Source organism: Pseudomonas fluorescens (assembly GCF_001623525.1).
In the GTDB taxonomy this organism is placed as follows: domain Bacteria; phylum Pseudomonadota; class Gammaproteobacteria; order Pseudomonadales; family Pseudomonadaceae; genus Aquipseudomonas; species Aquipseudomonas fluorescens_Q.
In genome coordinates, this window is record NZ_CP015225.1 from 1030925 (window position 1) to 1088595 (window position 57671).

The 57671-nt window shown below is 55.0% G+C and carries 52 protein-coding genes and 4 pseudogenes (2 of these 56 running past the window's edge); 21 read left to right on the forward strand and 35 right to left on the reverse strand.

Annotated elements, in window-relative coordinates; all coding sequences use genetic code 11:
- On the reverse strand, positions 1-494 hold the start of the coding sequence (gene oxdA, locus TK06_RS04355; RefSeq protein WP_063320994.1) for an aliphatic aldoxime dehydratase. Its footprint begins 562 nt before the window's first position; the window shows 494 of its 1056 coding nt (coding positions 1-494); its start codon is at positions 492-494; its stop codon lies beyond the left edge, outside the window.
- A gap of 574 nt (positions 495-1068) precedes the next feature.
- Between oxdA and TK06_RS04360 the strand changes: the two genes are divergently transcribed.
- On the forward strand, positions 1069-2004 hold the full coding sequence (locus TK06_RS04360; protein ID WP_063320995.1) for a helix-turn-helix domain-containing protein: 936 nt from the start codon (positions 1069-1071) through the stop codon (positions 2002-2004).
- Between the two features lie 31 nt (positions 2005-2035).
- Here TK06_RS04360 and TK06_RS04365 read toward each other — a convergent pair whose 3' ends face one another.
- From TK06_RS04365 to TK06_RS04375, 3 genes are all read right to left on the reverse strand, one after another.
- Positions 2036-3454: a sugar porter family MFS transporter gene (locus TK06_RS04365; RefSeq protein WP_063320996.1), complete on the reverse strand. Its 1419-nt coding sequence runs from the start codon at positions 3452-3454 to the stop codon at positions 2036-2038.
- Positions 3455-3549: 95 nt separating this feature from the next.
- Positions 3550-4509 carry a sugar phosphate isomerase/epimerase family protein gene (locus TK06_RS04370; protein ID WP_063320997.1) on the reverse strand — a complete coding sequence of 320 codons (960 nt, stop codon included), beginning with the start codon at positions 4507-4509 and terminating at the stop codon, positions 3550-3552.
- Positions 4506-5534, reverse strand: coding sequence for a Gfo/Idh/MocA family oxidoreductase (locus tag TK06_RS04375; RefSeq protein ID WP_063320998.1), 1029 nt, complete (start codon positions 5532-5534; stop codon positions 4506-4508). Before TK06_RS04375 ends, TK06_RS04370 begins: the two co-directional genes overlap by 4 nt.
- Before the next feature lie 341 nt (positions 5535-5875).
- Here TK06_RS04375 and TK06_RS04380 point away from each other — a divergent pair, with 341 nt between their 5' ends.
- On the forward strand, positions 5876-6901 hold the full coding sequence (locus TK06_RS04380) for a LacI family DNA-binding transcriptional regulator (protein WP_063325058.1): 1026 nt from the start codon (positions 5876-5878) through the stop codon (positions 6899-6901).
- 202 nt (positions 6902-7103) lie between these two features.
- On the opposite strand, the gene TK06_RS30550 is transcribed toward TK06_RS04380, so the two are convergent.
- Entirely contained in the window at positions 7104-7496 is a 393-nt protein-coding gene (locus TK06_RS30550) for an MAPEG family protein (RefSeq protein WP_086936563.1), read from the reverse strand.
- Positions 7497-7719: 223 nt separating this feature from the next.
- Positions 7720-8601 carry an SDR family oxidoreductase gene (locus TK06_RS04385; RefSeq protein ID WP_063320999.1) on the reverse strand — a complete coding sequence of 294 codons (882 nt, stop codon included), beginning with the start codon at positions 8599-8601 and terminating at the stop codon, positions 7720-7722.
- A 95-nt stretch (positions 8602-8696) separates the two neighbouring features.
- On the opposite strand from TK06_RS04385, the gene TK06_RS04390 reads away from it, so the two are divergent.
- Both TK06_RS04390 and TK06_RS04395 read left to right on the forward strand, forming a co-directional pair.
- Positions 8697-9302, forward strand: coding sequence for a TetR/AcrR family transcriptional regulator (locus TK06_RS04390; RefSeq protein ID WP_086936564.1), 606 nt, complete (start codon positions 8697-8699; stop codon positions 9300-9302).
- Between the two features lie 402 nt (positions 9303-9704).
- Positions 9705-11624, forward strand: a complete 1920-nt coding sequence (locus TK06_RS04395; RefSeq protein WP_086936565.1) for a Tat pathway signal sequence domain protein — start codon at positions 9705-9707, stop codon at positions 11622-11624.
- A gap of 365 nt (positions 11625-11989) precedes the next feature.
- On the opposite strand, the gene TK06_RS04400 is transcribed toward TK06_RS04395, so the two are convergent.
- From TK06_RS04400 to TK06_RS04430, 8 genes and pseudogenes are all read right to left on the reverse strand, one after another.
- The gene (locus TK06_RS04400) at positions 11990-12577 is read right to left on the reverse strand and encodes an enoyl-CoA hydratase/isomerase family protein (protein ID WP_203417398.1); all 588 of its coding nucleotides are present in this window, start codon (positions 12575-12577) and stop codon (positions 11990-11992) included.
- Between the two features lie 58 nt (positions 12578-12635).
- A pseudogene (locus TK06_RS33345) lies at positions 12636-12779 on the reverse strand (hypothetical protein); the annotation flags it as partial.
- 166 nt (positions 12780-12945) lie between these two features.
- On the reverse strand, positions 12946-13707 hold the full coding sequence (locus TK06_RS04405; protein WP_238992584.1) for an alpha/beta hydrolase: 762 nt from the start codon (positions 13705-13707) through the stop codon (positions 12946-12948).
- Positions 13708-13808: 101 nt separating this feature from the next.
- Complete coding sequence (locus TK06_RS04410) at positions 13809-14429, reverse strand: flavin reductase family protein (protein ID WP_063321001.1); 621 nt, start codon at positions 14427-14429, stop codon at positions 13809-13811.
- A 93-nt stretch (positions 14430-14522) separates the two neighbouring features.
- The gene (locus TK06_RS04415; RefSeq protein ID WP_063321002.1) at positions 14523-14936 is read right to left on the reverse strand and encodes a tautomerase family protein; all 414 of its coding nucleotides are present in this window, start codon (positions 14934-14936) and stop codon (positions 14523-14525) included.
- 56 nt (positions 14937-14992) lie between these two features.
- Positions 14993-15403, reverse strand: coding sequence for a hypothetical protein (locus tag TK06_RS04420; protein WP_063321003.1), 411 nt, complete (start codon positions 15401-15403; stop codon positions 14993-14995).
- A 52-nt stretch (positions 15404-15455) separates the two neighbouring features.
- The gene (locus tag TK06_RS04425; RefSeq protein WP_063321004.1) at positions 15456-16349 is read right to left on the reverse strand and encodes an alpha/beta hydrolase; all 894 of its coding nucleotides are present in this window, start codon (positions 16347-16349) and stop codon (positions 15456-15458) included.
- A 7-nt stretch (positions 16350-16356) separates the two neighbouring features.
- Positions 16357-17340, reverse strand: a complete 984-nt coding sequence (locus tag TK06_RS04430; RefSeq protein WP_063321005.1) for an MBL fold metallo-hydrolase — start codon at positions 17338-17340, stop codon at positions 16357-16359.
- Between the two features lie 268 nt (positions 17341-17608).
- On the opposite strand from TK06_RS04430, the gene TK06_RS04435 reads away from it, so the two are divergent.
- Positions 17609-18094 (forward strand): winged helix-turn-helix transcriptional regulator, encoded by a 486-nt coding sequence (locus TK06_RS04435; RefSeq protein WP_063321006.1) that lies wholly within the window; start codon positions 17609-17611, stop codon positions 18092-18094.
- 141 nt (positions 18095-18235) lie between these two features.
- Here TK06_RS04435 and TK06_RS04440 read toward each other — a convergent pair whose 3' ends face one another.
- The 4 genes from TK06_RS04440 to TK06_RS30560 all read right to left on the reverse strand — a co-directional run bounded on the left by TK06_RS04440 (position 18236) and on the right by TK06_RS30560 (position 22605).
- Positions 18236-19153, reverse strand: a complete 918-nt coding sequence (locus TK06_RS04440; RefSeq protein ID WP_203417399.1) for a LysR family transcriptional regulator — start codon at positions 19151-19153, stop codon at positions 18236-18238.
- A gap of 21 nt (positions 19154-19174) precedes the next feature.
- Positions 19175-19927: a maleate cis-trans isomerase family protein gene (locus TK06_RS04445; protein ID WP_063321007.1), complete on the reverse strand. Its 753-nt coding sequence runs from the start codon at positions 19925-19927 to the stop codon at positions 19175-19177.
- Positions 19928-19951: 24 nt separating this feature from the next.
- A complete protein-coding gene (locus tag TK06_RS04450) occupies positions 19952-21271 on the reverse strand; it encodes an MFS transporter (protein ID WP_109790730.1) in 1320 nt (439 codons plus the stop codon).
- A 449-nt stretch (positions 21272-21720) separates the two neighbouring features.
- Positions 21721-22605 carry an SDR family oxidoreductase gene (locus tag TK06_RS30560; protein ID WP_086936566.1) on the reverse strand — a complete coding sequence of 295 codons (885 nt, stop codon included), beginning with the start codon at positions 22603-22605 and terminating at the stop codon, positions 21721-21723.
- Positions 22606-22683: 78 nt separating this feature from the next.
- Between TK06_RS30560 and TK06_RS04455 the strand changes: the two genes are divergently transcribed.
- Complete coding sequence (locus TK06_RS04455) at positions 22684-23271, forward strand: TetR/AcrR family transcriptional regulator (protein ID WP_063321008.1); 588 nt, start codon at positions 22684-22686, stop codon at positions 23269-23271.
- Positions 23272-23362: 91 nt separating this feature from the next.
- On the opposite strand, the gene TK06_RS04460 is transcribed toward TK06_RS04455, so the two are convergent.
- Positions 23363-24295, reverse strand: a complete 933-nt coding sequence (locus TK06_RS04460; protein ID WP_086936567.1) for an MBL fold metallo-hydrolase — start codon at positions 24293-24295, stop codon at positions 23363-23365.
- Positions 24296-25288: 993 nt separating this feature from the next.
- Complete coding sequence (locus TK06_RS32660) at positions 25289-26029, reverse strand: hypothetical protein (RefSeq protein ID WP_203417454.1); 741 nt, start codon at positions 26027-26029, stop codon at positions 25289-25291.
- A 194-nt stretch (positions 26030-26223) separates the two neighbouring features.
- Between TK06_RS32660 and TK06_RS04470 the strand changes: the two genes are divergently transcribed.
- From TK06_RS04470 to TK06_RS04500, 7 genes are all read left to right on the forward strand, one after another.
- Positions 26224-26844 (forward strand): hypothetical protein, encoded by a 621-nt coding sequence (locus tag TK06_RS04470; RefSeq protein ID WP_063321011.1) that lies wholly within the window; start codon positions 26224-26226, stop codon positions 26842-26844.
- A 67-nt stretch (positions 26845-26911) separates the two neighbouring features.
- On the forward strand, positions 26912-27808 hold the full coding sequence (locus TK06_RS04475; protein ID WP_238992585.1) for an abortive infection family protein: 897 nt from the start codon (positions 26912-26914) through the stop codon (positions 27806-27808).
- A 55-nt stretch (positions 27809-27863) separates the two neighbouring features.
- Positions 27864-28970, forward strand: coding sequence for a hypothetical protein (locus TK06_RS04480; protein ID WP_063321012.1), 1107 nt, complete (start codon positions 27864-27866; stop codon positions 28968-28970).
- 347 nt (positions 28971-29317) lie between these two features.
- Complete coding sequence (tnpA, locus tag TK06_RS32375; RefSeq protein WP_063321013.1) at positions 29318-29650, forward strand: IS66-like element accessory protein TnpA; 333 nt, start codon at positions 29318-29320, stop codon at positions 29648-29650.
- Positions 29647-29982, forward strand: coding sequence for an IS66 family insertion sequence element accessory protein TnpB (tnpB, locus tag TK06_RS32900; RefSeq protein ID WP_003177794.1), 336 nt, complete (start codon positions 29647-29649; stop codon positions 29980-29982). Before tnpA ends, tnpB begins: the two co-directional genes overlap by 4 nt.
- Positions 29983-30063: 81 nt before the next feature.
- The gene (gene tnpC, locus TK06_RS04495; RefSeq protein ID WP_063321014.1) at positions 30064-31590 is read left to right on the forward strand and encodes an IS66 family transposase; all 1527 of its coding nucleotides are present in this window, start codon (positions 30064-30066) and stop codon (positions 31588-31590) included.
- An 82-nt stretch (positions 31591-31672) separates the two neighbouring features.
- A complete protein-coding gene (locus TK06_RS04500) occupies positions 31673-32386 on the forward strand; it encodes a sulfite exporter TauE/SafE family protein (RefSeq protein ID WP_063321015.1) in 714 nt (237 codons plus the stop codon).
- A 208-nt stretch (positions 32387-32594) separates the two neighbouring features.
- Here the strand turns inward: TK06_RS04500 and TK06_RS04505 are convergent, their stop codons facing one another.
- Complete coding sequence (locus tag TK06_RS04505) at positions 32595-36110, reverse strand: DEAD/DEAH box helicase (RefSeq protein ID WP_063321016.1); 3516 nt, start codon at positions 36108-36110, stop codon at positions 32595-32597.
- The gene (locus TK06_RS04510; RefSeq protein ID WP_063321017.1) at positions 36100-36870 is read right to left on the reverse strand and encodes a Hachiman antiphage defense system protein HamA; all 771 of its coding nucleotides are present in this window, start codon (positions 36868-36870) and stop codon (positions 36100-36102) included. Before TK06_RS04510 ends, TK06_RS04505 begins: the two co-directional genes overlap by 11 nt.
- Positions 36871-37236: 366 nt before the next feature.
- Here TK06_RS04510 and TK06_RS04515 point away from each other — a divergent pair, with 366 nt between their 5' ends.
- Entirely contained in the window at positions 37237-40230 is a 2994-nt protein-coding gene (locus tag TK06_RS04515) for a TrlF family AAA-like ATPase (RefSeq protein ID WP_343226760.1), read from the forward strand.
- Between the two features lie 752 nt (positions 40231-40982).
- On the opposite strand, the gene mobH is transcribed toward TK06_RS04515, so the two are convergent.
- Positions 40983-42707: a MobH family relaxase gene (gene mobH / locus TK06_RS04520; protein WP_063321018.1), complete on the reverse strand. Its 1725-nt coding sequence runs from the start codon at positions 42705-42707 to the stop codon at positions 40983-40985.
- A 223-nt stretch (positions 42708-42930) separates the two neighbouring features.
- On the opposite strand from mobH, the gene TK06_RS04525 reads away from it, so the two are divergent.
- On the forward strand, positions 42931-43128 hold the full coding sequence (locus tag TK06_RS04525; RefSeq protein ID WP_007901093.1) for a hypothetical protein: 198 nt from the start codon (positions 42931-42933) through the stop codon (positions 43126-43128).
- 132 nt (positions 43129-43260) lie between these two features.
- On the opposite strand, the gene TK06_RS04530 is transcribed toward TK06_RS04525, so the two are convergent.
- Positions 43261-44223: an ArdC family protein gene (locus tag TK06_RS04530; protein WP_063321019.1), complete on the reverse strand. Its 963-nt coding sequence runs from the start codon at positions 44221-44223 to the stop codon at positions 43261-43263.
- Between the two features lie 136 nt (positions 44224-44359).
- Positions 44360-44689 (reverse strand): hypothetical protein, encoded by a 330-nt coding sequence (locus TK06_RS04535; RefSeq protein ID WP_063321020.1) that lies wholly within the window; start codon positions 44687-44689, stop codon positions 44360-44362.
- A gap of 454 nt (positions 44690-45143) precedes the next feature.
- On the opposite strand from TK06_RS04535, the gene TK06_RS04540 reads away from it, so the two are divergent.
- Positions 45144-45551 carry a DUF3742 family protein gene (locus TK06_RS04540; RefSeq protein WP_063321021.1) on the forward strand — a complete coding sequence of 136 codons (408 nt, stop codon included), beginning with the start codon at positions 45144-45146 and terminating at the stop codon, positions 45549-45551.
- Here the strand turns inward: TK06_RS04540 and TK06_RS04545 are convergent.
- The 5 genes and pseudogenes from TK06_RS04545 to TK06_RS04560 form a co-directional block, all read right to left on the reverse strand.
- The gene (locus TK06_RS04545) at positions 45544-47082 is read right to left on the reverse strand and encodes a conjugal transfer protein TraG N-terminal domain-containing protein (protein WP_063321022.1); all 1539 of its coding nucleotides are present in this window, start codon (positions 47080-47082) and stop codon (positions 45544-45546) included. The two genes, TK06_RS04540 and TK06_RS04545, sit on opposite strands and share 8 nt — an antisense overlap.
- Before the next feature lie 10 nt (positions 47083-47092).
- A pseudogene (locus TK06_RS33255) lies at positions 47093-47402 on the reverse strand (hypothetical protein).
- Positions 47403-47405: 3 nt separating this feature from the next.
- On the reverse strand, positions 47406-48788 hold the full coding sequence (locus TK06_RS04550) for an integrating conjugative element protein (RefSeq protein ID WP_063321023.1): 1383 nt from the start codon (positions 48786-48788) through the stop codon (positions 47406-47408).
- Positions 48785-49741 (reverse strand): TIGR03756 family integrating conjugative element protein, encoded by a 957-nt coding sequence (locus TK06_RS04555; RefSeq protein ID WP_063321024.1) that lies wholly within the window; start codon positions 49739-49741, stop codon positions 48785-48787. The genes TK06_RS04550 and TK06_RS04555 overlap by 4 nt, the downstream gene beginning before the upstream one ends.
- A gap of 105 nt (positions 49742-49846) precedes the next feature.
- Positions 49847-50101: a helix-turn-helix domain-containing protein gene (locus TK06_RS04560; RefSeq protein ID WP_003174132.1), complete on the reverse strand. Its 255-nt coding sequence runs from the start codon at positions 50099-50101 to the stop codon at positions 49847-49849.
- 169 nt (positions 50102-50270) lie between these two features.
- On the opposite strand from TK06_RS04560, the gene TK06_RS04565 reads away from it, so the two are divergent.
- Positions 50271-50543, forward strand: a complete 273-nt coding sequence (locus tag TK06_RS04565) for a LasR-specific antiactivator QslA (RefSeq protein WP_063321025.1) — start codon at positions 50271-50273, stop codon at positions 50541-50543.
- Between the two features lie 129 nt (positions 50544-50672).
- On the opposite strand, the pseudogene TK06_RS30575 reads toward TK06_RS04565, so the two are convergent.
- Both TK06_RS30575 and TK06_RS04570 read right to left on the reverse strand, forming a co-directional pair.
- Positions 50673-50753, reverse strand: a pseudogene (locus TK06_RS30575) (HU family DNA-binding protein); the annotation flags it as partial.
- Between the two features lie 418 nt (positions 50754-51171).
- On the reverse strand, positions 51172-51789 hold the full coding sequence (locus TK06_RS04570; protein WP_063321026.1) for a TetR/AcrR family transcriptional regulator: 618 nt from the start codon (positions 51787-51789) through the stop codon (positions 51172-51174).
- 137 nt (positions 51790-51926) lie between these two features.
- Here TK06_RS04570 and TK06_RS04575 point away from each other — a divergent pair, with 137 nt between their 5' ends.
- On the forward strand, positions 51927-52520 hold the full coding sequence (locus TK06_RS04575; protein ID WP_008071419.1) for a hypothetical protein: 594 nt from the start codon (positions 51927-51929) through the stop codon (positions 52518-52520).
- 512 nt (positions 52521-53032) lie between these two features.
- Here the strand turns inward: TK06_RS04575 and TK06_RS04580 are convergent.
- Positions 53033-53836, reverse strand: a complete 804-nt coding sequence (locus tag TK06_RS04580) for an HD domain-containing protein (protein WP_063321027.1) — start codon at positions 53834-53836, stop codon at positions 53033-53035.
- 544 nt (positions 53837-54380) lie between these two features.
- Here TK06_RS04580 and TK06_RS04585 point away from each other — a divergent pair.
- Both TK06_RS04585 and TK06_RS04590 read left to right on the forward strand, forming a co-directional pair.
- Positions 54381-55262, forward strand: coding sequence for an NmrA family NAD(P)-binding protein (locus TK06_RS04585; protein WP_063321028.1), 882 nt, complete (start codon positions 54381-54383; stop codon positions 55260-55262).
- A gap of 51 nt (positions 55263-55313) precedes the next feature.
- Positions 55314-55775: a MarR family winged helix-turn-helix transcriptional regulator gene (locus TK06_RS04590; protein ID WP_063321029.1), complete on the forward strand. Its 462-nt coding sequence runs from the start codon at positions 55314-55316 to the stop codon at positions 55773-55775.
- A 78-nt stretch (positions 55776-55853) separates the two neighbouring features.
- Here the strand turns inward: TK06_RS04590 and TK06_RS04595 are convergent, their stop codons facing one another.
- Positions 55854-56543, reverse strand: a complete 690-nt coding sequence (locus TK06_RS04595) for a haloacid dehalogenase type II (RefSeq protein ID WP_063321030.1) — start codon at positions 56541-56543, stop codon at positions 55854-55856.
- A 316-nt stretch (positions 56544-56859) separates the two neighbouring features.
- Here TK06_RS04595 and TK06_RS32905 point away from each other — a divergent pair.
- Positions 56860-56994, forward strand: a pseudogene (locus TK06_RS32905) (arsenical resistance protein ArsH); the annotation flags it as partial.
- A gap of 231 nt (positions 56995-57225) precedes the next feature.
- Here the strand turns inward: TK06_RS32905 and TK06_RS04600 are convergent.
- A protein-coding gene (locus tag TK06_RS04600; protein ID WP_063321031.1) for a TetR/AcrR family transcriptional regulator crosses the window boundary here: on the reverse strand, positions 57226-57671 show its 3' portion. 142 nt of this gene lie beyond the right edge of the window; the window shows 446 of its 588 coding nt (coding positions 143-588); the start codon falls outside the window, past its right edge; its stop codon occupies positions 57226-57228.

Sequence of the window (57671 nt, forward strand, 5' to 3'; positions counted from 1 at the left end):
ATCTCGCCGCTGATGCCGTCCATGATCGCACCGACACCTGGCAAATCGTCCTTGAATGCATACAGCGTCTCGAACTGCTCGGCACGTGGTGCGATGACTTCGCGGAAATACCCCAACCCTTCGTTCAGGCGTGCCTCGTCGCCCCACCAATCGGCCACAGGCGCTGAAAGTAACCATCGCTGATAGGCAGCAGGATCACGCCAGTAACCCACGGCGATGAAGTTTCCATAACCCTGATTGTCGAGGTGGTAGGTCAGGTCGTGATTCCCTGGGCCATCGGCGAGGGCAAAGCTGGCGTCAATGTAGCGCATGGCCTGCAGGGCGGCGACGCGTTGCTCGTCGCGAAATTGCACCCCGAGGTAAGCCATCACGACTTGCTTCACACTTTCGTCAGCTCGCCCGACAAACATCGGGAAGGGTGGCTGGTAATCGTCGTGAACACGACGGGACAACGTCCGGGGACATTTGAGATGTTTATCGATTGCAGATTCCATGGGGGCTCCTTTATCACCGTCTCAAACGGACGGTTCGCTGTTCTACATCCCAGTGGATGTGGGGGTTTTGCGGTGGGTACCACTCCATCGGCGTTGCAGCGCCAAGGTCCCGAGCTGTACCAGGTAAGTGGCAAACTCTTCGGGTGCCATGTCCCATCGCTGTAAAAACCAGGATGAATCGGACAGTCGCTGCTGTTCTTGTGGATGCATCAGACACCTCATCATTGGTGCTTGTAGGGACACGGCATGGATTAAAAATTATCGAGGGGCGATGAAACGTGCTTGGCTCGAATGGACAACCGTTTGGTTAAAAAGGACAGGCAAAAAGGCCGGCATAACAGCGCGCAGCAATGGTGCGGGGCTTGTGAATCAAGGGGGCGAGGTGCCCCGAGAAGAGGCATGGGGAGAGGCATGGGGAGTGTTGGAAGGATCGGCCTATGTAACGCGCAGGCGGCTATCTTCCAAGGTGTCTGACAGCGCGGGAATGAGGCGATGGAGATGGCCTGCTAATTGCTTTGCCCGCAAAAACGTTACCCCGCTTTTTTTGTTGAAACGCCGCCGCGAGGTGAATGCAATGAGCCAGACATGTCAGTATTCAACGCTTGCCGTTACGGCACCCCTCCGGTTTGATTACTGGAAGGAGGTGGTGTGTCACCATTGCCTGGACGCAGACAGCAAACGACTGGCGCAGAGCGATTTTGACGGGGCGCTGGAGGTGCATGGCATGGGCGCATTGGACATCTGCACGTTGTCCGCCCCCTTGCACTATTGGGAGCGATCCGCCCAGCACCTGCGCAGTGATCCTAATGACGATTTGTGGTTGGGCTTTACCCGGAGCGGTTATGGCGAACTGGAGCAGGCTGACCGACGGACGAAGCTGGCGGCGGACGATCTGTTTCTTTATGACGCATCCCAGCCGTTCAGATTCAGCTTCGGTGGTACTGATAACCACCTTGTCCGCATTCCGCGACAACTGCTCAGCCAGCGGCTGCCCGGCATAGCGGATTGCACCGCTGTGGTTCTGGATGACCGTCGTCCAGGGGTGATTCCGTTACGCGAGATGTTACGCCAAGCCGCGAGTATGCCTTCAGGCTTCCAGAACACAGGAGTCTCCAGCCGTTACTCCAGCACGTTGCTTGACCTTCTGGTGGTCAGCCTGGAACTCCAGGATTTAAAGCAGACGCATGATGAGTTGGACCTGTACGGCCGGATCATGAATTACATCCACCGGTATTTGACCGAGGCGGACCTGTCGCTCGAACGCATTGCTCAAGCCCACCATGTCTCCACGCGCACTGTGACGCGCGCTTTCGCCCGTCATCAGAAATCGCCGGTCGCAGAAATCTGGAAGGCACGATTGCTTGCCAGCCGCGACGCTATTGAGCGCGGTCAAGTCCGCAGTATTTCTCAGGCGGCGCTGGATTTCGGTTTCTCCGACTTCTCTCATTTCAGCCACGCTTTTCGCAAAGCCTTTGGCGTTGCCCCCCATACTCTCCTGCGACGAGAGTGAAAGAGGGGCTTTATCGCTCCTGAAGCGAAGCCTAACCGTACAACCGCTGCTCAATCTCTTCGAGCGTGCTGCCGCGTGTCTCCGGTACCCATACCGCGACGAAGGTCAGGGACAGGAGTCCTGCTCCCACGAACACAAAGAAGGTTTGGCCGATCCCGATCATCGCAACCAAAGATGGAAAGAACATGCCGATCATCACGTTGGTCAACCAGAACGCTGCGATCGCCATACCCATGCATCCGCCGCGGATGCGCATTGGGAAAATTTCCGCCAGAAGCACCCAAAAAGCAGGCCCGATCAGCCCTTGCATGGAGGCCAGGAACATCGCCATGGCGCCGAGGATGAGCATGGCGCGGGTGACGGAGGGATCGACAAAAACTGAAACCAGGCCAATCAACAGCAAAGACAATGTGGTGCCAGTGAAACCGAGCAACATCATTGGACGACGCCCTACGCGGTCGAGCAACGCAATGCCCACGAAGGTTGCGCCAATCGAAATAATGCCGTTTACGACGTTGGCGATCAGTGCGCTACGTTGCTCCAGGCCTGCTTCTGTGAGGATCTGGGTGCCGAAGTACATGATTGAATTGACTCCGGTCAGCTGCGACGTAACAGCGATACCGATGCCAATCAAAAAGATTCGCCGCGCACCCTTTTGAGACAGGTCACGCCAGCCGCCTTTTTTGATGAATCGTTCGTTGCTGATCTGCTGGGTGATCGCCTCCATCTCAGCTTTGGCGTAGTACTCCTCCCGTACCAGTTTCAGCACCTCCAGGCCCTCTCTGAAGCGCCCTTTGGTGGCCAGCCAGCGCGGGCTTTCCGGCATGTAGAGCATTCCCAACCAGAGTGCCACTGCTGGCAGGGTTGCCAAGGCAAGCATCCATCGCCACACACCATCGAGATCGCTAAACAAATTGCCCAGTGTGGCGTTGGTGGTGAAGGCCAGGAATTGTCCGGTGACGATCATCAACTCGTTGCGGGTAATGATGCGACCGCGGATGCTGGATGGCGCCATCTCCGAAAGATACGCCGGCACGACGACCGATGCGCCGCCCACCGCTAACCCCAGCGTGAAGCGGGCGGCCACCATGACGTCGAGGGTTGGCGCCAGCGCACAAGCCAACGCGCCAAGAAAAAACACTACGGCGAGGAAAAGAATGATACGGCGGCGACCCTTGAGGTCCGATAAGCGACCGCTGAACAGTGCCCCCATCATTGCGCCGATCAATAGGGCGCTGGCGACCAGACCTTCCGTAAAGGGTGTCAGGCCCAGGTCATCTTTCATGTAGAGCAAGGCGCCGTTGATGACGCCGGTGTCGAAGCCGAATAGCAAGCCGCCAAACGTGGCAATCCAAGTGATTTTTTGCAGGTAGCGCTGTGCCTGGTGCTTTTCAGGGCTTACATAGGCGGCTGAAGTGTCTGCCGTATTTCCGTAGGAATTAATTGTCATTGTGATATTCCTGACTGAAACTCATGGGGATACCCACTCGCCATCGCGGTGAGCGTTTCAATATGCAATTACATGGGTTTTTCTCGTGGTGCGATTCAGATGGGTTGGGGTTTGAAGTCGCTGGTGGCAACCGGCATGACGCTCTGTAGCAGTCTTACGGACTTTTCCAAACCCTCGAGGCTGTTGAGTAAAACGTCCTCATGCTCGATCGATAGCCAGCCATCGTAGCCAGCCATCTTCAGGCGGTAACAGAACTGTCGCCACCATTGCTCACCGTGGCCGAATCCAAGTGTGATGTAGGACCAGCTTCGGGATGAGATATCCATCAATGAGCCATTTTCCAGGAGTGAATCCACGGCCTGGACTGGCGCATTAAGCAAAGTGTCTTTGGCGTGCACATGATAAATGGCGTCGCCCAGTGCCTCGGCGGCGACCAGCGGATCAGCGCCCATCCAGAACAGATGCGAGGGATCGAGGTTGGCGCCAATCACCGGTCCGATGGCATTGCGTAGCTTCAACAGCGAGCGGACGTTGTAGACGCACTGGTTACCGTGCAATTCCAAAGCGATACGCTCCACACCATTTTCCCTGGCCAGCTCAGCTATCTCGTTCCAGAAGGGCAGTAGGCGTTCTTCCCATTGATAGCGCAGCATCGCCTGGGTTTCGGGAGGCCATGAGGCAACCACCCAGTTCGGCATCCTGTCACCGGCCCGACCCTCCGGTAAGCCAGACATGGTGCAGACAGTCTTGACTCCCAGTTCACCGGCTACGCGTATCGTGTCCCTGAGGCACTGGCCTTGTGCAGGCTGCGTGGGGTGCAAAGGGTTGCCGTTGGCGTTCAGGGAAATGATTTCCAGACCGTGCTCCTGGAAGCTGCGTTTGAGTGCCTGGCGGTGGTCGGCACTGGCGAGCATCTGCGTCAAGTCAAAGTGCGGCGCGGTCGACCATCCGCCAGTGTTGATCTCCAGGCCCGACACTCCCAGCCGTTCAGCCTGCTTGAGCATCTCCCGCAGGGGCAGGTTGCCGAGGCTGTCGGTGACGAATCCCAGCTTCATGACGTAGCTCCTTCTCGCGACCGGTAGAGGGGCGGTGCTTCCAGCGTCGGCAACACGACCCGGCGACGCTGATTGAGTGCCTCGATGCCGGCTTGGGCGACAATGGCTGCGCAATAGCCGTCCCAGGCATTCGCGGCATGGACTGGGAACCGACCTGTGTTGATGAACGCCACGAATGCTTTGTTCTGTAGGCGGTAGGCGTCGGCGAAACGCGGCCGCCAATCGGCCGCGTACCTTTCAAAACCCTGAAGACAGGTGTTGAAACGAGTATGTACGGGGGTGTTCAGTTGCACGGAACCTCGCTCACCCACCAACTCGCCACGGACGTCGTACCCGTAATGGGCGTTGTTGTTGATTTCGATGTTCACCAGATGGCCTTCCCGGGTTTCCAGCACCATGAATACCGGGGCGCCGACGCCGTCCTCAGACGTGTGGGTGGGTTGGAACACTGAGATGGCAACGTATTCAGTGTCGAGCACGTGACGTGCCACATCGAACTCATGCGGCGCGGAGTTACTGATCGCCATTTGCCCGCTGAAGTTGGCGGGGGCTTCTACGTTGCGGTGGAAGTTGTGCATCATCACAGCCCGACCTATCACACCGTCGCTCAAGGCACTTTTCATTTCCCTGTACGAAGGGTCAAACCGGCGCATGAAGCCCAGTTGCACGAATTGGCGACCCCGAGAGGCTTCTTTGTCGATGACCGCCAGGCACTGGTCCGGGCTTTGAGACAGTGGCTTTTCACACAGTGCGGGTTTCCCTGCCTCGATGGCTGCCATGGTCAGGACTGCATGGGTTTCGTCCGGGCTGGCGATGATGATTGCATCGACATCGGACCTTGAAAGCGTGAACAGAGGATCAGTGGAAACGTCAGCAGCGCCATAACGGTCGGCTATCAGTTTCGCTCGCTCTGGCGACGCATCACACACCACATGCAAAGTGGCTCCCGGAAGGTCCTGGGCAATGATGCGGGCGTGATCCTCCCCCATGATACCCGCGCCGATGACGGCGATTCGTATGCTCATATTCAACGACCTATCGATGGGCGAAAGTTATCAACGCAGCGTCGAACTCGCGTGCGTGTTGACTGGGAAAGGGAGATGTATGTGGCCATAAGCGGCGTAGCCGTGGCGGTCGAAACCAACCGATGAGGCGAGTTATTCATGGGACTATCCTGGCGGTTTGTTGTGTTTGTTGTGCCTCGATTATTAGCACCGAACAAGCAATCATCAAGGCGCGCCATAGGCGATTTATGATGTGAAAAACCTCAAATTTGAAGATGGAGTAGTGGTTGTTATTGCTTTTGAAAACACCCATCAGGAATACATATATGATGTAAATGACATCAAGAGAGAGGGCAGGCTATATGACCACGCAAACATCGGCGCGCTTATGGAAGGGCCCCACTGTTCAACAGGTCGCCAAGGTGGCCAGGGTCGGAGCAGCCACCGTCGACCGCGTGCTGAATAACCGCCCCGGCGTGCGAGAAAACACCCGTCTGAAAGTGCTGGCGGCGCTGGATAAGCTAAAGAAAGACTTGGCTGATGGCATGGCAACGTTGCAGATCAAGCTCTTTTGCGATTCGGGCGAAACCTTCAATGCAACGTTGGCCGACGCCGAGGCATTGGTGAACGCTTCGACGCCAGGCGTCGTGGTGCATGGCTACTATGAACCGACCAACCAGGTCGATCCCGCCACGTTTGCTGATCAGGTTCAGGCTGAGGGCGCTTCAGCGGATGGTGTGATCGTCGTATCGCGCGAGCATCCGGCGATCAACCGAGCGATTCGCAAACTCTGCAGCCTGGGTATTCCAGTTGTGTGCCTGACCACCGACCTGCCTAACTCCGGGCGTAGTGCCTACGTTGGCAATGATCAATATGCGGCAGGCAGTGTCGCCGGGTTGCTGATCGGCAATGCGTTACCTAAAGAGCCCGCGAAAATCCTGCTGGTGACCAGTGTGCCGTTTCGTTGTCAGCAAGAGCGGGAGATGGGGTTTCGCCGGGTGCTCCGTTCCGAGTTTCCGTATCTGAAAATCGACGAGCGGGTGATGTCCGACGATCGCCCTCAGACCACGACTGAACAATTGACGCGTTACTTTTCCAAGCATGACTACCCGGCAGCCATCTACAACGTGGCCGGCGCCAATCGGGGCGTTGCTTGCTCAATAGATGCCATTGCGGCTGAGGATCGGCCTATTTTCGTCGGCCATGAGCTTACGGTTCATACGCGGGCGATGCTTGAGTCCGGCGTCATGGATTACGTTATCTCTCATGATTTCGTTGGCGAGACGGCCGCAGCGGTGCGCTGGATACGAGGAGCGATCGAGGGCGCGGCGAGCGCGCCACCCTCAACACAGATCATGATCCACACTCGATATAACTGTGGTGTGTAAGGCCAACGTTGCGTTCTACCCAACCGTGTCCCTCAGCAAAACCAAGGGTGGAGGCTTATGTCGGAGTCAGTACCGATCGAGAAACGGTGCTCCTTGCCATGCAGCCGATACGATTACAGACTATCCGGATCCCCGAAGAACATTTTGACTGGGCTCCAGGACGGTAGTTACAGCCCGAAAAAAGGTCGCGTTGCACGCCTCATTAGGCGCCACCAAAATACCTGCAAATGCAAAGCACGGCCGAGGTGGACAGTACTAAAAGAGTTGCAAAAATGCCGGCGTTACGACCAAAAGGATTGTTGTCTGTAAACGAAAGTGCGTAGCCATGTAGAATGCGTCCAACAAATAGTACCGAGCCGAGAGTGTGTAGTTGCCATTGCGGTGAGCCGCTTAATTCTAGAAATCCAATCAACACGAGCGCCAGTGGAACGTACTCAGCGAAATTGCCGTGCCCTCTAATGCGCCGAAACATGACGGAACTGCCACCGTCGCCAAGACTAGGACTGCCAGGCCCCATTCTTCCAATAATTACTCGGACACTTAGCGCAATGAATAAAATTGCAAGTAGGCCGCTATAGAGAAGTGTAGCTTTCATTGTATGCTCCCTGCCCCACAAGGGGCCTAACTAGTGGCTAAAGTTGCTCGCCTTGAAGCGTATGCAGCCCGCGTAGTGGCCGTTGGCGCTTAGGTCTTTGCTCTTCAATTGCGCTGCGCTAATCGGAGCTGAAGAACTGCTATTGGGCGTTTCTCAAGGAAAGAATGCGATTGTGATATATAGCTGAAACAGGGCAAGGAATAGCCTGCCCTGTTTCAGGGAATTACGCGTCAGCGCCGCCTAAAATATTCTCTAGTTGCATTTCTTTTAAAACACGGTCTTGAATGGGTTGCTTGGCAGCGTTAATTTCATCAACACCCCAAACCATGCCTACCGCTGTGCGTGTAGGACGTTTGCCGGCAGGCATATCTGCTAACGCTAAATAAGTATCGACGACCAATTGTGGGTCTGGTGCCAGGTCAGACTGCATGAATTTCGCGAATTCTGCGAACATAGCATCAGGTATCTTTGCCAAGTCACCATAGCTCTCCAGTACGTCAAGACGGGAAGGCGCTTGCCCTCCAGCACTCAGACCTGTAGGGAACGGGCCTGGTTGCACGATGGCAACATCAATACCGAAGGGCGCCACTTCGTAACGTAAGCCTTGGACGTAGCCTTCCAGAGCGTGCTTGGTGGCGGCGTATGTAGAGAAATACGGCGCCGAAATCTGGCCGACCATTGATGAGGTGTTAATGATCAGACCGGATTTGGCTTCCCGCATAGCGGGCAAGACAGCCTGTATAATGCGCATGGCGCCATAGTAGTTGGTTTCCATCTGTTCCCTGGCTTGGGCAATGCTAAATGCCTCCGTAATACCCAGGTACATTACGCCTGCATTGTTAATCAAAATATCAATCTTGCCCGCTTTAGCCAGCACACCAGCAATGGCTGTCTTGACGGATTCGTCGCTGGTGACATCCATGTCTACGACATGGATGAGGTTGCTATGCGCTTCCAGCGCGGTCTTGACTGCGGCGTTCTTGCCTTCTGTGCCACGCATGGTGGCGAACACTTGGTAGCCCTTGTCTGCAAAGTCTTTCACTGCTTTTAGGCCAAATCCACTGCTGCTACCGGTGATGATGACGCTTTTTTTGGCTTCGCTCATTTTTCTTTCCCGCTGGGTTGTCTATTAAGTACCATTCGGTACAAAATAGGGGGGAGGGGTGCCGTGTGTCAAGTTAAAATACCAGGTGGTACAAAATGAGCTTAAATCCGACAAAGCCTTCAAGGGGACGACCTAAGACCCTGGACCGTGATCACGTTTTGGATGTGGCAATGGAAGCCTATTGGAAAGAGGGCGTACGCAGCTTATCCCTTAATGAAATTTGCAGAAGGTGCGATATATCGAAGCCAGGTCTTTATCGTGAATTTTGGAATGAAGATGGCTTGATGAAAGCCGTTATTCTTAAATATCAGGAACAGGAGCTGGATTCTGTGCTGGAGATGTTAAAGGCAGAAAAGCCGTTTCGAGAGATGCTTGACAGCCTGGTGTCATTCGCCACCTCAGTGAGTGACAGTCAAGGGATACCAAAGGGATGTCTTTTGATAAAGATGCGCGAATCACGCATGCACCTGGGTGAGGCAACACGAGCACAAATCGATTTCATTCAAGAGCAAGCATTAACGGCTTACAGGAAATGGGTGGAGCGTGCAAAAGCCAAATGTGAATTCTCTGCAGACATGTCATCAGAGTTTGCATCTATCTATATTGATGCGCAATTAAGTAATGCTGCGTCACAGATATCTCGTGGCGAGGATCCGCAGATTGTAAAGAAGATGCTGTTAGTCGCTTTTTCTGTGTTCTGATGAGCATGCCTCTCAGCCCAGTGTTTCTGTAGAAGCAGATACTCGTTCGTCTGGGGTAAAAAAGGGGCTTGTCTGAATACTGCCTGGTAGAGCAAGTCACGCTTCTCAAACTGAAAAATGAGAGACCCAACCGGAGCGATGTTATCGCTTCAAGCGACTCAAAAACTTATCCAGCAGCCGCCATTGAAGGTCCTCAAGGAATTCACAGCCATTATGAACAACGCTAAACACCTGACTCAAGTGGCTCCGCCTCCTGACACGGATTTCCATCGCGGTAATGGCTTTAATACGAAGTTCGTTGCTTCCAGATGCTTGGTACTTGCGGTGTCGCTTGGCGGGTTGTCGACTATAGCTTCCGCAGCGTCTCAATCCCCGTCGTGTGAAACACCACCAGGCGGGATAATGTTCATTACTCAAGATTGCATCGATCCGCAGTTCGACCGCCCGGTAATCGATAGCCAGGAAGATTTGAAAAGCCCTGTTCTGACGCATCGCGTTTCTGGGCACTTCGAAGGCACCGATGTAAAGTTCAGCTTTTTCTTCCCGCCGAAAGCCCAATGGAAAGGGCGTTTCTTCCACAAGGTTTATCCCTTGGGAGACGGTAGCGTTCCGGACCGGGTAATCAAATTTGGTGCCGAAAGTGGTGCGTATACCGTGGATACTGTTTCGCCCTCTGGCTATCGAGCCAACGCTGCAGCTGCGAAATTCTCGAAGATGGTTGCCGGGGAATACTATGGATTTTCCGCTTCTCAGATCCACGGTTATATCTATGGTGGCAGCGGTGGGTCTTATCTGACCATCGCGGCGGCTGAGAACTCGTCGGGGGTATGGGATGGTGCCGTCCCATTCGTCATTGGCGTCCCAACATCGATTCCAACCAATTTTTTTGTACGTGCTTTCGCACGTCTTGTACTCGAAGATAAGGCGTCACACATTGCCGACGCTATGCGACCGGGAGGTAGCGGCAATCCTTTTGCAACGCTTGACGCCACGCAGGCCTCCGTTTTTGCGGAGGTCACAGCAATGGGTGTGCCCTTGCGCGGTTGGGATAATTACGCGTACATCCTGGGTCTCAAAGACCCGCAAGGTTTACTGGGGTTTGCCAGTTCGGTCAAAGGCATTGATCCCGGTTATGCAGATGACTTCTGGAATAAACCTGGCTACCTAGGTACCGAGCAATCCACTCTGGGCAATCTTGTACGAAGGGCGAAAGTTGATCGCGTAGTGTCGGTTCAAAGGATAGATCGTGACTCAGCTGGTAAGCCACTAAGCTTGCACGTGGCCGGGCTGTCGAACCTCAAGAACAGCTCTTGGTTGGACTTTACCCTCGAAGGAGCAGAAGGGGGTAATCGAAAATTGCTTGGGTCGTTAGATGCCGAGCACGGAGTTATTACGCTGTCCGCGCAAAATCAAGCCGATATGCTCAACGCTCTGAGAAATGGAACCCAGGTTCGTGTCGATAATCGCTGGGCAATTGCGTTGACGTCCTACCATCGGCATCAGGTACCGGTTTCTGGTGGATTTGCTGTTTGGGATCAATTTCGCAATGCAGACGGTTCTCCACGCTACCCGCAACGCCCCCAAGAGGTAGGCTCAATAATCAGCACAGGTGTCAGCGGAGGCGGTAGCTTCACCGGCAAGATAAACGGCAAGATGATAATTATAGCCAACGCACTTGATGTCGATGCCTACCCTTGGGATGCCGACTGGTATGGCCAGCGATTGAAGACAGGAGAGGGGGATCAGTACGACGCGAAGGTGCGGACCTGGTTAAACGATAATGCAGACCATTTGGATGGCAGCGTTGTTGCCTCGGGCGCGGCTGACAATCAGTTTGTAAGACTCATCGATTACAACGGCATCCTCGAACAAGCCGTCAGGGACGTAAGTGCCTGGGTGGAAAATGGTATAGCGCCGCCTCGCTCCACTCAGTATGCGCTCAATAATGGCCAGGTCTCATTACCCCCAGACGCATCAGCAAGGCAGGGTATCCAGCCTGTTGTGAAACTCACGTCCAGGAGCGGTGAGAGAATCATTGCCAAAGTCGGGGAGCCCGTCACGCTGCTTGGTGACATTACCGTCCCGCCCTCTGCCGGCAAAATTGTGAAAACAGAATGGAGCCAGACGGGGAGCGATGACTTTCTAGACGCTCCACTTCCTCATCAGCCGTCAGAAGCGCTCGCCACACATAAAACATTCGTCTATTCGAAACCCGGCACCTACTACCCCGTGCTCCGTGTGATATCCCAGCGTGAGGGTGACGCCAAGACGGACTTTGCGCGGGTCGCTAACTTGGCAAGAGTACGCGTCATAGTGAACTAGGTTCTGTACGAAATCAGCTGAAACTTACGGCTGCTTCCCTACCCAAACGCTGGCTGATCTGGCGGCGGAAATCTCGAAGCAGACCGGCAAGAACATCCCTTACCGCAACCTCCCGGAAGCCGACTACGCCGCAGCGCTCGAAGGTGCTGGCTTGCCGAAGGGTCTTGCCGCAGCATTGGCTTCCTATGACGTCAGCGCCTCCCAGGGGGCTCTCTACTGGAGCGAGCGCGCCTTGGCTGAACTTATCGGGAGGCCAACCACGCCGCTTGCTATCCGCGTCGAACGTGCGCTAAACGCGTTCTGACGAACTGCCTGCCAGCCATTCGCGCACGTTCCGCTCCTTGAGTCGGTTTGCGTAGCGGAAATCAATGACCCTTGAATTCGAGCTCCAGGCGCGGCGTACCGGCCTTCAGGGCCTTGATGGCCGAAGCAAGCCCGTTCTTCACGTCTTCTGTCTCGAACAAGGGCATGGCAATGTTGAACATCACATCGTCGGCCGCCTGGATGCCGCCGTTGGCCCAGGCGCGCAGCAAGGCCTTGTGAGCGGCGTGGGCGCGTGTGGGGCCGTGCACGAACTTCGCGGCGAACGCATGCGCCGCTGCAAGCAGTTCGGCATCGGCGACGACGCGGTTGATGACGCCGAAGCGCTCCATCGTCGCGGCGGGGACACGCTCGGAAGTCAGCGCCCATTCCATGGCTCGTACGCGTCCCGCGCGTTCGGCGACGCGGTAGATGCCGCCCAACAGGGTCACTAAGGCAAGCGACTGTTCCGGATGGCAGAATGTTGCGCTTTCGGCGGCAAAGATTACATCGGCACGCAACGCCAGTTCGAAACCACCGCCTGCGCACAAGCCCTGTACCACGGCGATGACAGGCAAGGGCAGACGTTCGAAGCGATTGAAGACGTCCATGTAACCCTCGAAGCGTGCACGCAACTGGCGGGGGGGTGTCATCGGGCCAGGACGTGATGTCGCCGCCAAAGCTGAAGTTCTCGCCCTCGGCGCGCACCAGCACGACGCGTGCGTCGCTGCGTTCGATCGCGCTGACTGCCGTAGCCAGTTCGTCAACCATCTGGTCGTCGATGCGGTTTTGCGGCGAGCGATCAAGAACGATCGTTGCTATGCCGTTCTCGATGGTATGGGTGAGATGAGACATGTCGGGCTCCTGCGTGGTCGCAAGTTGAGGTTAGGAGAGGTGTTCCTTGAACCAGTCCAGCGCGGCGCTACTTGATTGATCGAATCTGGTGATGTACGGATCGAAGTGGCCGCCGGGAATCGTCACGAGGCGCTTTGGCTCAAGGGCACGCTCGTAGGCGGCCAGCTCAAGATCGGTCAGCGTGATCGTGTCCTGCAGCGCGACGATCAGCAGCAGTGGCGTGGGGGGACACGCGCGCAATCCACATGCCCGGTTCGTACATGCGCGCAGCGCGCGTCGAACGCACCGTGACGCTGTTCTCCCAGGCGCCGTCGGGTACGGGCTGCAGATAAAACTCGATGGCTTCCTGGGTGCGGTAAGCAGCAGGGACGGTCGGATCGGCGCTGACAATTGCCTGTCTACGCGGCGGCTCGCCGCGTGCTTGCGCGCGCTCGTCTGCCGCGAAGGCATCCTCGATGGCGGCGACAGCATCGGGCGGAATGCGGCGCAGTCCTTGCTCGAAGCCGCTGATCGTCGGCACCTGCGCGACGACCGCACGCAAGCGACGTTCGGTTGCGCCAAGCACGAGTGCGTGACCGCCGGAATAGCTCGTGCCCCATAAGCCGATGCGCTTCGCATCGACGGCGTCCTGGTCTTCGAGGAAGCTGATCGCGCGCCGCCAATCGGCGATCTGACACCATGGGTCGATATCCTGGCGCGGCGTGCCTTCGCTGGCGCCGAAGTTACGGTGATCGTGCAGGAGGACGACAAAGCCGTTGGAGGCAAACTGCTCAGCGAATGGCTCCAGGCCGTGCTCCTTCACGCCGGCATAACCATGCGCCATCGTGATGGCAGGATAGGGCGCGGTGCCGCCGGTGGGAACATAGAGCCAGCCGCGCAGCGTGACGCCGCCCTCGGCTTCGAACGCGATATCGGTACGTCGAAACATGGAAGTTCTCCTTGTATGAAGAGGTCAGGCGGCGCCGTAAACCCTATGCACAGCGGCAGTTCACGCCTTCCACCCTTTTGCCTCGGTCACTCGATGCCTGGTCAATTGCCTGGGCGCTCGAGCGTGAAGAGTTGCTCCGCGCCGATTTCGAAATAGTCGGCCGGCCCACCTCCGCGCAGGATCGGGCGCGCCTGCGCAGTCTGATACACGCCGTCCTTGATCAGTTGCTGGTCAATGTGGATCGCTACTACTTCGCCCAACACCAGCCATGCCGGGAGCGCCGCACCGCCTTGCGCCTCAAGCTGCACGATCTGGGTGACCACGCACTCGAACTGCACCGGGCTAGCCGCAACGCGCGATGGCCGTACTTTTGCGGAGGGCAGCGTCTCCAACTTGGCCAACTCGAATTCATCGACGTCCGCTGGCGCCATCGCCGCTGAGGCGTTCATCGCCTCTGCGAGTTCTCGCGTCGCCAGATTCCATACGAACTCGCCGGTCGCACGCGCATTGGCGAGCGAGTCCTTCGCACCAAGCGAGCAAAAGCCGATAATCGGCGGCTTGTAGCTGAATAGGTTAAAAAAGCTGTAGGGAGCGAGGTTACGTACGCCGTCGTTGGAGACAGTACTGATCCAGCCGATCGGGCGCGGAGCGACGATGGCGTTGAGCGGATCGTGCCGCAGGGAGTGTCCCTGTGCCGGTTCGTAGAAATGCCAATCGGTCATAGCTTACCTCTTTGGGGGCGCGCGCAAGGACTGCCACCTGCTCGAGTCAATTCTGCTGCGCCGTTTCTAAAGAACGGGCGGCTTTCGTATTTTTTACTTGTTTACCCAAGGCATGGAAAGGTCAATGTCAGAGACCAGCTTGCCACCGCCGAAGCTCATGTTCTCCAGGGGAACGGCATACATGATCAGGCTGATGTCGTCCTGGCTGACGCCCACTTTTTCTACCGCGTAACGGGTGACCAACTCCGCGAGCTTGCGTTTCTGCTCCACTGTCCTGCTCATGCCTATCGTCACCGTTACGACCATGCGCTTGTCAGATCTCTTCATGTCAGGAAAAGTCGGATGGATGAAAAGCTCATCGTCCTTGTGCTCACTGATGATGACGAAGCGGTCATCCTTGGGCGTATCCATGGCTTCATGAAGAGCGAGATTCAAGGCATCCGCCAGCGCGCGTTTCTCTTCACTAGAGAATTTTTGAGCTGGAATGTGGGCGTGAAAAACGGGCATGAGTGTTTCCTCAGTTGTGTTGTTCAGCTAATACGCGGCGACGAATTGGCCCCGACTTAGCTAAAGAAATCTTGACCGAGTGTTTCTTCGAGTCGCTCTTTCAGGCCAGCCGAGAACTCACGAACGACGGGGAACGGGCTTTGAAAGAGCTTGATATTGTGGACGAGGCCAGACTCATTCCGAGTGATGATGGTGGTGCCGGCGACCGGCTTACCACCGTGGATGGCATCCCACTCAAGGTAAGTCTTCGCACCGTCAACCGTCTCCGCGGTGAACACGAAGTCTTCGTACATCGTACTCGTCGCGGCAAAGAATGCCCCGATGGATGTCGGGCCGACCACTGTCTTGCTGAGGGCTGAGGTCTGAAGGCTGGCGTCAGCAGTGAACGACTTCGCGAAGTCGCTCGTTCCTTTCTTCTTGACGATTTGCATCCATGCTGTTCCCGGTGGGTTGGTGTCAGTAGTCATTACAATCTCCTATTGAGTGTTTGCAGTTTTGCAATGTGTGTGCGCGCGCGTGCTAGTCAGCGAGGTGCCCGATGAGAAACTCGCCGGCTCTCTGGAGCGCGTCGTGGGCCTGGGGCAAAGAGGCTGTCTGAATGTGCCAGACGTGCAACATCTCCGGCCACACCTCAAGGTGCGATTCGCCGCCGGCCGCGCGCACCTTTCGGTCAATTTCAAGCGCGTCGTCGAGAAGTACTTCGTCGCTTCCGACATGTATGAGCAGCGGAGGAAAACCGTGCATGTCGGCGAACAGGGGCGAGATGCGCGGATCCTTCAAATCGTGGTTGCCAGCGTAAGCCGCTACCATCTCCCGCATCGCGCTCGCGTTGACCATTGGGTCGCGGTGAGCCAGTTGCGTTAACGAGGGCAGCGTCAGCGTCAAGTCTGCCCATGGGCTAATGAGTAGCGCTGCTCGCGCGTCCTTGTGGCCTTTCGAGGCTGCATAGGCCAGAACGTTGAGAGCCATGCCTCCGCCACTGGAGTCACCTGTCACGGCGAATGGCTTGCCAAGCGCACGCAGTGCTTCGTAGCCGCGGATGGACTCGTCGTAGGACGCCGGAAATGGGTGCTCAGGTGCCTTGGAGTGGTCCAGAACGATGACCTGGGACTTTGCCGCTCGAGACAGCTCCCCAAGCATGCCTAAATGCGAGGAAGGAGAGCCAGCCACCCAGCCACCACCATGGAAATGGTAGATGACTCGGTCCTTGGAAGCGCCAGGAGCCGTAATCGCCACCGCAGCTACGCCACCGAGTTGGATCGTCTCGACGGTTAGGTCGGCTGCCGGCGGGTTCGCTTGTGAAATGGCCTCCATGCCGACGCGGAGCGTCTCGATGGTGCGTACGGGATGCGCAAAGTCGAAGGCGAACATCGCATCCCGAAGCTCACGGACGGAAGATGAATCGTAAGTCATGGTCAGTTCACTCCAGGTTGAGGAAAGTCGCCGGTACCCAGTCATAGCCTTCGCCGTTGTCGGCTTTGCGAAGACGGCCCAGGCCAGGGAACGGCATGTGGGCTGCGGCAATCATCGTCTTGTCCGCAGCGAGTTTCACCAGCAGGTCTTCACGCGTTTTGACCGCCGACGCGCTGTCTGAGTCGAAGACGATGCTGATTTCCGGATGCGGCATCTGGACGGCGCCAACATGAGCTACGTCGCCCCAGATGAGCAGCGACTGACCCTTTGAGGAAATCATGTAGCCGGTGTGACCGGGCGTGTGGCCGGGAATGGCATACGGTGCAATGCCGGGAACGATTTCGGCCATGCCTTCGTACGGCTTCCATTTGCCCGCAGCGATGTAAGGCGCGGCGCCATCCTGTGCGACCTTGAAGAAGATTTTCGATTCTTCCGGGGCCTTGGCCATGATTTCCTTCGACAGCCAGAAGTCGGCGTCGGCCTTCGTCATCATCACGGTCGCGTTCGGAAAGACGCGTTTCCCGTTTTGGTAGATACCGCCAGCATGGTCAGCGTGAAGGTGAGTCAGTAGAACCAGGTCAATCTGCTCCGGCTTGTAGCCGGAGGCCTTCAAGTTCTGCGCGAGCTTGCCCAGTGTAGGAGGGCCCCAGTGACCGCCTGAACCGGTATCGATGAGAACGAGTTTGGAGCCGGTGTTGACGAGGAAGCCTTGGACGGTTGCCGAAACATGCTTGGGATCGTTTTGGAAGGAGCGCGCCAAGAGGGACTGAATGAGCGCGGGATCACCGTGTAGGAGACTGGAGTCGATACTACCGCCGCCGTCATAGAGCGCAGTGACTTCATAGTCGCCAATCATCGTGCGATAGAAGCCTGGAACCTGCTTGTGCTGCATCGGCGCAGCAGCTTGGACCGGAGCTACAGCAGCGAAAGCGCCCGCGAATGCTAACGATACCGCGAGCAGGGTACGCGAAGTGATGGTGGAGAATTTCATCGTGTTCTTAACCATTGTGTGTGGTGGATATATAGGTACGTACAGCTGTAATGATCTTCAGCAAAACGCCAACTCATCGTGCCATGTCGCTGTTACCGCCTTTCCGGCCATACGCAGCATCGAATTGCCGGTGTTACCCGTGATGAAAGCCCGGATGTTCGATTTTTTGCCGATCCGCCTGAGCTGTCATAGCGCTTGCATTGTGCAAGTGGTTGAATAATATTCGAGCACCTTGCACAATGCAAGTGGAAATTTAAGGAGAGTAGCTGTGCAACAAACAAGACGATCGGGCTGCCCGATCAACCTGACGCTTGAGCAGATCGGCGACCGCTGGAGCTTGATCGTTATCCGCGATGTCATGTTCGAGAACAGACGCAGTTATGGCGTCCTGCTAGAGAAAAACCAGGAAGGTATCGCCACGAACATCCTCGCAAGTAGGCTGAAGCACTTGACCGCGGCTGGCCTGCTGACACGATGCCCGGATCCGAATCACCAGCAGAAAGTAATTTACAGCCTCACGGAAGCAGCAATACAGCTGGTACCTCTGCTCGCGTATGTGGCTGCCTGGGGTGTTCGGCATACGCAGCCGAGCAAGGAAGCGTCTTTGCGCGCGCAGGTGCTGGAGAAGGGCGGCCCTTCACTCTGGAGTGCCTTTATGGATGAACTACGTTACTTGCATCTCGGTGCACCGCGTCCGGAGCGCTCGGTATTGGACCAGCTCCGGGCCGACGACGAGCAGGCGATCGCTACTTAGTACCCATCTTTGGCGTCATGACATGCAGCATGTGGTGCAAGGCTATCCATGCTCGAATAGCTTCAGCCTTGCACGAGATGGGGTGTCATCGAGCGCACGCTGTTCATCAACGGGTGATTTTGCCTTCGAGCCTGATATCGCTTACTCCATTTCGAGCAAGTGCTCCAGGAACAATCCCGCCGCGACCGACAACGCCGCTCGCGACCTTACGCACACGCTGAGTTCGCGGGAGGCCCACGGTTCATCCAGCCTGATCACCTTCGCTCCGTCCATTTTGTAAATCGCCGCGCTCCCCTCGGGCATGATGCCAATGCCCAGGCCGGCCTGAACCGTCAGGCATAGCGCGTCGTAGCTGGAGACTTCCATTCGGATCCTTAGCGAGCGCCCCAGGTCGTTGGCCGCCTTGATCAACTGAAAGTTGAGATGAGTGCCACTGCGCAATGCAATGTATTCGTGATCCAGGGTTTCGCTGAATTTGACAGAGTGGCGTGTCGCCAGCGGATGCCCAAGGGGAACCAGTAACACCAGGCGATCGGTACGAAACGGGAAAACCTCGATATCGGCACCGTGCGGAAGACGGGTGAAGATGCCAATGTCGGTACGATTTTCGGACACCGCCTTGGTGATGGCCAGGCTTGGCCTTTCTTCAAGGCTGATGTTGATCAGTGGATACAATTCCATGAACGACTTGATCAGGCTCGGGAGAAATTGGGTGATGGCGGAAATATTGGCCAGGACATGCACCGATCCACGTCGGCCGTGGGAGTAGTCACGCATCTGCACGACGATTTCATTGAGGTTGTTCAATGCACTGCGAGCCATGAACAGTAGTGACAGGCCCGCATCGGTCGGGGTGATGCCTTTGTTGGTGCGGTTGAGCAGTTTCGAGTCGAGCAGTTCTTCCAGCTCGCTGAGGCGTTTGCTGACCGCCGCCGCTGCGATGTGCTCGCGTTTGGCGGCGGCAGCAATGGTGCCTTCTTCAATGACGCTGACAAAGAGTCGCAACGAGACCGGATCGAGTTTCATGAGAGGTACCGATTTGGTCTGAATGGCCAGCATAGTACCTCCTTAGGCATTGGCTCAGAACGCCCCGGACAACAGATGGCCGGCGTTGGGTACTTGAGCCTTGAGGCCCAGGGTTTTCAACATTTGATAAACGGTAGCGACCGATGCCGACAGCACCGGTTTGTCGAGGCGATCCTGGACAAGCTGGATCGCGGGTAGCGACGGCATTTGCACGCAGCAGGACAGCACCACGCCATCAGCCTGGCCGATGTTCAGTCTGTCGGCGTGAGCCAGCAGATTCATCGGGTCCAGGCGCCCGACTTCGAGGTTGTCGGAAACCTCTAGGCTGATGGAGTCGACCACTTCGATTCCGGCCGCTTCGATGTAGTCGATGACCTGCCGGGTCAACGGCTTCATGTACGGTGTGATGATCGAGACTTTCTTGTAGTCGAGCATGTTCAAGCTATCGATCAGTGCTCCGGCGGAGCTCAGTACCGGAGCGGTCGATTGATTGGATGCCACGGTTTTACTCAGGCGCTCCTGCGAGACTTTGTGATAGCCAGCGCCTTGGCACATGATCGCCACCAAGCAGGCATAGGCCATGACATCCACTCGCGCATCGCTCAATTCCAGTGCGCAACGGTCGCTGTCGATGTCCATCTTCTTCAGCTCTTCAGGGCTGACGTGCATCATGCGCATGCGTGAAGAGTGAAAGGTAAAATGCTCTTCGGGAAACAGTTCGTAGCGCGAAGTCAGCATGGCCGGGATTTCGGTTTCCATCGTCGTGTTGGAACTGGGGACGATTTGACCGATGCGAAAGTTTTTCATGGATTTTTCCTTTGAGCGGTCGGCTCAGTTGCCGCTGGTGAGTTGAACGCCTTTGGTCTCCTGCAGCGTGAACACCATGACAGCGGCGATGACGTAGGAAACGGAGGCAAGGGAAATGGTGGCGGTGAAGCCGATGAGTGGGATCAGCACCGGGACCAGCTTGATGCCGGCGATGGCGCCGACTCGGCCGAAGTTGAAACAGAATCCCGACGCAGTTGAACGAATGCTGGTCGGGAACAACTCCGAGTACCAGGCACCGAACCCGCTGAAATAGCCTGTGAAAAAGCCCAGCAGTGCCGCCAGCAACCCGAGGGTGATGACGTTCTGGGTGGTGAACAGCAGCTTGCCGTCCGTCAATGGCATCAAGGTCGCCGAATAGGCAAACACGGGCACCATGATCGCCATGCCACCAAAAAACACCGCGAACGACAGGCGACGGCCGATGCTTTCAGCCAGATAGCCGTAGGCCAAGTAACCAATAGTGGCGCCGATGCCGATCCAGATGACAAACACCGGGGCCTGATCGATACGCACGTTCAGAATGCTTTGCAGATAAACCGGCATGAAGGTGGTGATGATCCAGTAGCCGTACATGCCCAGAACCGAAATGCTCAGGCCCAGCAGGGTCACTTTAAGGTATTGCGGACGGAAGATTTCCATCAGCCGACCCTTGTCGCTGTTATTACGCATGAATTCACGGTTGGCCATCCAGACCGGTGATTCCTTGACGAACAACCAGATGAACACCAGGGTGAAATAGGCCGGGATCGAGGCATAGATGAACAGGTTTCTCCAGGATTCAGGATTGCCGCCATCGAGGAACGTCCAAGCGAAAATCGCTGCCAGCAGACCACCACCCGACCAGCCGGTCTGCATCAACGCAAAGGCCTTGGCGCGACCGGCCACAGGCCAGATCTCCGAAACCAGCGCCGCCGCGGCGGACCACAATCCACCCACGGCGATGCCCACACAAAAGCGGAACACATTGAGCTGCCACAGGCTGTCGGCAAACGCGCAGAGCAAGGTGCCGGTACCATAGACGAACACTGACAGCATCATGGTTTTCTTGCGGCCGATCTTGTCGGAAATGTTGCCGAGGAAGAAACCACCAATCCCGGTGGCGAGCAAAAACCAGGCAACCGTGGAGACCACGTCACCCAGGCCGACGGCGAAGGTCTGGGCGACCGCCAAAAGTACAAAACCAAAGACAGTGGCATCCAGCGCATCAAACAGCCAGGCGGCCCAGGAGCCCCCCAGCGTGACGTAACGCTGGTTGGCGGTCAGTTGGCCGACTCCGTTGACGACAGGAGCTTGCGCCGTGGAGCTGGCGGCTAGGGTTTTCATGGTTCAACCTCGCGGGTTTGCGTTTTTATTCTTGGAACCCGTGTGCCGAAAGGTCATCGGCATACGGGTGGTCATGTGCGACCGATGTTAGGAGAGGCAAAAGCCGTTCGTATATCAGCCATTCGCGAGCCTGCCATCGCGGGTCGCGATGGCAGGGAGAGAAAAAGATCGCAGAGGGCAGGGGGAGGGCTGGTTGATTACTGTGATCGGTGCATTTGGAATAGATCGCGATCGCTTCGACCGGTTTTTTTCTTTTTGGGTGCCGCAAAATCGAGTAGTTGCTCCGTCAGGGCGGCTTAACCGAAAGCTTACTGCATGGCGACGAAATGGCTGAGTAGGGAGTCAAACAGCTCAGGAAAGCGTATTCAAACTCATCTTTACGAATAGGGTTAGCATGATTGGGATGTCTAAGTTCAGACGCCCGTTCACGCGCTTATGTCTTTAGATGGCTATTTTTTGAATACATCAAGGTTCTCGCGAAGCCAGGCGGACAGCGAACGCGGCGGGGCACCGGTGAGGTCTTCAACAGTAAAGGTTCGTTCTGTCAGGACGGAGTCATGGAAAACGCGATCAAGGCCCACAAGAAGATCAACTACAAATGGGGATAGTCCCTCTGCTAGCAGTGCAGAGCGATGTTCGGCGGGGGAGCGATGAGCATAGGTGACTGTGCGGCCTAATAGACTGGATAATTCCTCGGCAATTTGCGTCATTGTCCAATTTCGAGGGCCTGTGAGGTGATACGCACGCTGGGATTTCTCCGCCACCTCCTCAAGTAATGCTGCGCGCGCAGAGTCTGCAACATCCCGTGTGTCTATCAGATTTACGCGTCCATCGTTCGCTGCGCCGGCCCAGGTGCCCATAGCAATAGTGTTGCCAGCACGCTTTAGTACGTCCATGAACGTAGTGGGCCTCAACACAGTAGATGCTATGGATTGTTGACCCAGATGTGTTTCTATCAATGAATGCCAGGCAAAGGGGTTTATCGGAGTCGATGGTCCCATAACCGAAAGCTTTACGATGTGCTGCACGCCCGCCTCTACGGCAGCGTCAATAAGGGCAATCTCGTTAGCGACTTGTCGCGGGGAAGTGCCATGTGCAATGAACAGCTTCTCAACACCTACAAGCGCTCTTCTGAGGGTTAACGGCTGATCAAAATCCAACTCTGCAGAGGCTACCCCTTCTGGGAAGGCGCCGGGTGAACTCTGGCGTGTTAGTGCAAGTAGGTTGATTGGGTCTTGTGCTAATTGACTGATCAATCGCCTTCCTACGCGGCCAGTCGCGCCAGCAACGGCGATGCTGAGTGGTTGCGCTCGATTAGTCGATTGATTGAGCATAACAAAATCTTCCTATATGATGGAACGATCAGTCCATCTATATTGGTCTGATCGTTCCAGGTTGTCAACGGAGGAGTCATGAGCGGTAAACCGCAATATGACGAAAGTGCAGTCCTAAAAGCGGCGATGGGTGTTTTCTGGCGTCATGGTTACGCCAATGCATCTGTTAGCGATCTGACCGAAGCAACGGGTTTGTCTCGATCAAGCCTTTACCAACGGTTCCATGATAAGGATGGGCTCTTCAATGAGTCTCTTCAGCTGTATACCGACCGCGTATTGACGCGAATGAGATCGACCCGAGCACAGACCTCCAAAGCGAGCGTAGAGACGCTGCTACGTGAGTTTCTTCCGAGGGAATCTGATGTAAAGCGCCCCTCTGGTTGCCTGATATCTCGCAGTAACGCTGAGCAGGAAGACCTCACTGCTGCTGGAAAGAAAACCGCGAACGCTGCGGCTTGCCAGCAGCGGCAGATTTTTTTGGAGATTTTGACTCATGGGCAGCTGGAGGGTGAGATCGAGCAGCATGTCGATTTGGATCTGCTGGCGTGGTATTACTTTGGAGTATTACAGTCCATTGTAAATCTGCCTTCAGTCGGAGCTACTAGCCAGACACTTGCCCGCCTCATTGACCTGGCAATGTTGGCGTGGCCTAAAAATCATGTATAAAAATAGCCGCGTATAAGCAGGGTGACTTAACCTTTATCGCTTGCTGACGCTTGATGAAGAGGTGTGCGATTCATCCGTCAGCCAAGGGATGTTATTGATAAAAAAACTTGGCGGATGCTCTTTCAACGCTAAAAAATAGCTCTGCATCTGGGTATTTTGTTTTCATGCGGCTCTGAAGTTCTGCGCGGTTTTTTGATTTTGAAAGTTCTTCTTCAAACACTAAAAGATATTGTTTTGTGAAATTGATTGCGCTGTAGGCGTCAAGTTGTTTGTTCGGAAAGTTATGCCCTGGGATGACGATGTTGGGCTTTAACTGTGCAAGCGCATCGAGATTTTGAACCCAGCGTTTTCGGCTCTCAGGCGTCGTTTCTACGGTATAAACGTGCATCTGGTCATAGGCCATGTCACCGACAACCGCAACACGCTCTTCTGGAAACCAGAGGTAGGAGTTCTCATCAGTGTCCCCCTGGAGATGCTTACGGATCTCGATTTTTGTACCTTCAATACTGAGTTGATCCCCATCAAACCTAGTGATGGGGACTTCACGGGTAGCTGCCTTTGACGACAGTAGCCCATGCCATTTTTCAAGCTTGGCCTTGTACACCTCATCTATACGGCTCGCGACCTTAGAGTTGGCTAAGATCTCCACGCGTGGGAAAGCGTCCTTAAAAACCTCCAAACCGAGGAAGTGGTCAGCATGCTCGTGAGTAATATAAATTTGCTTGAGATCCTTTTTGAGTGAGCGTATCAAATTGAGGACCTCGAGCGCATTCGCTCGGGTAAGTTGTGCGTCAATTAGTAGGAGTTCGTTATCTCCCTCAACAACCACCGAGTTATCAAAGAATCCATCGTCCTCTGAGGTGAATACATGAAAATTTAGATTGAGGACTTTGGCTGATTGGTTGGCGGAAGCTGTTCCCACTCCGAGCAGAAGGGCGCAAGTTAATACTAACTTTTTAACAAATGCTGTTTTTTCCATGTGCAATATGCCTTTTGCTGTACCAGCGCTTTCATTAGGAATCATGCTGGAACGATCGATTCAGGATGTCAAGTCACTTTTATGACCATGTTCCGGCCTGAGAAAAAGTGGGATCGATGGTCCAGCCTGAGCCTGGCGTCAATCTGTGGTCAGTCGAGCACGATGTGCCGCATTTGGTCTAAATAGTCAGCCCATTCGTTGAGCCGTTTCCCGGCGCTGTACCAGCAGTTAGGCGCGCATGCATACACGGCAGCTAGTACTTCGGGCAGGGATATCGCGAGCGCTGGATACCAGTGGAATTGGACGGGCGACGGCGGACTCTATTAATAACTGCATGTTATTAAAGGTTTTTTGAATCTAGTGAAAATCCATCACAGGCTATCCGGATCCCCAAAGAACATTTTGACTTGGCTCTAAGACGGCATTTTCAGCTTGAAAAAATCTTGATATGCCCCCAGATTTGCCCCCAGTAACACGGGATGCACGCGCGATCACGAACTGCGATCTATCTCATAAGTAATATAAATTTTTAGCCGATTTATCGGCGTGTTCTCTGCGCGACAGCGCGGCGTCAAGGCGGCGGACTCCTACTCGATTTGTAGAAGGCTCTTCAGCCCATCAACTGCATCATTTTCCGAGCGCCTAGGACGCTGATCGCCCGCTTAAGGTTGTAGGCGGTGACAGCTAAAGCCATTTCAGCGCTCGTCCTGCAAGTTGTCGCAACAAGAACCGCCCGATTCCAAACGGCGCTGCTCCCTGAACAAAGTAAGGTGGGAGCCGACGGCGGCATGGGTCAGTAGCAATCACGGCGAAGGCATCACAACGATTCACAGCGAGTCTGCGTTTTTCACGGTTGTCTCGCCTGCTGGGGTTCAGGGGGGGGCGATCCCTTGGCGGTGAGGACCGCATTGAAAGCAATCAGCCGTAGCAGGTGCCTCAAGCGTTAAGGCTGCAATGGAGTGGTTGGCTTCCGCGAGTGGTGATAACGTCGGCCAACCAGACGGGAAAAAGCCTGCTGGCGTGTCTCCCGAGTCGTCATCAACGCGCCACCATTTCCATCAACACCATCTTGCTCAAATAGTAAGCAATCTTCCCTGCGGGGATGAAATTCAAAAGGTCATTCTTCTCGCTTGCAAGCGTGACCATGCCGGCAAACCTCCAGACGTCATCGACATCGGCGATGACCACCGACCCACTCATGCCACGAAAGTCCTCCGGACGATCACCCACGATTTTTATGTTTGAAAGGCCAGGAGTCCCTGGTGCGGCGAGCTGCCCTCTAAGCCAGTGCAACTGCGCGTCCAACACCCTGTTGTCGTAGTCGTACCCTCGGCCCTCGTCTGGGTAGCCGAAGACGTGGAAGAGGTCAGCTCGGCCAAAGTCTTCGGTTTCCGCGCAACAGGCCGCGTCCAGGCTTGCGAGCCCTGCGGCGAACAAGGCTGCGTGCTGGGATTTCACGACCCGCAGAATGACTAGGTCGGAATCCAGATCGGGGTCAGATTCGTCCCGGAAAACTGCGTGCTGATCGAACAGGATGGACAGAGGCGCGTTCCGGAGCAGAATCCGCAATTCGTTATGCGCTGCACCTTGATTGTTGAGCACGTGCTGGGCGGTTAATACGAAGAGTTCTCCCGCATACTCCAGCACGAAAGCAGTTCCGACTCCATAGTGGGAAAAGTGCTCGTCATGGTGCTCACTGCTGAGGATCACTGGATGAACCTGGCCAAGCATCATGTCAACAAACTCTGTTGACGACATGAATTCTTCCGACTCCTGCATACTTCCCCCCATCTTTATGTCCTTGCCATATCGTGTCCGTCCGGACTGTGAAAAGTCCCAATGCCGGTGCCGCTACTCATAGCGAAGCCCCACAGAGGGCGCGAGCATTATGGAGCCTTAAGGGTGGACTTTACCTAGCCTATGCCATGTAATGGCCACTATGCGGAGTCGCCGTTATCGAGAAGGAGTTTGTTTTGGTTGATGCTGCCGTAGTTGAGCGCGTCCTCTGCGTGGTTGATAGATGTCTGAAGGGCCAGTTTCCTGACGATTACTACAAACGGTGTCTGTACGCATCCTTTGGTGTGCACGGTCTCCTTCAAGCAATGGGGCGCAGCCCTGCAGTCGTGGGGGGGGATTTCCTGGCCTTTGTCGTCTCGCGGGATCAACGTCAGGCCACCATGCAAGGATATGCATCTGATTCGGGCGGGCACTCTCATTATTGGATAGAGCTTGACGGTGCAATCATTGATCTGGGCACATATTACCTGCCCATAGGCTCAAGCTTCCCGGCAAGTGAGATGCCGGCGCTGTTTTGGGATACGGGTTATCGCATGCCCAAAGGGCTCAGATATGCTCCTGAAGCTTGTTATTCCTCGCCGGAAGTAGCCCATCTCGAACCACACATCATCGAAAAAATGGAGCCATTCCTGGCAGCCTGTCACGCCCGCATGGCGCAGCCTCTGGTCAAGCCGAAAATCGGCAAGTGGCTGGTGACATCGCCTTCCTCGATTAAGAAGGCGGCGATCAAAGGCGACGTGTGGGCACGCGCCGTGATGCGATATGAGTCAATGCCGGCTGAGCCTCTACCTATTTAATGGGTTACCTCTCACGATAAAATCCATATACGCTGCTCTCCTGTTTACCTAGCAATAGGATGACGATGTGATAGGCAACATTTTCAACGTCTTTTCTCGAAGGAAGGAAAACCAGGCGGTGGTTAGAAAACCACTGACAGCCGGATTCAGGCATCGCACGCTCATGTTGCTACGCGATGCAAATGGCGGAAGTCTGTATGAAATCCTTGAGTTTCTTCATGGAAAACTGGCCTATTTGGTTGGTCGAGTTCCGCTGACTCAGTCCAAGGCATCCTCTATTATGGAGGATGCCATGGAGTTCCTCCGTACGTGTAGTGACGCCCACTTTCTCGATGCTGTGGAATACGTTGTTCATTCAGAAGCACACCGTTGCTTGGGCGGACAGCAAGAGAAGGTAGTGGATAGGCTGAACGAGTTTTTGAGTGTCGACGACCTACCTTATTTCATCACCAAGCAGATTTGGGAGCCTTGGCAGAGTGACGACTTTCGCGGCCAATCCATCCGGTTGCTCGAAGAGTCCAAGGTAATTCCGAAAGACAGTCAAGTGATCCATGAAACGGCGATCGAGCCGGCTCTTCAGTTGCTTCGGCAACCCGCCTTCCGCCATGCTAATACCGAATTCATAGCTGCACTGGAGGACTACAGACACCAGAAATTTGGAGACTGTGTCACCAAGTGTAATTCCAGCTACGAAAGCGTGATGAAGGTGATCTGCGGCCAGAAGGGCTTCGGGTATACCCAGGGAGACACCACCTCGAAGCTCTTGAGAACGATCATGGGGCAGACTCAAATGGACAGCTTCTGGGAGTCGCCACTCTTAATTGTGGGCACACTTCGCAACAAACTTGGCTCCGCCCACGGAGCAGGAGAGAAGGCGAAGGTGGTTCCCGAGCATGTAGCAAAGTACGCGCTCAACGTGACAGCTTCGGCCATGGTGTTCTTGCATGATCAGGCTTATAAGTAAGGTCTGAATTTTTCCAACACTCAAACCCGAAATATCACTTGCACAAGGGATTGTTATGCAAAGCTATAAAGATACGGTTGAAGATTATATTAAGAGGCACATCTTCTCAAAAACTGGTGAGGCATTTCTCGATCCTTCGATTGAAGAAGATGTAATCTATTCTGAGTTGGATTTTGTCGGTCGATTGTTGTGCCAGAAGTATATTGAGGGTGATTCGAGTTTCTATCTCTTAGATAGCGTGCAAGTCCAAGCCGCTGCTGTTCATGGCCATCAGGCAGTTTTAGTTTGTAAGGGGATGCTAGATCTGATATTTCGTGCCTCCGCAATGATGGTAGGAGCAGAGCGGCGCCAAAAATTTCCAGAGGATGAATTCTACGAGCCTTGGAGAAACAATCTTAGCTTTTGGTTTAAGAATGCGGAATTCGATTGGTCGGATGAAAGGTATTGGTGGCTTCATCAGGATGATTATAGAAAAGCTTTTGAAATGCTTGCCGAAGGCTTATTTGTATTCCTTGTCTTGCATGAAATAGGGCATCTTCACAATTTACATGGGGACAGACGAGCTGGGAACTCAAAATCTTCACCCTCTTCAGACGCTGATGAAATCTTCGTTCATGAGGCCTTGGGAAGCGTTGAGGCGGTAAGTGAGGCCGACAGGCTAGCTACACACACTCGCGAAATAATTGCTGACACTTATGCGTTTCAGTTCATGCTTGTCGAGCTCAGAGAATGCTTACTTCCGGAGTCGGAATACGCTGGTCGAGATGAGGGTGGGTTGCGCGTCATAAATTTTGGCATGTGCATCTACATGGTTGCTTCCTTGTTCTGGGCGTTAAGTTTTCAGCGGCCAATGCGCAATGACACTCAAGATGATGATTACCCATCCCACCTTTTCAGACTGCAGAGCATTGAGGCCACTTCTCTTGAGCATCAATTATGTGGTGGTAACAAACAGACGCACCTTGGCATGCAAATTGGTATAAAGAATTATACTGATAAGTTGATATGTGCTGCTGGTGATAAGGGCTTTGTTTCTTGGCGAATGACGGCTGAGCTCCCTGCGAATCACGAGCACTATCAGAAAATCTGTGAAATGACGGATGAATGGTCAAATATTAAATTTGGTGTGCGCAATGAAGACTGGCTTCGCTGGCCGTTCTGACGGCTGGTGCCGATAAGCCTCAAGGCGTCTGAGCTCAAACACAGTTAACGCGTAGTGCAAAGCTACGCGTTCTGACTCTTGGAGACTTATGCGCCAGCCTTAGACGATTCTCGCTTCTATCGAAGTTGGCAGACCATCCACTCTTGTGATCCGTCGAACGTAAGCGGACGCTGAACACGTCCGGTGAAGACAATCCTATGGGTACCTGAAAGCATCTGAACCTAATTTTTACTCTCCAGAGCTGTAACCGTCCGGGCAACACACCTTCCTGATGCCATCGCTTAAGGCGATGGTGTCCACCTAAATTTAAGTGGACACCATTTTTTAGCCTTTTTAAGCGGACGCCCATGCCACAAGAACGTCGTTCCTATTCCAAGTCCTTCAAGGCCCAAGTCATTGCCGAATGTGCGCAGCCTGACACCTCGATTGCCAATGTCGCCTTGATCCACAACCTCAATGCCAACCTCGTCCATAAATGGATTCGGGTGCATGGGCAGAAAAACCTGGCACTGCAAACTGCCTTTATTCCGGTTAAGGCAGCGCCGTCGATAGCGACGCATCAAGCTCTTCCCGCTACGATCCGAATCGAAGTACCTCATTCAAAAGGCGTAGTTGTGGTGAGTTGGCCGACAGAAAATGCAGCGTCGTGTTCCGCTTTCCTGCGAGACCTGCTGCAATGATCCGCGTCGATTCCATCTGGCTAGCCACCGAGCCCATGGACATGCGCGCTGGCACTGAAACCGCGCTGGCGCGAGTTGTCGCGGTGTTCGGTGCGGCGAAGCCGCACTGTGCTTATCTGTTCGCCAACCGCCGCGCCAATCGCATGAAAGTGCTGGTGCATGACGGCGTGGGGATTTGGCTGGCCGCCCGGCGTTTGAATCAAGGACGCTTCTTCTGGCCGGGTGTGCGACACGGCTCCGAAGTTGAGTTGGATGCCGAGCAACTTCAGGCCCTGGTGCTCGGCTTACCTTGGCAGCGCGTCGGTGCAGGCGGAATCATCTCGATGCTTTAACACCTGCCATGGCACGCTTGCCAGTGCAATTGGCCCATCAGTCTATCGTCGCCACCAGCCCTCTCTGGCAAAATCGGCGGCATGACTTCGCATCCCAATCTCGACCAATTAGATCCTGAAGAACTGCGTGCCTTGGCGGCGCAGTTGATCCAGCGCGTCGAGACCATGGACAAGCAAATCACCCATCACAAGTCGGTCAACGAGAAGCTGGCCCACGAGATTGCGCTGCTCAAACGCTTCAAGTTTGCCAAGCGCAGCGAGCAGTTGAGCCCGGATCAAGCCAGCCTGCTCAGAGACTTGATCGATACGGATATCGCCGCTATCGAAGCCGAACTTGAGGCGCTACAACCGGCATCTGTCGAAGCCAAAGTGCGCCTGCAACCCAAGCGCGCCCCGCTGCCACCGCAGTTTCCTCGCACTCTGATCCATCACGAACCGGACAACACCCACTGCCAGTGCGGCTGCGCCCTCAAGCGTATCGGCGAAGATACCAGCGAAAAGCTCGACTACACGCCCGGCGTGTTCACCGTCGAGCGCCACATCCGTGGCAAGTGGGTCTGCGAACAGTGCGAAACGCTGATACAGGCGCCGGTACCGGCGCACGTCATCGACAAAGGCATTCCGACAGCGAGCCTGCTGGCCCACATCATGGTAGCCAAGTTCGCCGACCATCTGCCCCTGTATCGCCAAGAGAAAATCTTCGGTCGCGCCGGGCTGCCCATCGCCCGTTCGACCTTGGCGCAGTGGGTGGGCAACTGCGGCGTACAATTACAGCCGCTGGTTGATGCGCTGCGCGAAGCCGTACTGACGCACGGCGTCGTCCACGCTGACGAAACGCCGGTACAAATGCTGACGCCTGGCGCGAAGAAAACTCATCGCGCTTACGTCTGGGCCTATGCCACCAGTCAGTTCTCGGATCTGGCTGCGGTCGTTTACGACTTCAGCCCGAGCCGTGCTGGCGAACATGCTCGAAACTTCCTCGGCCACTGGAACGGCAAGCTGGTCTGCGATGACTTTGCTGGCTATAAGGCAGGCTTTGAACTAGGCGTCACGGAGATCGGCTGCATGGCCCATGCACGCCGAAAGTTCTTCGACTTGCACGCGACTAATAAGAGCCAGATTGCCGAAAAAGCGCTGCACTACATCGCGTCCTTGTACGAAGTTGAACGAGAGGCGCGCGAGCTGGAGCCGAGTATCCGGCAGCTCATACGGCAGGAAAAAGCATCGCCGATCATCGATGCACTTTATACCTGGATGATCGCTCAGAGGCAGCTTGTGCCTGAGGGGCCAGCCATCGCGAAAGCCTTGGATTACAGCCTTAAACGGTGGATAGCGCTGACGCGCTATCTAGATGATGGTGCTGTGCCCATCGACAATAACTGGTGCGAGAATCAAATCCGACCGTGGGCTCTTGGACGCTCGAACTGGCTGTTCGCGGTTTCGTTACGTAGCGGAAAACGGGCAGCGGCGATCATGAGTTTAATCCAATCGGCACGACTCAACGGGCATGATCCCTATGCTTACCTTAAAGACGTGTTGAATCGTCTGCCGACCCAAAAAGCACATGAGGTGACAAATTTGCTACCGCATCGATGGCAAGCTCTGTAACCATGGGACGTTTTTGAAGATTTGAAATTGCTCCGCCTCGTCGACCCACAATTCAGTTTCCTAAGGCTAGTCGCGTTCCTTTATGGTTTATGCATCCTTCCTTTTGATCGCATTGCTCTACGCCAGCGTCGGCCAGGCGGGGGCTTCAGGTTATATAGCAGTCATGGCGCTGCTTGAGTTTGCCCCGGAAAGTATTAAACCAACTGCATTAGTTCTGAACACATTGGTTTCTCTACTGGTTACTTGGCGCTTCATGCGCTCAGGCCGGGTGGATTGGAAATTACTGTGGCCCTTTGCTTTAGCAGCGGTGCCCATGGCACTGCTAGGCGGTGCTCTGACTCTGCCAGTGCTTTGGTTTGACCGGCTACTAGGTTCGCTCTTACTGGTCGCCGGAATCCCCTTCTTTTTGAAAAAACCTAATGAGGAAAGCATTAAGCCACCCAGAGTTGCGGTGGCCTTACTCGTTGGTAGCGTAATAGGGGTTCTATCTGGATTAACCGGAGTGGGAGGTGGCGTTCTGATTACGCCCCTGCTGATCTATTGCAGATGGGCTAGCGTGAAAACGGCAGCGGCAATTTCTGCTCCGTTCATTCTTCTCAACTCTTTAGCTGCTCTGGCAGGACATTGGGGCAGCACCAGTCAACTCCCCGAGAACGTCTGGGGGTTAGCGATGATTGCACTCTTGGGAGCGTTGATCGGTTCCCACCTCGGAACCAAGTTCCTACCGACAAATGCGGTGCAGAAGATACTTGGAGCGATTCTTCTGATGTCAGGACTCAAACTGCTGCTCGGGTAAGCATCCAAAAATTACGACACGGAGAAAAAGTCAGCCATGACGACCCCTCCGACCCAATCCCGTCGTCAACCTGGTTTAACCAGACGCTTACTTTCGTCGCACTGGATGAGACGTCTCGCTGGCAGCGGAGGGCTTACGCTAACCAGTACCTAGTGATGATTGCATCATCCATGGGAATCGTTACTCTTAACTATGTGACCGCTCCCGTTCAGACGAGCCAGAGGTCATCTGGGCCCAGATAGCTGAGGGCTAGTTGTCCGCTCTGTGGTATTACAGTCGCCCGTAAAACACCACCGCGAGCTGGGTTTAGCAGGTGAGAAAGAACACCCAAGGTTAATCCCTCGGCGGAAAGAACGTGCGGCTGGCCTTCCCAGATATGAAGAGATAATACCGAATTAGGCGGTGGGGGGGCAGCGTGCCAAACTACGTTGGCCGTATAGTAACGTTCCGCCCAAGTTCGACTGTGAGCGGGGACGGATTCTTCGGTAAAGCTGAGCCACAGTGCTCTCGTTTCAGGTGTCGGCCAATCGTGTTGGCCTGACGAAGCGACGACGTGGGGAGACTGGAGCCACACCCGTAGTTCATATGCCGTTGTAAACGTAGCCCCTGTATCGTTAACCGCTTTGATGGCAGCTAACCGCGAATTAAATCCGGCTTGCATAAGTATCGAGGCCGACCTATTCATTGTGCCAGTCTCGACTGCTGGCATAACGAGGCCAAGCTCATAGTCGTCCAAAGCAAGGCCGAAATCTCCAACCACGTCTCCATTCGCGGCAGCGCGGACACGCAACGCTTCCATCGCCCAAGGCAGGCGGTAGACGAGTCCCCCTTCGATGAATTGCAGGGCGTTCCCTTCCTGGCCAGCAATCAGAGCGCTCAATGATTCACCTAGAAGCCAAGAGCGCAGGATTTCTCGCCAGTTGGCAGGGAAGGGATCGGGCGCGAATGGATAGAACGTGAATACCCGCTCTGCGATTCCTGCAATGGCTCGTATGGCTGTCTCGCTATCTCCGATAAGCAAGGCTCCATTAGCCTCGATCAGTAATGCGTTAGCTTCTACTGCAACGGCGTCTAGCGATTGGCCAGCCTCCAAACCAAGACCTGCTAGGTAGTAGCCTCGGCGAGTAGCAGCAGTAGAGCGAGCCCAGATATAGCGGCTTCGGGCCAAAAGCGCCGACTTCATTATGGCGCGCGCCGGCTCGTCTAATCGCATGAGACGTCTTTGCCAGAGCGAAGATTGTAGGATCGCGTCGAGTGCGGCTTCGATCCCTTCATCCGGCACATCGGAATCGCCGATCAGACCGAGTATCGCAGTGTCGAACGTCGCAATATTCCGCTCCCAATCCTTTCGAGCACGATCCTCCTTTGCCAGTTGCTCACCAACTACTACCGGAAAAGTCCAGGCAACGGCGTTGTTCACGACATACTCCATAAGCTGGTTAAGGTCGCCTCCTATCCGTTTGTGCATACGCAACAGCAGCGAGCTGAGAAGCATGACTAATCCGCTCTCCATATCGCGTGCGCCTTTGTTCTCGATCAGCTCGACCCATTCATTGTGTTTCTGGTTTCGCCGATCTTCGAATATCGGAAAGAGGACGAGACCCTCTACATCGATATAGGCGCGACCGGCACGACCGATAATGTTCTTAAATTCCGATACCTTGATCTTCTCACCGTGTCTATACAGTGAGTGCATCACGATCGCTGTGGCAGAAAGGTTCAATCCCTGCGCTAGCGTTGGCGATGAGATCGTAACGCGCAGGCTGCCTCTACGAAGCAGGTGCTCCACTTCCTTACGGTAAGCCGTGGGCAATGCTCCGTGATGCAGCGCAACGCCGAGTCGCAGGCATTTGAGGATGTCGCTATCTACACCCAGCCATTCTGTACCAAGGGCAATCGCAGTCTGCAGCACAGCCGGATCGACTGTGAGTAATGATCGCAACGCACCACGCTCGTGAAGATCGACGATGATCTTCGCAAATGGCTCGACACTGCGTCGCTCAGGACAGTAGATCAAGACTGTCTGACCATCCTCAACAAGGCGCCAAGCCGTAGCGAGGCTCAGCTCTTGCTGGTCATCGGGAAACAGACGCGTGCGCGGCCTCTTTGGCGGCACGAAAAACTGAGGGACGCTACCTGTCATGTAGCGGGGTACGAATGGACGTTCATCACCTACACGTAGATTAAGACGTGCTGCCGGGCTACTCCAAACAACCTCACCGAAACGCAATCGGGTTGGACGCCAGTCACCCTTGATCGCGCTGCCCGGTTGATCGCGTCGAAGCCATGCTGAGAAATCCTCCAATTGTTGACCGTCGGGTAGGATTGCTGAGAGGCAAACGATCCTGCGTTGCTCTGCGTCCGGACGCCGGAGCAGGCGTTGAATCTGCACTTCATAGCGAACCTCACGTTCGCCCGGGCCGATCATATGTCCTTCGTCGAAAACGAGCAGGCCGACATCGTTTAGCAGGGCGGGATCATTGCGTAGCGCAAAATCGATCTTTTCCGGAGTGGCGACAACGATGTTGCGCCCCCGGATTGCATCCTCATCGAGATTCGATACGCCAACGCTGCCATAGAGCGCGGAGATTGTTTTGCCTAATGGGCCGAAGGTTCGCTGCAGCGTGGCCTCAGTTTGGGCTGAAAGGGCACGAAGGGGGGTGATGAAGACTACGCGCTTTCCAGCAGCCAAGCAGCGGAGGATGCACAGTTCAGCGATGCGTGTTTTCCCGGCGCTTGTAGGAAGGGAAACGACAAGATTGTCCGTTTGATCGATAGCACGGGCGGCAGCCTCAATCTGTGATGGCCAGAGATCGATCTCAGCTTTAGGACGGCGACTCAGCGAGGCGATAAAAAGTTTACGTAACTCCGCCCACCCTGGTGCTGCGCCCCCCGCCGATATCAGGGGAAGCTTCTTATGAAAGGTGTTTGACCAGAGGTCGGACAGCAGATGGATTGCTATGCGATGAGCCCACCACTGAGGAAGGAGGTTGAATTCAGCGCAGACAGCTAGATTCTCTCTCAGGCGTGCAACTGCGCGGTCTACAAGCTCCTGCTCACTCCTATCGAGAGCCAACATGTAGGTAGCGAGTGCGCCGAAGAAGTTGTCGGTGAGGGCTAGGTCTAAACCCTCAAACAAGTAGTCATGGCCATCGCGGTCGATTTCGGGGGCGCCTTGCGCCATTCGCTCTTGTATCAGGGCCGTGATCCTAGCATCAGATCCTCGACCACTAAGGCGATAGCCATAAATAAGCGTCTGAAGGCCGTTTATGTCGCGACGCATTAGAAGAGCTAGCGCTTGTTCAAGCGGAGAGAAGTTTGCCTCATTGGCGACTATCGCGAGGAGTGAGTAAGCGCGCGCCGAGAGATGAGCAAGATGATAACTCGCGGCCGCCATAACGAAATGAAAGTCTCGATCACTCTCCCTACGATCACCTTTTGCCATCACTGCTTCAAGTGCAGTTGCTGCTTGTACGAACGCCAAGCGAGCTTGGATTGGATCGCCATCCATCTCGAGTAGGCGCAGACCTAGACCGAGCAAGCCATACGCGTAACTGTGCAGTTCGAAGCTAAGCTGCGTGCCAAACGCGGGAGCGCCCGCAGGAAGAATGCCGTCCCGCCAAATGATTGCCCTTGCCTGCCCCTGCGCGATCAATCTGCCTCGAAAGCCGGGTGCTGACGCGGCCTCGATCGCGGCGATGATCGCATCGCGACTAGTTGCCATCGGCGATCACACGGTCATAAATGGCGCCTACGAAGGCCGCATGTCCATCCACCTGGAGCCCTACGGCCCATTGGTTTATGGTGCCAGGATAGGCCTGGAGTGATTGGCTAAGCAGCGCTCCAGGCGCGTTGCCGGAGAAGGTGAAAAGCAGATGCTGCACGTTCTCGAGAGGGATGCCGTGGCGCACCAATGCGTCATCAATGGCATCCACTAGAGGGATATTGTCGAGGTCAAGTAACCGCGCTGAAATGAAAGATAGTGCATGTGCAGATGGCCTTCCCTCATCTTTGTCTAGGCCCGCGCGCGCTTCGTTGAGTGTTTGGGCTCGCAGGTCAATTCGGCTTTTAGCTTCCGTTTTCAGGAACTTGAGGCGCAGGGTGGCTGGGTCGAGAAGCATGCCGATCACATCGTCTCCGCGCATTGCCATATTACGGTGATCTTTCCAGCGCAGCCGTTTGATCGGCGCCCGATACCCACTATGAGCATTGATCCATTCGGTGGCGTAGATTTCACCCAGGTCACCCGAACGAATCTGAGGCGTTTGCGGCAACAGTCCATTAATCAAATGTGCGGCGCCTGTTTTACCCAATCGCGCTAGAGCATGAGCGATGCGATCCTCAGCCGCGTAGTGGGAGGGAATTGCTGCTGCGGAGAGCGCGATAGCGGTTTGGGCATCTGTGGCTCGCCCCCTCATGACTCGCACATAATGATTACCAACAGGGGTGTCGGCCCAATCGCACCAATCGTTGAATTGAACCATGTGTTTGTCCTGATCCTGTCAAAAGCAAAGGCCGTAAGCTTGGATAAAGTATGAGGCTTTAGGCTTCTCGCCGTGCCTTATGCTCCAAGACCAGCGTAAATGCAATCTCTACTGAACTGTTGCTGGCGGCGCAAAAAAAAACTGTCGTCCGAGCGGTGTTACGGGGGATCCCCCGAAGTACCTTGATTCGCGATGAAAGCGGATGGCCTTAAGATAGTAAATCCGTCCGGGCTAAGCGGTGCTAATTGCACCCTTCTCAGGTATAAACGAATGCGGTGCCATCCTGCCCGAGAAACATAGGACGGGATAGAAGGCTGTCAAGGACGCTTATACCTAGTATTTGCAAATGCTGGCGAGGAGGTTGTTTTGGTTTCAGGGAATGGATTGCACCGCGGATCGGAGTGGCGCCGCTGGGAGCCGCACATTCACGCTCCTGGCACGGCTATGAACAATCAGTTTTCCGGTCCGACAGCTTGGGAGGACTATCTCGCTGCTCTGGAGTGTGCGTCACCGGCGATCGAGGCGATCGCTGTAACTGACTATTATGTTACGGACACTTATCAAGAAGTCCTACGCCACAAGGCAGCTGGACGCCTTCCGGCCACCCAGCTCATCTTCCCGAACGTTGAGCTAAGACTGGACGTAGCTACCGCAAAAGGTGGGTTCGTCAACCTTCACCTTTTTGTGAGCCCAGAAGATCCTGATCATATCGAGGAGCTCCAACGGCTTTTGTCGCGCCTGCAATTTAACGTGATGCGCGACCGCTTCGATTGCACGCGAGCTGACCTCATCCGACTTGGCAAAAAAGCAGACCCAAATATTACGGACGACCAAGCAGCATTGGCCTACGGAGCGAACCAGTTCAAGGTCAACTTCCAAAAACTGCGCGAGGTGTTTGGAGAGAGCGAGTGGGCAAAGAAGAATATTCTCATTGCCGTTGCGGGTGGAGCAAACGATGGAACCTCCGGAGTGCGTGAGGCTGCGGACCAGACTATCCGACGTGAGATAGAAGGCTTTGCCCATGTTATTTTCGCTAGCAGTGCCGCCCAGCGTGAATTCTGGCTTGGTCAACGCCAGCTAAGCCGCTCAGAAATTCGTGCGCTATACGGAGGCCTCAAACCCTGCCTACATGGCAGCGACGCTCATAAGCTGGAAGAAGTTGCCAATCCGTTTGGAGATCGCTTCTCTTGGGTCAAGGGTGGTCTTGAGTTCGATGCACTGCGCCAGGCATGCATCGACCCAGAGGGGCGAGCCCATGTTGGAGCTGAGCCTCCAGCCTCAGCGACGCCTTCACAGGTTATTTCTCAAATCGAAATCCTCAATGCGCCATGGCTAACGACACCCGTCATTCCACTGAATCCTGGCCTCGTCGCAATTATCGGTGCGCGTGGCTCGGGCAAGACTGCCTTGGCCGACATGATCGCAGCAGGGTGCGACTCTATTTCGGATGAGGTATGGGCTGCGGATGAGTGGGCGAACCCTTCGTTTCTCGTTCGGGCGCAGCCCCTGATCGGCGATAGCACAGTTAAGTTAAGTTGGGCGGCTGGGGATCCGAGCGTTCGATCACTTAACGGCTCAGACGCTAACGGTCCTTATGCTTATGAACGAGTACGCTATCTGTCACAGCAATTTGTGGAGGAGCTCTGCTCGTCTAGTGGGCTTACTGACGGGTTGCTACGTGAGATCGAACGCGTGATCTTTGAGGCTCATCCCGACGAGGGACGTGACGGCGCATTAGATTTTGAGGAGTTGCTTGAACAGCGCGCGACGCGGCATCGTCTTGCCCGTGAACGTGAAGCAGAGGCGGTTGCCCAAATTTCTGACCGAATTAGCATCGAGTTAGAAAAGGAGAAGGTAGCAGCGACCTACGAGTCCAATGCGGCTCAGAAAAAGAAGCTTGTCGACGCTTACACCGCTGACCGCGCCAAGCTAGTGTCCCCCGGTAGCGAGAAACGTGCTGCGCGCCACACTGAGCTGGCGAGCATGGTGAATACCATTCGTACAAAGCTACGGCGTTTCACAGGGCAGCGGCAAACCTTTCTCGCCCTCCAAGACGAGGTAAAAGATCAACGCCGCAACCAAGCACCAGAGACGCTAAGACAGGCGCAGGCTCGTCATTCCAATAGTGGCTTGTCGGATGAGCAGTGGTCGGAATTCTTATTGGACTACAAGGGACCTGTTGACAGAAATCTCGCCGACTTCATCAAGTGGGTTGACGATAAGATCGCAGCTGTAAAGGGAACGGCTCCGGTTCTCGGCGAACCCAGCACGCCCTATTTCCCCGATGATACCGATCTGAGCACGCTCTCGCAGGCAATGCTCGATGCAGAGATGACACGATTGGAGAAGCTTGTCAGCGCTGATAAGGAGACTCAGCGCCGCTACACCGCTCTATCCGGTAGCATCGCGACCGAAACCGCAGCGCTCCAAATCCTGACAGATAAGCTAAAGGACGCCCAAGGGGCGAAGGCGCGGGCCAAAGATCTGCAATCCGACCGCGAGGAGGCCTATGGGCGAGCATTCGACGCCCTTATCGCTGAGCAGTCGGTGCTGGAGGCCCTATACGCTCCGTTGATGGTACGACTGTCCAAGGCATCGGGGACGTTGAAAAAACTGTCTTTCTCTGTGGTGCGCATTGCTAACGTGGAACAATGGACTTCAGTCGCTGAAGACGGATTAATCGACCTCCGGAAGATCGGTGCATTTCGCGGTAGGGGTACACTTCTGCAAAGGTCGAACGAGGTCCTCAAAAGTGCTTGGGAAACGGGTGACTCAGTAGCAGTTTGTGCCGCGATGAAGGAGTTCCGGCGCCTGTATCAGAAGGAACTGCTTGATCACGCGCCTGTACCGCAAAACGACCAAGCAGAATTTCGCGCTTGGTCGAAGCGATTCGCGCAATGGCTGTTCAGTACCGACCATATTTCAATCAGGTATGGTATTGAGTATGACGGGGTTGATATCCGAAAGCTGTCTCCGGGCACGCGAGGGATAGTCTTGCTGCTGCTCTATCTGGCACTGGATGATAGTGACAACCGTCCTCTGGTGATCGATCAGCCCGAGGAAAATTTGGACCCGAAGTCAGTCTTTGATGAGCTGGTTCACCTTTTTGTTGAGGCAAAAGCGCATCGCCAGGTGATCATGGTGACGCACAATGCCAACCTCGTCATCAACACAGACGCCGATCAGATCATCATTGCTGAGTCTGGGCCGCACCCACATGGCGCGCTGCCTCCAATCACCTATCGGTCTGGCGGGTTGGAGAATGCGGACATCCGAAAAGCCGTTTGCGATATTCTCGAGGGTGGCGAAGGAGCTTTCCAAGAGCGGGCGAGGCGTCTTCGGGTACATCTGGATAGGTAATTAATCCCACGCTATAAAAATTGGCGGCCCAGATCCGTAGTCTCAGTGTTGGGCGGTGTAAACGTAAGCGTCCAGCCAAGTCACCTTCCGAACTCCAGCATTAAGGACGATGGTGTCCGCGTATTTTAAAGCGGACACCATCGTCCTTAACGTCAGGATTTCCATGCGCCAACGAAGCTCTTACCCCAAACCGTTCAACGTCCAGGTCGTTCAGGAATGTTTGCAGCCCGGTCCGGACGCCGGTTTGTAATCAGCTGCGCGGTAGCAAGCCGCTTGAGGCCTACGGCTGAATGCCGCCGAGGACCATTTCTTTAGCAGAGACTTGCCTGTCCGGCTTTTGCGCGCTGTCAAATAAGCCCACGATAGGTCATTCGCAGGATCGATTGGATCTACTGTGAATTTCACCTGTATGAGCGCCATGAGCTGATCGGATCGCTTGACGATTATGTCGTCTAACCCGCGAGCATCTTTTTTGGTCATCCGCCTCGAACTGAACCTATTCGTAGAGTCCGGGATCGTTTAGCCAGTCACACAGTACACGGATTCCCACAAGTGCCTGGTACATATACCCATTCGCGGGTATTGCGCTTCGTTTGACTCTGCTAGCCACCCCTGACCCCTATTCGTTGTCCAATTACCTTGTTTGCTCATTCCACACGAAAACTTCCATGACGGTGTTCCGTGATCAGCTATTGCCCACACGCGTTAGCGGAGCTGTGCTCTTTAGCCAAGCCCCCGATATTGTCCATTGCTCATACCTCGTCAAGTGTGAGAAATGGGTTGTCTGGCGGTATCGATTCTAGAAGTGACGTCGGCTCGGCAATCAGATACCCCTTCAAGGTCGTTTTCTTCCTGGGACCGTGCACTTGGCACACCCAGATATTCAAACCGTTGCCTCGCTTCCTGTGGATCTTCAGTTTCTCGAACTGCTTCTGCACCCAACGCCACTCTTCAGTTTCTTGATTGGCACCCTGTGAGATACCAGGAAACTCCTGAACGTAGCGTTGGAAGAGAACAGGTGTTACTAGAAACACCGAGCCGCGCACCGTGTGCACCTTGGCCTTGCTGTCATTGATGATCAGCTTGTGGCTCAGGATGCTTTCCTTCACCCAATTCAAGAATGCCTGGCCAGGGTTATCCGAAGGGAGGGTTGAAGTTTGAATAGCGTTTTCTGACGGTGCATCACTGGCCTCAGGTTTTTCCAACTCAAACATGTCCAGCAACGTTCCGAGGTAATCGGCCTCCTCCAGCGCCAGGGGATCGGGTTGCGATGTGCTTTGAGTTAATCTTGTACTGACTGCCTTGGGGGATGGTGGTGATGTCGAAGTGTCAGTCGAGTGGTCATCGGCCGCAATGCTCACCGTTCCGCTGAAAGCTTCGGGGCGGTCCTCATTTCCCCAGATCAAAGCCGGTTGGAGTCGCAGAAAGGTGAAGGTTTGTTGCCAGTTTCCCTGGGCGACGAGTGCGGTCCAGATGGCTTTGCCTTTTGGGGTGGACTCAACCAACCCATGGGATTGCAATTCGTCGAACACCGCTATGTTGGACGTGGGAATACCTTCGATCGATTGCGACAGCAAGTAGGCTCGCAACTTGTCGGTGACCGTTTTGCTGACCAGCCACAGTGCGTCCTGGGTCAGCCATGCTGCGGCACCTAGCTGGTTGAGTTTCAGCTCGTGCTGAACCAGATGACGCAGCCCACTGATCAAGTGATGTTGCAACGAATGAATCGGCGCTTGCAGCGCCTTGCTTGGGTTGCCACCGATGTTCTGTGCGGTGGAAACACGGTCGGCTTGAATGACCAACTCGCCCAGCACGCCGGCACGTTCGTATTGGCCGGCCAGGACATACAGCAGGCTGGCCCACAGCGATGGAAATCCACTCAGCCAGTCCAAGATAGGTCGGTCGAGAATTTGGGTGTAGAGCAAGCCGGCGGCGGCGCCGTGCAGGTGGTAGTCGCGTCCTTTGAGGTAGCGAAAACGGTAGGGCTGATCCAGCGGGCCCTGCCAAGGATGCCAAACACGGCCATCCTGGCGTTCGACCAGCAGGTCCACGGCGATCTTGCCGATGTCATGCAGCAGGGCACCATAAGCGATGCCGGCGGACCAGGCATCGGTCTGGGCGGCTTGGTCCTCGGGTGCGGCACCGGTGGGCAGCAGATAGGATTGGCGCAGTTTCAGACTGCAGGCTACCAGTTCTAGGCCATGGTCGAGCATGCCGCCGAGATACGCATGATGGTGAGTCTCGCTGGCGGGCAGTTGCTGGACCTGTTCGGCGTAACGATGGATCGGATTTAAATAGAGCTGGGTGAATTGTGCGTGAGAGAGGGCGGTGTAATGCCAGATGCGATCGAGCAACTGGCGGCGGTGCTCCGCCGCCAACAAGCTGTGGGCTGACTCAACGGGTAGGTAACCTTCGTCGACGTTGACGGTCGGTGGCGGAGGGGGCTTCTGCCTTTTGTGGCGAAACAAACCGAGCATCGTGACCTCCGGGAAATGGCTGGGTCAGTGGCCTTTTAGCCTTTTCGGGTAGGGCTCTTACCCTTGAGTCCCCATTCCCTTCCAACCCTTACCCATCCTTTTGGCTCGTGTCCCTTTGTGCGGCAATTGAGATATTGATACTGCTAGACATCGTTTTGTTAGGGGGCTGGTACGAGAAAGAAAAGAGTCGGTACACTGCGGTGCATATTTTTTGGGTCTTGCCATGAACCTCACTGACGCTACGCTCGTGCTGCTGCTCGCGGCACGTATCCATGGGACCGACGAAGCCGTCAGGGCCTCGGCGAAGAGCGTGGTCAAGAAGTTGCCGCGCAGTAAACGCGATCTGATCTACAAGGTGATCGACAGCCGGAGTCCGCTCGAGCTGGTGGATTTTCTGGCGCAGAACCTGGATGCGGAATGACAGGCTGCGGGTGTGTGCCCATCTCTGATTCTTTGCATCAGAGCCCCGCGGCATGGGGATTTTTCTGGGCGCAGAAAAAAGGGCCCGACTCGCGTTGGGCCCTGTGATGCGATTGCAGCGGTGAGGTAACCATCAAACTCCATCGTTCATGCATCGTGAGTCATCCAAGACCACTTGTTTCAGTTGCTGCTCCAGGTTGAGTACATACTCCGAGGCGCTTCGGGCCTGGCCACTGGCACGAAAGATCGCGCGTTTGTCAGCCTTGAGCAGGCCGAGCCAGGAGTCGATGTAGCCCTCGTGCCGCAACTCTCCCTGTATACCGGTGTAGGCGCATAGAAACGCAGCACCCATTTCGGCGATCAACTCCTCAAATGCGTAATCTGGCGAGCCGAACGGACAGGCTGACGTCACGCCTTCGCGTTGCAACCGAGTGTGATGCCCGGTCCAGTGCGTCAGCTCGTGAAGTGCGGTGGCGTAGTACCCACCTTCATCGTGAAATTGCGCTTTTGTCGGCAGTTGGATGAGATCCCTTATCGGGTGGTAAAAAGCTTCGTCTGTAGTTCGATGAATGATGTTTGCGCCCGAACTTAACAACAGATTTTCCGCAGTGCTGTTGGGGAAGAAGGGATCGTTCGGTTCCGTCTTGAGCACCGTTTCGTTGAGCGTTTCGAGCCCCTCCGTTTGCTCGATGTTGAACAGAAAATGCGTCTTGAGAATCCCGAAATGAGCGACCTTGGGCTGACCGTTTTCATCGAGCACGGGTTGGCCTGACTCGGTCTGTTCCTCGCGCTCCATCGGCTTGTAGAGCACCGCCAGCGTGCTGTGCTCACCCTTACGGATGTGCCCACCGGCTTTTTTGGCTTGGTTGAAGGTCAGCCAACGATCTTGAGTGAATCCCTGCAACCTGGCCTCGGCCCAAAGCAACGGTAAATTGATCCCCGCGTAGGGACGACGCGTGATGGCGTTGATGGGGTAGGGTTGATGATGACCGACGTCAGCTGAGCCACTTGAGGACCAGGGTTTGATCCAGGGGGCAACGTCTTGGTCCAAAGCTGTAACGATCTTGTCAGTCACGTCTTGGTAGATATCGCGCATGGCATTTTCCTCAAGAGAAAACGGAGGAACGCCACGCCCGTCGGGGGAGGGTTCCCCGGTAGGTGATGGTTGGATTGATGCAGGGCTGGCACGCCGTCTGAGTGTGGATCGGGGTGCCGAGTACGACCGTATGCGTTTAGCGTTGATGTTCTCCTGCAAGCGCTATCAGCAAGGCGTTAGGCTGGCCTGGCTCTAGGAGCAGGCTTAGGCTCAGTTGCAGCAACGGGTTTTGGCGTGGATGACCCGTTGACGCGATGTGGGCTAACTCGAACAGCACATAGGGCTCGTGTGGATAGACCAAGTGAGCCTCGAAGGCTGCGCGCAATACGTTGGTCAGCCGATCGACCTGCAGCTTCTCAGGATGACCTGAGCGTTCGAGCAGTACTGCGCGTTGCCACGCGCCAGGCGTGAACACAATGGGCAGTCGAAGGGTGTTCAGAGCTTCGGGTGTAAGTAAGTCGGACATGGTGTGTCTCCGTTGAAAGCGCGAAGAAACCATCCCGTGGGGGAAAGAATTTCCCCGCAGTGGGTTGAAGAAAAACAAGAAGGTTTGCCTGGCGAGCAGAGCTCGGAAGGCGCTCAGAAGAGCAGTAGGCGTTCATCACCGTAGAAACGGTCACCGTGCGAGCCACCGAACGCTAATCGCACTTGGGGAGAACCATCATCGAAGTGACGTAGCCTTGAAGGTTCTGGCTACCTGGGCAGGTGCTGTCGATAACAGCGATCCGTACCTTGTATTTAGCCGGACGATTTATCTGGGTCAATCACTCCAGAGACGCAATTTCACGGGGCTTGTCTTCTGGCTTCCAATGAAGATTTTTTGGCCGGGAAAACTGATAAGCGGTCAGGCACGGACCGTTTTCAGTAGTAGGCTATTACTCCTGTTTCAACCATGAAAACGCTCAGAAGAGGGCGAGACCATGCCGACTCAGCAACCTGTTCAGAGTTCACGTGCCCACCGCTGGGCGTACGCCTGTGGTATGTCGGTGAAGCGTGGTTGCCGTAAGTTGAAAACGTTTGAATCCCGCTTGGTTGAACGTGCGGAGACGGCAGGTATGCCCGCAGGCAAATTACTTGTTCGCGGGAGCTTTATGACTGCCAAGTTGGCGTTGGTTGGGGGGCTGCTCATTATCGGTTTCTGGCTGGTCGCTTCTGTTGTGGTGATGATCGCTGTGATTGCTTTTCTGCAGTCCAAGGCTGTCATTGACACGGATCTTGAAGGGGATAATCCAGGTCCAGACTATCTTGGGGCTAACTCCTATCTTGGCAACTACGATGACAATGGCCACTACATAGGTCATTTCAAATCATCTGATGACGTCAGATGAGTTTCTTCGTAGCACCCATCAACTGATCTGTTCCTTTGCCCGCTGCTCCATGCGCGGCTTTGCTTGCACCTCCTAACATCCCTTCAAGGCTGTTGCCTATTGAGTAGCCAGCCCAGCTCATGGTGACCAAAAATAGTCCAGGCAGCACCAAGAACATCGCCCCCATCACATACTCGATCACCTGTGCCGTGACGGTTCCATCCATGAAGCCGGATGTGGGCAGCGATAACAGCACTTGATTGGAAGCCGAAACCTGGTTGTACAAGGTGTCGAGCAAGCTGGAGTCGACCCAGCGAGCGAGTTCCCACCAGAAGCTCAGCATGTGTAAGGTGAACAGCGCGAACGTCACGGTCATGACAGTTTTCAACTGGTAGGTACTGACCAACAGAATTAACGGCAAGCTGATGATGACGCCCATGATCAGGAAGGCCTGCACCATTGGCAGGGCGGCGCGTAGCGCATTCATCGCAGGGAAGTTGCTGAAGGAGCCTAGGGCTAACCCGGTGTTGGTGGCGAGGTTATTGAGCCCCTGATTGATCGAGCCGCCACGAGCGCTGGAACCATAGTCCTGGTACACCTGTCCGGGCGACATGGACATCGATTGCTGGCGCGGACTGACCAGTTCGCGCAGGGTGGCATCCTCGATCTCGTTGCTCGAACGGCCAGTCAACCAACCTTTCAGCTGAGTCAGCAGCGAAGGATCGACCTGCTGGATCAAGCGCTCGCGCAAGCCGACCCCGCTGTCGCTCCACCACTGCTTGCAGGTGGGATAGCCCGCACCATTCTCTAGCCGCGGCAAGGAGACATCGCGGCTTTCGTCATACGGCCAACTGACTCGCGGTGTACGTGAGCGATCCGTATCGTAGTAGCCGGGCGTGTCGAGCAAATAGCTTGAGCCGATCCAGGACGCGTCGTGACTTTGTGCCTTGTCCAACTGCGGACGGTTGGTGAACAGCCGAGAGCGGGAGTAGCCATAACAGTCGCGGGTGAAGTCGGCGACTTCCTGCAGCAGTACCTGGCTGTCGATGCGCGAACTGTCGATCTCCATGCGCATCTGCCGGATATCCGGCGCGCAAGGGATGGAGGCGGTGGCCGCCGCGGTCACACCTTTGCTCAAGGCATGCACCAGAAACCACCAGATCGGTACGTTGGCGGAGCGTTCGCCGATAGTATTGAAGGTAGCCCCCCAGGCGGTTTCCGTTGGTTTGGCCACACTCACGCCGCAGTGCTGGCTCGCCGCATCATCGAACGTCATTGACGAGAGGCTCAACGGAAAGACGGGCGCGCAGCCAAACAACACGACGATGTAGGCCAGCCACAACCGGTTCTCGATCCGCGGTACCGAGAGCAGCCCCTTGTTGCCTTCATCCGCGCCTTGCTGACGGGCCGATAGCCATTCTTGCAAAATGATCGCGCCGAAGGGCGCGGCGAATAGCCCGGTGTCGGACAGGACACTCCAGAGGCCGTTGTTGATGATCCAGGCCAGCAGAGAGAGGTAAAACTCCAGGTAGCTGTTGGTGCTCATGAGCATGGTGGTGACCTCACAGTCGGGTGAGTTCGACGCAGGTAAAGAGCACGAGCCCTAATGCTCCGAATGCGCTTCACGCGCAGTCGATCCTGTGGTCGATGTCGGTAGCGCCGATGCAGATCCCACCAGAGCGTAAAGAGGGCGGCGTAGAGGAGGGCACGCCACAACCGCAGATAAGGTCGGGCGGATTCGAATGCCTGCTGCCAGGCCTCGAAACTACCCAGCGCGGTGCGGCCGATCCATGCGACTAGTACGGCGGTCAGGATCGTCACCGCGGCAATCCCCAGACCTGAAAGCAGAGTGAATAGCGGTGAGCGTTTCATGGCTCACTTGCGCCTAGCGTCAGCATCATTGAGTCGACCGGGCTCAGGGTCGCCTTGCTCGACGGTACGCGAAGCATCGGCACCACCCGCATGTCGATCGAGCACCAGGCTGGCGGTATTGGTGGCGAGCATCTGCCGGACCTGCAGCTCGGTTTGTAGCAGACGTATTTCGCGTTCCAGGGCGTCGATGTTTTTCGTCAAGGCGGTTTGGGCCGGCTCGGCGGAGGCGATGTTCGGTTCGTGACTGCCCGCCAGCAGGGTGCGCAATAGCAGTAGTGCCTTGTCCAGCACGCTGGACAAGGCCGTCTCACTGGCCAGGCGCCGTGCCAACAGATCCTGGTCGGGATCGTCGCGCAGGGCTTCAATCACACCACGGGTCACCGGCAGCATTGGGCTCGAAGCTTTAGCCAGATTGTCAGAAGTAGGCGGCAGAGAGTCGGACAGCAACCCTTGCAGGGCCTTGAGGCGTTCGCTGTAGGCCTCCTGGATCAGCGGCGTCAATCCGCTGCCAGCGGTCGCACGCAGGGTTTCGCAGCTGTCGCAGGTTGCGACTTCGCTCTCGCCCAACACGCGAACGGCCCAGTCGGATTCCTCCTGGGGCGAAGCCCAGGTCTGGCAAATCGCTCCACCCAAACAATCGCTGCTACTGATCGAGGCACTATCATCCACCGTACGGTTATGCAGCAGGTTGTAGCCTGCGCGCACCACGTCGGCGGTCACTCGAATGGGTGTCTGCCCATTGCCTCCTGCCTTCGAACCGCCGACCCAGGACACCCCATTGTTGCCGTTTTGGGACTCGGTATTTTTCACCGTGGCCACCGCATCACCGCCGGTTTGCTCCAGATTGCTTTGCATCTCCTGGTTCTTGGCCAGCGCACCCCAGCCGGCTTGACCGACCTTGTCCGCCATCTTTTCGGCCATGGCCTGGCAGGTCAGCTTAGAGCGGTCGAAGTCGATACGCCCCTGCATCACCCCGTTACTGAGCAACTCATAGAGACCGGGATTGGCGCGCTGGATGATCAACGCCGGGAGCGACATCACCGCCTGGGTTGCGTTCTGCACGATGCTGCCCATGATCTGCTGGAAACCTTCGGTGGCGCCGTTCAGCTGGTTTTGCAGGGTGTTGGTGAGGCTCATATTTCCGCACATCATGTTCGCTCGCCAGGACCCGCCGACACCGAGACCGCTGGGTCGGTAGAGCGAACTCGGTGAGCCCACTGCCGAGCCGCCACCGATGGTGTACATCACCCGGTCGTCGAGCACTTCGCCTTGAGTGCCCAGGCGGTAATCGCCTTCGGCGGCGTGGGCATGCGTGGCCATGGCGAGCAGTCCACAGAGCACCAGACTCACCACGCCCAAACAGGGGCGCGCGAGAAGCCGACTCATGATGCACCGCCTTCGAAGTCGATGCTGAACAGAAAGGTCTGCCCCTCACGTTTGCAGCAGCTATAGGGCCGCCACAGCGACCAGGCGTAGCCGCCATCCGCACTCTGCACCGGATCGCTGGGGAAGACGGCGCAAGTCGGTTGAACCTGGGGGTAGAGCAATTGCCATTTGTGGGTCGAAGCGTCGTTTTCAATGATCGGGCCAGGCGGCCAGTAGCCGTCGCGTTTGGCGGGCGTGAGCGGTACGTACACATGCGGCTGCCCGTTACGGGTAATGATATCGCCAGCCCGTTGCGCCATCACCGCGGCCGCCTTGAAGTCGTCAGGCTGTACCAGAAAGCCTTGGCGGGGATAGACGTTGCCCCACATGCTTCCCGAGGCCTCACGACCGACTTCACGGATCCCCGGCATGAGTGACTCAGGATAAAGACTTTCCGGGATGCCATGACGCCAGGCTAGTGAGTCCAGGGTACTCAGGTAGTAGGGCATGAACGCCGTTGCACCGCTGGCGCAGGCGTAGCCGGACTGCGAAGCCAGTTGCGTGGCGGCCCAGCCACCGGGATGACCGATGCCATCGACGTTCTTGAAGCGAGGCAGGTTATCGCGGTGGGTGTTCGGCGTGATCAGATTACCGCCACCTTCCGCACCAATGATGGCAGCAGAGAGGGTGGTCATCTCGGTCCAGGGGTTATTGCCCGTGGTGGCGTAGCTCGAGACCACCAGTTCAGGAATGAAATGACGAACCTTGGTCGAGGTTCTGACTGTGCAACCGAAGGGCGTGCAGAGGAGCCAGAAACAAATGCCGACGATCCGATATTCGAGACAGCCTGGAGAAAGCACGGAGGACGTGATGCTGCCGCTGTCTAGCGCCACGCTTGGGCCGCACGTCAGCAGGATGCTCAGCGCCAAGGGCCGTAGCTTTGTGGGCGGGATTGACGAGCAGGCAACAGGCATGATCCAGGCTCTCGGTGTATGGCCTGGGCAGGTTCGGTTAGCGACTGAAGACTGTCAGTGGAAATTATGAAGGCGGATCTATCGGGTTTGTGAGACGTGAGACTATTATTTGACGTGAAGGGCGCTGCGCAGGATATCGGGTTCCACAAGTAACTGATCTGCGGTAATTTCGAAAATGTTGGCGAGCTTGCACAGGACCAACAGCGACGGGTTGCCCGTGCATCGTTCGATTTGACTGACGTAGGTGCGATCCACCTCGGCCATGAGCGCGAGCTGCTCTTGGGTAAGGTTTTTCACGCGTCGCATCAAGCGGATGTTTTCCGCCAGTTGCAGACGAAGCTGTTCGTAGTCTTGAGTCATGCGCGCAAATTGCGCTTTGAGGGACTCTCAATCCACGGGATATAGTCTACATTGGTGTTGATCTAGGCCTTTTGATGCTCATGCTTGTTATCGAGCATTCATTTGGTGTCGTTAAACTTTTCGAAGCTGGGCCCTGCGTCTAACAAAAAATCAGAAATCTAGGGTGTGTATGGACGAAAACTACATTTCAATTCCGGCGGCGGATGGTAGCCCAAGTCTTCTGACGCCTTGGGGCAACGAATTTGCCCCGATGATCGAACGTGGCGTGCAATGCGCTCAGGCTTGGCTTGATACGCCCGGCGAGATTCCCCTGTGGTGGGAGCTGGCGCAAGCGCGCAAGACCTTTCCTGTCGGTGACTGCCAAGATGCCTTCGAAGCCGGATTCTTGTTGAGGATTCAGCAGCGGCTAAGCAGTGTTTCACCCAGCCCAAATCAAAGCTGAGAAAAACGACGTTTAAGAGGCGTTCATACTCATGCTTGAACGGCTCCCGGAGTTCAGCAAGCGTTTCGGCTGCTGAAGCCCCAATACCAGCGCTCTCGCAGAGTAGGTATTGGGCAATCCCACCAGCTTCTAGTTAACCGCGTCTTTCAGCGACTTACCGGCTTTGAACCTAGGCGTCTTCGCGGCTGCGATCTTGATGATGGCCCCAGTCATGAATTTTCAGTACGGTTGAAGAGAAGGTTACGATAAATCAGTAGGTTAGCGAAAGTTATTCCATTCCTTTCAGGGTTTTTTCACTTTAAATGAAATTGGCGAAGGTTTTGATCTTTTTATTTGAGTATCTATGCGCCGTGCCTGTCCACCCAATTACGCTGAGACGAGTTGCTCCTCTCGCCAAGCCGCTCCCAGTGAGTCACCATTTCAAAGCCGATTGGTTAATTCGACGATAATTAGGTGGTCATTAGCAACGTATTTAGGTGGTTAAGTAGGGGTAATGTCGCAATATCAACTAGAAGCAGGGGGGCGCCATAAGCTCAATGTCGTTCAGCGACAACGACTTGAAACGCAAAGCGAAAGGTAGGAAAAGTTGGGATCAAGAAGTCGCCGAGGATAGATACAGTTCTGAAAATTAACCTGCTCTGGCAGTTAATAGTATTTCGGCTATTTGCTTGTTTAGTTGCGCGATTTTTACGTTGCCAGAGGCGTGCGCAACAACCGTTGTTCCGGTAATAAGGCTTAGAAACTGTGGGAGAATGATGTCTGCCTTTTCAGGTTCTACGAACAGGGATAAGCGCGCCATAATGAAGTTAGCCCATTCATCGAAATGCACGCTGACTTTGGCGCGTAAAATTTTCGATGCGTCGTCATTAAAGTCATTCAGGCCTCGGGCAAATGCGCAGCCTCTGAAATCTTGTTCTGAAAACCAGTACTCGAGGAAATCAAAAATCGCCAACAGTTCAGCTTTTGGATCACCGCCAACTCGCGCAGCGTATTTGTTAAGGTTTGTAAATCGAAGCCAATGCCAAAAATCCAAATAGGCGGCAATAAGATCCACCTTGGAAGGGAAGTAGTTATAGAAGGTTCTCTTCGATACACCACTCTCAGCAATAATTCGATCAATTCCGACAGTGTGCACGCCGCGTTCATTAAAGAGGACGATTGCCGTCTTTAATATACGATCCCGTGGCTTGAGAGATGCAATGTCCTCGAAGCGAAGGTCTTTGAAACTTGAAGCAAAATTCGTCATGGAAATCCTCCAGCCTGCACCGTAGCAGGGGTACACAGATCTGTCTACTTTTTCTTGAAAGAGTAGACAGATCTGTGTACTTTTAGCTGGCTGGCTCGGCCCAGTCACAAAATATTCAAGAGCGCTGGAGACACAAAATGCCCAACTTCAATGATTTCTCTTTCAAAGCACAGCCTTGGTACAACGAAGCGGAGTTCCGCCCGCTCTTCGCCAAGGCGGTGAGTCTCAACACCATCGTCATCCACTGTTTCGATCCACGTGCTTCGGAAATACCGGCCGTTGTTGCCAAGCATTTTGGTGAGGTCTACCCAGGCGAGAACGTTCTCGACGAAGCTGGAAACCGGGTAGGACATACGACGACCTTGTTCCCAGTGTCTGTCGCTGGTGGTCGGGCCGTCGCAGGTGTGCAGTCGATCGCCACGATGGTCCATATCTTCGGCATCGAAAGGGTAGTGGTTGTGCACCACTCATTCTGCGGTGCTACGTCTTTCACCAACGAAGGCATCATTGACGCGTTCAAACATGAGCACGGCAGCGATATTTCCTCCGCGTTTGACCATGACAGCATTTGCATTTCGGATTTCGAGACTTCGCTCAAATACGATGTCGGAGTTGTTCGAGCAAACCCAGGGGTGCCAGCGCACGTGAAGATCTACGGCTTCTTCTACAATATCGATACGCTGGAACTGACTGAGGTAGTGAGCGACATTCCTGACCAGGCCAAGGCCTGATTTCAGAGCGGCGACTGACAGTGTTGGTCGCCGTATTTTACGTGCAATTGGATGTGGGCTTCAGCCCCCAAGTGGCTGCACGTCTCTCGTTGAATAGACCCCTTGACCGCCGAATAATGGCGGTGTGGACGTTGCTGACTCTCGCTCGGAGTGGACGGCAGCATTTAAACTATTTACTTAATTGGTAAGCCGTCTCCGGCGATCGATGCCCCCCCGCGATTGAGCTCCTGATATCTTGTCCGTGCTAAACCACGCACGTGAAGGTCTGGTAGGTGACTCGCTATAGTATTCTCCGTTAGCCTACTGCTGACGATCTCGCCGCGCTCTGCTTTATCGCATGCTCGACAAGTATCCACAGAGCTTTCCCTTGTAAGCGTCCAACTCGTTTGTATTTTGAACACTGATTCAGATCACCACAACGTCAGTTGGCTTATAAGATGTTTCGGAAGGGCAAAAGCCAGGCTGGGAACTACTAACTAAGTAAGTCGCAGCCTGGACATTCTGTAAGCAGATTAAACGAAAGGAGGTAAATCAAGTGCGTGCGGAACTGTTTCCACCAGCCCACTTGTCACGGCCTTAAATGAAGCTTCAAATCGCGTGCCGACGAGGTGTTCAAATGCTGTCGCGCTGAATACGCTGTAGAGTTCGTCTCGGGAGTACTTGGCAAGCACATCTTTTACTGATTGTTGAGACATTCGTGACACACCTGTGCCGAAGACATCACAGATAGCGCCGCGCGTAACCAAGAATGCCTCTGCACCATGTTCCTCAGCCGGAACGTGATAATTAAGGTGCACGGCAATGGCGTGTGCCACCGTATCGGCATGCGCGCGCGCGAAGCCCTGTCCTAACAGGAAGTCTCGTGCGTGCACGCCACCGTTGACGGCGAAGCAACAGTCACACGGGCGCGGGTCAGCTGTGGGTGTTAGGCCAAGGTCGTGAAGCATGGCCGAGGCGAAACCTAGTTCACGGTCAAATTCGATACCATCGTGCAACGCGATCATTGACCCGAAGTAGTAGGTGCGCCAGCAGTGTCGCATCAAAGTCGGCTTATACAAGTCTTGAACATAGGCTAGAGACTCTCTAACCATTTTGGTATCAGGCGGTAAAAGGTCATCGATGGAAATGTACTTTGGATTCAGAAGGCCAAGTCGGTGGCGTTCTGCATCCAGCTTCTCTTGGCTAAATATGTACTTCAAATTTTCGATGAGCTGGACTTGTTCGCTCTCACGGAGAATGCCTTTGGTGGATTCTCCCCATTCCACGGATCCGACTGAAACATCGAGTGCGCTTGATGAGCTAGACACAATCTTCATTCTTAACTCCTGGACGTTTTCGTCACGGTGTTGCGACTACTACTTATTGCAATTCAGCAAAGTGCTGTAAGTAGGGATTTGATTTTTTACTGTCCTGCCGAAGCAAAATGGTCCGAGAACCTCGCTGGGTCTGCGCTCCGATCTTGCGACAGCTACCTGCGGGCTTTAGAGCTACCCGCATGAGACTGAGAATACGGGGGGAGGTTTGTGGTAACCATTGGCGATATCGACATAATCGGAGTCGATATCGACACTCTTCGCTTTCGCCGGCTAACTGACATCAATGACCTCGTGCGCTGTCGCATGCTGCTCGCGGAACCATTGGATCGGCCACTAAATAGGCTTCCACCCCATGTAGTACGAGGCCCCGCGTCCGGTCAGCAAGGAGGCCGCGTGGGTGCATAGACTGGTCGACCCGCTGAACGGTCATGATCATTGATTGACAATGGGAGCGTACGCTCCTATCTTGAGTTCCACATAGGGGCATATGCTCCTATCGTGAATCAACGAGCATATGCTCTAACCAATTGAGAGGATTACGAACATGAGCGCAGCGGATATTCTTGTAAGCGGTGCGACCGGGCGAACTGGTGCAGCAGCAATCGATGAACTGCTTAAATTGGGCAAGAGCGTCCGCGCTTACGTGCGTTCGGACGACGAAAGGGCTGCTGCTCTGCGCCAGCGCGGAGTTGAAATTGCTATTGGCGATTTCACCGACATCGATGCTATTCGTGCGGCAATGGAAGGAATTCGCGCGGCCTATTTCCTTTATCCACTGGCACCTGGGATCGTCGAAGGTGCAGCCTATTTTGCCCAGGCAGCGAAAGAGGCTGGGGTAAAGGCAATCGTGAACATGTCGCAGATCTCCGCGCGCCGCGATTCCAAAAGTCACCTGGCGCAGGATCACTGGATCTCAGAGCGCGTTTTCGACTGGTCAGGCGTACCGACAACGCATCTTCGCCCCACTTTTTTCGCAGACTGGCTGGCGTATCCTCACTTTGCAAAAGAAATCTGGGCCAAGAAAAAAATCGAGTTCCCCTTTGAAAATGGCCGTCACGCGCCTATTGCTACTGACGACCAAGGCCGGGTGATTGCCCATATCCTGGCTAACCCAGCGGGGCACGAAGGTAAGATCTACAGCCTTCATGGCCCGGTCGAAATGAACCATACCGAAATCGCCGCCGCCATGAGCGAAGTGCTTGGCGCGGAAATCCAGTACGCACCGACATCAATCGAGGCGTTCGAGCATAAGATGGAGCACGAGTACAAGTTTCCAGCGGCTCTGGTACAGCACTTGGTCGAGGTTGCTCAGAACTACCGCGAGGGTGTCTTTGCGGGTGTGAACGACGTAGTCGAGAAGGTTACCGGTACGCCCGCACTGTCGGTGCAGGCCTTCGTGGAAAAGTACCGAGACGTGTACGTGTGACCTGAATACCCAGGGCACAAAAAATCAAACAGTAGTGAAGAGGAAGTAGAGATGCTGCCGGTGAAACAACCACTAGGGATCGACCATTGCAACTGTTCCGCCATAAGGAAGGCGAGCCGGCAGATCACCCGTTTCTATGATGCGCAGCTCGAGCCTTCGGGGCTTCGAATCACTCAGTACCTTGCCTTGGCAGCGCTTAATGAATTGGGAAGTGCTGCAATCAATACCCTTGCTGAGCGGCTCGACATCGAGCGCACGGCGATGGGAAAAATGACCGGCCTACTGGAGCGCGATGGATTGATCTCGATCAGTCCTTCGCCATCCGACGCCAGGAGTCGCCTCGTTGAATTAACCGAGGCGGGGCGGAACTTGTTTGAAAAAACAGCGCCTCTATGGGAAGAGGCTCAACGGCAATTTGAACGATTGAACGGCACGGAACAAGTAAGTTCGTTGCGGCAGGGGCTGGCTGCTGTGGTGGTCGGTGATATCGAGCGCGTTGTATCGAATGACTGAGTTATTGCACTGCCTTCCAGGGCGAACCCGTGCACAACAATCACCGACAGATTCCTCCGAGTCCTGCCTTCGTATCAATTAGCGGATCTGTGCAGTCACACGCGAAGCTATGCCGCTCAACGATTCGAGCTTCGTTGCCTTTTCATACAACCCATATTCTTCGGGCTGCTTGGATCGATTAAGCCAAAACGCACGGAAACCGAACGCATGAGCCCCAATGGCATCCCAAGCGTTGGATGAGAAAAAAGCGATCTCTTTGGTCGACGACACATTCAGTGCTGCTACTGCAATCTCGTAGGCCGCTGGATCTGGCTTGTAGATTTGTACTTGCTCAATGGAAAGGCACTCATCAAGCAAAATATCCAAACCCGCAGACCGAACCGCGCTTTCCAGCATCCGGGGAGATCCATTCGAAAGTATCGCTGTTCGTACGCCAGCTTCGCGAAGGCTGTGCAATGCTGCTGGGACTTCAGCGTAGGCGTCCAGCGTCAGGTAGCTTGTTAGTAACGTCTGTTTTAGCCGCTCATTCTTCACATTGTAAAAAGCCAGGGCATAGTCGAGTGCTGCCTCGGTTAACGTCCAGAAATCTGTATGGCGCCGCATCAGGGTATGAACCCACGAATATTCCAGTTGCTTGGTGCGCCATAGGATCGATATTTCGCGAGCGTGCTTACCCAACTCATCGGCATGTCTTGCGACCGCAGAATGGACGTCGAAAAGAGTCCCGTAGGCATCAAACACGCAGGCGGAGATTCGTGGTGTGGTCATGATTGCCCCTAAACATTCTTAACTGGTTAACAGGGTTTGGAGCTCGCGCATTTGCTTATCGTGCAGCGCTCTCTGTAGCGTTAAAGCGCTTAATCGATGCATCAAAGCCTTGGGCTGTTTCTGAAAACTCGCTGGCGTCGCTGCTCTACTATGCCCTAGATACTGAATGGGGGCGTAAAGCGCTCTCAGTTGCGTGGGCGTGAGACGGATTTCGGCTATCGCTGAGTGAGATCAAGAAAGGTCATCACGCTAAAGCCAAAATGAGCAAAGGTTTCACGAGGACAGAAAACCTCAAACCCCGCTCAGCCCACCTGCTTCTTTCAGCCGGCTGGTCATCAAAGAGGCACCACGCCTGCTGGAGTAGTTTGGTGCGGAAACGAAAATTTTCGATCACTCAGAGCTGCCGTGTTCGGACGATGCATCTGATACCCATCCCAGCGTCGCGGAGTTATGCCTATGGGTCTCGAAGAACAGCGACCTAGAGACATTCGTGAATGTCCTCGGGCTAGGACGCAGGTGGACGGAGTGACCTCAACGTCGCTGGCAATGTGGCCGCCTATTGGATAGAGCGCACCTTCTCGGTAGGCACCTACTTAAGCCGCATCAAGCTAAAACGGCTTTAGCTAAAGGGCACTGAGCTTCCACTCCTTTAGCCGTACGACGCGATATCCGGTTTTTAAGGCTACACGTTTTTCTTTAGGCTTTCGGGGCTACCAGTGCACAGACCATCCATCACCAAGTTCATCAATCTGGCGAGACGCGAGCGCCATTCACTCTGGACATCCATTTGCCATATTCCAGCGATGGCTAGAAAAAAGTCGTCGTTAGTAATCCCGCTACGAATCGTTCCGGCCTTTTCATTTGCCCTCAGAAGCGACTCGGCAGCTGCCTGGACTGGAGCGTATCCCGACTTCCCTGGGAACTCGTAAATAGACGCAGCTTGTTGTATCGCAGCAGCGAGTCCTGCCTTTGTCATTGCATATTCAGCGAGGCAGTCCATCCACTCTCGGAGGGCCTCCTTAGGTGGTTTTGTCGCGAGCAGCACTTCCGCCAACGAGGCCACCTGCTGCATTTCGAATTGATAGACCTCGAATACCAGCTTCTCTCTGGTAGGGAAGTGGCGATAAA

Bases quoted from the DNA above. Each gene is read 5' to 3' on its own strand.
- TK06_RS04510 (WP_063321017.1), bottom strand. From the start codon at position 36,870: ATGGTTCAATTCAACGATTGGTGCGATTGGGCCGACACCCCTGTTGGT.
- TK06_RS04530 (WP_063321019.1), bottom strand. From the start codon at position 44,223: ATGCGCGATATCTACCAAGACGTGACTGACAAGATCGTTACAGCTTTG.
- TK06_RS04425 (WP_063321004.1), bottom strand. From the start codon at position 16,349: ATGACTTACGATTCATCTTCCGTCCGTGAGCTTCGGGATGCGATGTTC.
- TK06_RS04430 (WP_063321005.1), bottom strand. From the start codon at position 17,340: ATGAAATTCTCCACCATCACTTCGCGTACCCTGCTCGCGGTATCGTTA.
- TK06_RS04570 (WP_063321026.1), bottom strand. From the start codon at position 51,789: ATGACGAATTTTGCTTCAAGTTTCAAAGACCTTCGCTTCGAGGACATT.
- TK06_RS04585 (WP_063321028.1), top strand. From the start codon at position 54,381: ATGAGCGCAGCGGATATTCTTGTAAGCGGTGCGACCGGGCGAACTGGT.
- tnpB (WP_003177794.1), top strand. From the start codon at position 29,647: ATGATCCGCGTCGATTCCATCTGGCTAGCCACCGAGCCCATGGACATG.
- TK06_RS04575 (WP_008071419.1), top strand. From the start codon at position 51,927: ATGCCCAACTTCAATGATTTCTCTTTCAAAGCACAGCCTTGGTACAAC.
- TK06_RS04590 (WP_063321029.1), top strand. From the start codon at position 55,314: ATGCTGCCGGTGAAACAACCACTAGGGATCGACCATTGCAACTGTTCC.
- TK06_RS04375 (WP_063320998.1), bottom strand. From the start codon at position 5,534: ATGAGCATACGAATCGCCGTCATCGGCGCGGGTATCATGGGGGAGGAT.
- TK06_RS04400 (WP_203417398.1), bottom strand. From the start codon at position 12,577: ATGACACCCCCCCGCCAGTTGCGTGCACGCTTCGAGGGTTACATGGAC.
- TK06_RS04415 (WP_063321002.1), bottom strand. From the start codon at position 14,936: ATGCCCGTTTTTCACGCCCACATTCCAGCTCAAAAATTCTCTAGTGAA.
- TK06_RS04420 (WP_063321003.1), bottom strand. From the start codon at position 15,403: ATGACTACTGACACCAACCCACCGGGAACAGCATGGATGCAAATCGTC.
- TK06_RS04480 (WP_063321012.1), top strand. From the start codon at position 27,864: ATGCAAAGCTATAAAGATACGGTTGAAGATTATATTAAGAGGCACATC.
- TK06_RS04385 (WP_063320999.1), bottom strand. From the start codon at position 8,601: ATGAGCGAAGCCAAAAAAAGCGTCATCATCACCGGTAGCAGCAGTGGA.
- TK06_RS32660 (WP_203417454.1), bottom strand. From the start codon at position 26,029: ATGCAGGAGTCGGAAGAATTCATGTCGTCAACAGAGTTTGTTGACATG.
- TK06_RS04455 (WP_063321008.1), top strand. From the start codon at position 22,684: ATGAGCGGTAAACCGCAATATGACGAAAGTGCAGTCCTAAAAGCGGCG.
- TK06_RS04365 (WP_063320996.1), bottom strand. From the start codon at position 3,454: ATGACAATTAATTCCTACGGAAATACGGCAGACACTTCAGCCGCCTAT.
- TK06_RS04445 (WP_063321007.1), bottom strand. From the start codon at position 19,927: ATGAAAAACTTTCGCATCGGTCAAATCGTCCCCAGTTCCAACACGACG.
- TK06_RS04500 (WP_063321015.1), top strand. From the start codon at position 31,673: ATGGTTTATGCATCCTTCCTTTTGATCGCATTGCTCTACGCCAGCGTC.
- TK06_RS04460 (WP_086936567.1), bottom strand. From the start codon at position 24,295: ATGATTCCTAATGAAAGCGCTGGTACAGCAAAAGGCATATTGCACATG.
- mobH (WP_063321018.1), bottom strand. From the start codon at position 42,707: ATGCTCGGTTTGTTTCGCCACAAAAGGCAGAAGCCCCCTCCGCCACCG.
- TK06_RS04555 (WP_063321024.1), bottom strand. From the start codon at position 49,741: ATGCCTGTTGCCTGCTCGTCAATCCCGCCCACAAAGCTACGGCCCTTG.
- TK06_RS04440 (WP_203417399.1), bottom strand. From the start codon at position 19,153: ATGCTGGCCATTCAGACCAAATCGGTACCTCTCATGAAACTCGATCCG.
- TK06_RS04565 (WP_063321025.1), top strand. From the start codon at position 50,271: ATGGACGAAAACTACATTTCAATTCCGGCGGCGGATGGTAGCCCAAGT.
- TK06_RS04580 (WP_063321027.1), bottom strand. From the start codon at position 53,836: ATGAAGATTGTGTCTAGCTCATCAAGCGCACTCGATGTTTCAGTCGGA.
- TK06_RS04370 (WP_063320997.1), bottom strand. From the start codon at position 4,509: ATGAAGCTGGGATTCGTCACCGACAGCCTCGGCAACCTGCCCCTGCGG.
- TK06_RS04380 (WP_063325058.1), top strand. From the start codon at position 5,876: ATGACCACGCAAACATCGGCGCGCTTATGGAAGGGCCCCACTGTTCAA.
- TK06_RS04360 (WP_063320995.1), top strand. From the start codon at position 1,069: ATGAGCCAGACATGTCAGTATTCAACGCTTGCCGTTACGGCACCCCTC.
- TK06_RS04595 (WP_063321030.1), bottom strand. From the start codon at position 56,543: ATGACCACACCACGAATCTCCGCCTGCGTGTTTGATGCCTACGGGACT.
- TK06_RS04395 (WP_086936565.1), top strand. From the start codon at position 9,705: ATGTTCATTACTCAAGATTGCATCGATCCGCAGTTCGACCGCCCGGTA.
- TK06_RS04450 (WP_109790730.1), bottom strand. From the start codon at position 21,271: ATGAAAACCCTAGCCGCCAGCTCCACGGCGCAAGCTCCTGTCGTCAAC.
- TK06_RS30560 (WP_086936566.1), bottom strand. From the start codon at position 22,605: ATGCTCAATCAATCGACTAATCGAGCGCAACCACTCAGCATCGCCGTT.
- TK06_RS04545 (WP_063321022.1), bottom strand. From the start codon at position 47,082: ATGCTCATGAGCACCAACAGCTACCTGGAGTTTTACCTCTCTCTGCTG.
- tnpA (WP_063321013.1), top strand. From the start codon at position 29,318: ATGCCACAAGAACGTCGTTCCTATTCCAAGTCCTTCAAGGCCCAAGTC.
- tnpC (WP_063321014.1), top strand. From the start codon at position 30,064: ATGACTTCGCATCCCAATCTCGACCAATTAGATCCTGAAGAACTGCGT.
- TK06_RS04410 (WP_063321001.1), bottom strand. From the start codon at position 14,429: ATGACCGATTGGCATTTCTACGAACCGGCACAGGGACACTCCCTGCGG.
- TK06_RS04405 (WP_238992584.1), bottom strand. From the start codon at position 13,707: ATGTTTCGACGTACCGATATCGCGTTCGAAGCCGAGGGCGGCGTCACG.
- TK06_RS04505 (WP_063321016.1), bottom strand. From the start codon at position 36,110: ATGGCAACTAGTCGCGATGCGATCATCGCCGCGATCGAGGCCGCGTCA.
- TK06_RS04550 (WP_063321023.1), bottom strand. From the start codon at position 48,788: ATGAGTCGGCTTCTCGCGCGCCCCTGTTTGGGCGTGGTGAGTCTGGTG.
- TK06_RS04560 (WP_003174132.1), bottom strand. From the start codon at position 50,101: ATGACTCAAGACTACGAACAGCTTCGTCTGCAACTGGCGGAAAACATC.
- TK06_RS04540 (WP_063321021.1), top strand. From the start codon at position 45,144: ATGCCGACTCAGCAACCTGTTCAGAGTTCACGTGCCCACCGCTGGGCG.
- TK06_RS04390 (WP_086936564.1), top strand. From the start codon at position 8,697: ATGAGCTTAAATCCGACAAAGCCTTCAAGGGGACGACCTAAGACCCTG.
- TK06_RS04535 (WP_063321020.1), bottom strand. From the start codon at position 44,689: ATGTCCGACTTACTTACACCCGAAGCTCTGAACACCCTTCGACTGCCC.
- TK06_RS04525 (WP_007901093.1), top strand. From the start codon at position 42,931: ATGAACCTCACTGACGCTACGCTCGTGCTGCTGCTCGCGGCACGTATC.
- TK06_RS30550 (WP_086936563.1), bottom strand. From the start codon at position 7,496: ATGAAAGCTACACTTCTCTATAGCGGCCTACTTGCAATTTTATTCATT.